A 57,671-nucleotide genomic window follows, 5' to 3' on the forward strand; every position below is an offset into this window, starting at 1 on the left:
GGGTCTCCCCATGCGAGAGTAGGTCATCGTCAAGCTTTTAATACCACCCCAGGCCAGTGATGGTCTGGGGTTTTTTTTATGGGTTGAGTAATACCCTTATTACAGCGAATGGTTTTTCAACGGCGTCTGAACTCGTTATACTTCGCCCACCTTCGAATTCGATTAAATAAAACGGGTCTGATATGAAAAAATTGCTAGGTCTGATCACCGTTACCCTGCTGGCTGGATTTGCCTGGGGTGAGTCTTATGAAGATCAGGTGCGTGAGCGCCTGGCTCCTGTTGGTAATGTATGCGTTGAGGGACAGGAGTGTGAAACTGCCACCGTCGCGGCTGCAGAACCACAAAGCTCCGAACCGCGCAGCGGTGATCAGGTATACAGTGCCGCCTGTGCCGCCTGTCATGCTACTGGTGCGGCTGGCGCGCCTGTCTTTGGTGAAACTGACCAGTGGTCAGCTCGACTGGAAAAAGGTACAGAGGCGCTTTACAGCAACGCCATCAACGGGATTGGCGCTATGCCGGCTAAAGGCGGTAACGCGAGCCTGAGCGATGAAGAAGTTCAGGCTGCTGTTGATCATATGATCGCGGCCGTCGAATAATCAGTCGTTTGGCGGAAGGCTCAGGCTGGCCCAGCTTAGACTGAGCCACCAAAGCTTCAGATTTTAACAGTCCCGATACACAAGGCGGTTTACCGCCTTGTTTGGTTTCTGGCATGCCCGGTTCTACCAGCGATATAGCCCACCCTCTTTACCCGTTTGCAGCTTATAGTGCAGCCTTCAAATTATCTGAAGGCCGGGGTCAGTTTCTTCTGCTTTGATACCCATTTGATACCGCTATTATGGTGACATCAGAAGCCGAGGCTATTCTATCGGAGCGGCTCGTTACCCCGGTGTCTTCATGCAGGTTAATGTGTGGAGGCAGTGACCATCAGAGGAGTACACCATGGGGCTTTTAGTAAATGGACAGTGGCAAGACAAGTGGTACGACACCAGCAAGAGCGGTGGCAAGTTCGAGCGTGAAGATGCGCACTTCCGTAATTGGGTAACCAAAGATGGCGAAGCCGGTCCTTCGGGTCGTGGCGGTTTTAAGGCCGAGAGTGGGCGCTACCACCTGTATGTGTCCATGGCCTGCCCCTGGGCGCATCGCACCATGATCTTTCGCAAGCTGAAGGGTTTGGAAGATCATATTGGCATATCGGCTGTGCATCCGGACATGCTCGATCATGGCTGGACCTTTGAAGGGCCGAAGCTCGACAGCCCCACGGTAATAGGGGATAACCTGCACCAGAGTCGGCTCTATCATGAACTCTATACGCGGGCTAAACCTGATTATACCGGCCGGGTAACCGTGCCTGTGCTGTGGGATACCGAGCAAAACACCATTGCCAGTAACGAGAGTGCCGAGATCATTCGCATGTTGAACAGCGAGTTCGATCATATTACCGGCAATGACCTCGACTTCTACCCCGAAGCATTGCGCGCAGAGATCGACGAGATCAACGGGCGGGTCTATAACACGGTTAACAACGGCGTATACAAGAGTGGCTTTGCGACCACTCAGGAAGCTTACGAAAAGGCGTTCGACGAGCTGTTCGACAGTCTGGACTGGCTTGAAGATCGCCTGAACACTCGTCGGTACCTGGTCGGTGATCAGGTAACCGAGGCAGACTGGCGACTGTTTACCACCCTGGTCCGGTTCGACCCGGTGTATGTGGGGCATTTCAAATGCAACCACAAGCGCATTGAGGACTACCCGAACCTCCAGAACTACGTACGGGATCTTTATCAGCAACCGGGCATTGCTGAAACGGTGGATCTGGTGCATATCAAGCGCCACTACTATTACAGCCACAAAACCATCAACCCGCACGGTGTTGTCCCGAAAGGCCCTCACCTGAGCTTTGATGCACCTCACGACCGGAATCGGTTCAATAACTGAACGGTTCGCTGGTGACTAACCAGCGCCTTGGTCGGCGCTGGTTTCTCCGTCATGCTGGCTGGGGTATCATCCGCACTCGGTTTTAGCGGATATCCACTACATGATTCACCCTCAATTTGACCCGGTAGCTCTGGCTCTGGGGCCTCTTCAAATCCAGTGGTATGGCCTGATGTATCTGGCCGGTTTCGCCGCTGGCCTGTACCTGGGAATCTGGCGTGCGCGCAAACAGCCGTGGCGCGGCTTTACTCCGGAACAGGTTCAGGACCTGCTGTTTTACATCGTCGTGGGCATCATCGTCGGCGGTCGCGTCGGCTACGTGCTGTTCTACAACCTCGATCAATTCTTCCAGAACCCGCTCTATCTGTTTCGTATCTGGGAAGGCGGCATGAGCTTCCACGGCGGCTTCCTGGGGGTTTGCCTGGCGGTGATTCTGTTTGCCCGCAAGACCGGCAAACCTATTTTTGCAGTCGGTGACTTTGTTGCGCCACTGGTCCCGCCGGGTATTTTCTTTGGCCGACTGGGTAATTTCATCAACGGGGAGCTCTGGGGCCGCCCCACTGACGTTTCCTGGGGCATGATATTCCCGCAGATCGATGGTCTGGTGCGTCATCCGTCGCAACTCTACCAGATGGCTGGAGAAGGCCTTGGGCTGTTTATCCTGATGTGGTGGTTCAGCCGTAATCCACGGCCGCGTATGGCGGTATCGGGCCTGTTTATGGTGGGCTATGGTGTGTTCCGCACCGCTGCAGAGTTTTTCCGGGAACCGGACGAGCACCTGGGCATTCGCGCATTGGGCTTTCTGACGCAAGGCATGATTCTGAGCATTCCGATGATTTTGATCGGTGTACTGATGCTGGTCTGGGCTTACCGTCGCAATGTGTTTGATACAGCTTCTGTGGCTGCATCCGGCGATTCGGCGGCAAAGCCGACGTCAACAGGTAAAGCCAGCAAAACCACTTCCAAAAAGCAGTCCGGCAAGTCGGGCAAGGGCAAGCGTACATGAAACAGTATCTGGATTTGATGCAGCGCATCAAAGACGAAGGCACGCGCAAGGCCGATCGAACCGGTACTGGTACGATCAGTATTTTCGGTCACCAGATGCGGTTCGATCTGAATCAGGGATTCCCTCTGGTCACCACCAAGAAACTGCATTTACGCAGCATCATCCATGAATTGCTGTGGTTCCTGAGCGGCGACACCAACATTCAATACCTGAAAGACAACGGGGTGCGTATCTGGGATGAATGGGCCGACGAGCAGGGTGACCTCGGGCCGGTATATGGCCAGCAATGGCGACACTGGCGCACGCCGGATGGCGACACCATCGATCAGATCAGCCAGGTGATGCACACCCTGAAAACCAACCCGGATAGCCGGCGTATGCTGGTCGTTGCCTATAACCCGGCTGATGTTGACAAGATGGCGCTGCCACCGTGCCACAGCCTGTTTCAGTTTTACGTCGCCAATGGCCGACTCAGTTGCCAGCTGTATCAGCGCTCGTGTGATGTGTTTCTCGGCTTGCCGTTCAACATAGCCAGTTATGCGTTACTGACCCATATGGTGGCGCAGCAGGCTGGCCTTGAAGTGGGTGATTTCGTCTGGAGTGGTGGGGACGTTCATTTGTACCTGAATCACCTGGAACAGACAGATTTGCAACTGAGTCGTGAGCCATACCCCTTGCCACAATTACGACTGGCACGGAAACCGGAGTCGTTATTTGACTACCGGTTCGAAGATTTTGAGATTCTCGATTATCAGTCACATCCGCACATCAAGGCTGAAGTCTCGGTCTGAACCGGTGTGCTGCCCCGGGCCTGTGATATGAGCGCAGCACCACTATTGAACACCCTTCAGCGCATCGCTGGTTAAGGAATACCATGCCCAACACTGTCACGACACCGACTGCAGACCGACTGCAGCCAGAGCAATTAAAAGCCCAGGTATCGCTGGAACACCTGCTGATTGAAACCTCGGACGACCTTGAAGGTGTGAGTGGCTTTCTTGGCCAGCCGCGCGCGAAAGATTCGCTCGAATTCGGCATCGCCATGCGCGGCTCCGGTTACAACCTCTATGTAATGGGAGCCTCCGGCACGGGGCGCCAGTCACTGGTTTCCAAGTATGTTAAAGACCTGGCCGACACTCAGCAATCGCCGACCGAATGGGCCTACATCAATAACTTTGAAAACGTCCGGGAACCGATGACGCTCGAGTTGCCTGCCTCACGCGGTGACGATTTACTGAAAGCCATCAACGGCTTTATCGGTGAACTGATGGACACCTTCCCGGCGGCATTTGAAAACCCAACCTATCAGCGCAAACGTACCTCCATCGACCGTGAGTTCAATCAAAAGTACGATGCTGCCATGGCCGTGGTTGAACGGTTTGCCAATCAACATGAAATTGCCGTCGTCTCGGATGGTAATTCCGTTATGTTGTTGCCGGTGATTGATGGCAAAGCGCTGGATGAAACCGAATTCGCACAACTGCCGGAAGAACTGCGCAGCGAGTTTCAGCGACGCATCGGTGAAATTGAAGAGCACCTCAACGAGCAATTGCTGGAGATGCCAACCTGGCGTCGTACCAGCTCTGAAAAATTGCGCGAACTGAATAATGAAACGGTACAGCAAGCCATTAAACCGCTGCTGAAAGAACTGGAAGTGCGCTACCAGAGCCAGTTGTCGGTACTGCGCTACCTGCGTGCCGTTAAACAGCATCTGCCACCGCTGATCCTGGAATTGTACTCTGATGAGCTGGGTCTGGAGGTGCGTTCAGACCAGGAACGCAAGCAGACGCTGCAAACCTATTTACGCCCCAATTTGCTGACCCAGCACGAAATGAACGCCGGTGCACCGGTGGTGTATGAAATGCTGCCGACCTACCAGAACCTGTTCGGTCGTATTGAATACAGCACTCAGCAGGGCATCCCTGTTACCAATTTTCAGTTGATTCGGCCGGGTAGTTTACTGCGTGCCAATGGTGGCTATTTAATTCTGGATGCCGAAAAACTGTTGATCGAACCCTTTGCCTGGGAAGCACTGAAGCTGGCACTGAAAACCAAGCAAATCAAAATGGAATCGCCGTTTATTGATGCCTCACTGATGCATACGATTACGCTCAGCCCCCAGAGCATTCCATTGAACGTGAAAGTCATTCTGATCGGCTCGCGTGAAATATACTATCAGTTGCAAGAATGGGACCCCGAGTTCAATGAACTGTTTCGGGTGCCTGTTGATTTCGACAACTTTATTCCGCGTAGCGCCGAGACCGTCGATAACCTGATTCTGCGCATTAAGGCCTATGGCGATGACAAGGGATTTCGCCCACTAACCCGTGCCGCTCTGGAACGACTGGTTGAATTCAGCCTGCGCGAGGCGGAACACCAGTTACGTCTCTCAGCGCAGGTGATCAAGGTGTTCAAGGTGTTTGCCGAAGCTGACTTCCTGTGTCGTCATGACGACGCCCGGGTCATCGACAGTGAACACATTGAGCGCGCATTGAACGCTGCCGAATACCGCAATGGACGCATCGCCGACCAAATGCTGATGGAAATACAGGAAGGCACGGTGCTGATCGACACCCAGGGCGAGCGCGTCGGTTGCGTGAATGGCCTGACGGTCATGGAAATCGGCGAGAGCCGCTTTGGCTCACCTGCGCGGATAACCGGCACGGTACACGTGGGCGCCAAAGGCGTCGTCGATATCGAGCGAGAGGTGGAGCTTGGCCAGGCCATTCACAGCAAAGGCGTGATGATTCTCAGCGGTTTTCTGGGTCATGATTTTGGCCGCCAGTTTCCACTCACCCTGTCAGCGCACATTGCCATGGAACAAAGCTACGGTGCCATTGACGGCGATAGCGCTACGGTCGCTGAATACTGCGCCCTAATCAGTGCCATTGCCCAGATACCAGTGAACCAGGGCTTTGCGATCACCGGCTCAATGAACCAGCTGGGTGAAGTACAGGCTGTCGGTGGCATTAACGAAAAAATTGAAGGTTTCTTCAAGCTTTGTGAAATTCGTGGCTTAACGGGCCAGCAGGGCGTGATCATTCCGGCAGATAACATCAAACACCTGATGCTCAAGCAGGAAGTGATCGACGCCGTCAGCGCCGGGCGTTTCCAGATTCATGCAGTACGGCATGTATACCAGACGCTGGCGCTGTTGACCGGGCTGCAACCAGGCGAAGCCGATGGCAAAGGGCTGTTTCCGGCTGAGTCGGTCAATGGCCGGGCGCAGAACGCGCTGCGCGAGCTGTTTGAGAACTACCAGGATACCGATGAAGAGTAGTACCCTCTTCCCAGCCCGTGAGACGGAGAGGAAGGTATTTACCGGCTTGAGGCGAATCGACTAATGTCGCATTGTGGTTCCAACGTCAAAAACAACAATAGGAGGCTACACTCGATTAGCCATGGCCGCATGGTTGCTCCTGTTTGGAGTTATTGACGAACAGGGCATCCAGCCGGTGCGGCCAGAATCAATTCAAAACAAGAACATAGGGGAAGAATATGGACAGCAAGGTCTATCCGGTGCCTACCGCGGCACGTGAGCGTGCCCTGGTCACTTCTGAAGACTACGACCGCCTGTATCAGCAGTCGATCGATAACAACGAAGGTTTCTGGCGCGAACAGGGCCAGCGACTGGAATGGTTCAAGCCCTACACCCAGGTACGCGACGTCAGTTTCGACAAGAGCAACCTACACATCAAATGGTTTCACGACGGCACCCTGAACGTTGCTTACAATTGCATCGACCGTCACCTGGCCACCAAAGGCGACCAGACCGCCATCATTTTTGAAGGCGATGAACTGACCAGCGAGAAAACCGAAATCACCTATCGTCAGCTGCATGGCCACGTCAGCCGTTTGGCGAACACTCTTAAAGATTTGGGCGTGAGCAAGGGCGACCGAGTCACCATCTACATGCCGATGATTCCCGAAGCCGCCTACGCCATGCTGGCTTGTGCCCGCATTGGTGCGATTCACTCAGTCGTCTTTGGCGGCTTCTCTCCGGATGCCCTGGCCGGGCGCATTGAAGATTGCGATTCGAACCTGGTGATCACCGCCGACGAAGGCGTACGTGGCGCCAAAGCCATCCCGTTGAAGCAGAATGTAGACAAGGCGCTGGAACATTCCGGCACCGAGTGTGTGAACAAGGTTCTGGTGGTGCGTCGTACCGGCGCCCAGGTGGGCTGGAAAGAAGGCCGCGATGTCTGGTATCACGAGACGGTAGATCAGGCCAGCGACGATTGCCCGGCCGAGGAAATGAACGCTGAAGACCCATTGTTCATCCTCTACACCTCGGGTTCAACCGGCAAGCCCAAGGGTGTGTTGCATACCACCGGCGGCTATCTGGTGTATGCCTCGCTGACGCACCAGTATGTGTTTGATTATCAGGATGGCGATGTCTACTGGTGTGCAGCCGATGTCGGCTGGATCACCGGTCACAGCTACATCCTGTACGGACCGCTGGCAAATGGCGCCAAAACCCTGATGTTTGAGGGCGTGCCGACCTATCCGTCGGTGAAACGCATCGCTCAGGTCATCGATAAGCACCAGGTCAATGTCCTGTATACCGCCCCAACCGCCATTCGGGCGCTGATGGCCAAAGGCAACGAGGCCACCGAAGGCTCCGACCTGTCCACCATCCGTCTGCTGGGCTCGGTGGGTGAGCCGATCAACCCCGAAGCCTGGGAGTGGTATCACAGACATTACGGCCGTAACGAAGTGCCTATCGTCGATACCTGGTGGCAAACCGAGACTGGCGGCATTCTGATCACCCCATTGCCCGGTGCGACCGATCTGAAACCGGGCTCTGCGACGCGCCCCTTCTTCGGCATACAGCCAGCGTTGGTCGATAACGCTGGCCGCGAATTGAAAGGTGCAGTGGAAGGCAACCTGGTCATCAAAGACAGCTGGCCGGGCCAAATGCGCAGCATCTATGGCGACCACGAACGCTTCGTGCAAACCTACTTCAGCACCTACGCAGGCAACTACTTCACCGGTGACGGCGCTCGTCGTGATGAAGACGGCTACTACTGGATTACCGGTCGGGTTGACGACGTACTGAATGTTTCCGGGCACCGCCTCGGCACCGCCGAGATTGAAAGCGCACTGGTGGCCCACCCATCGGTATCCGAGGCCGCTGTCGTGGGTTACCCGCACGACTTGAAGGGCCAGGGCATCTACGTCTACGTCAGCCCGATGGCCGGTGTAGTACCAAGCGACGAACTGACCAAAGAGCTGGTGCAGTGGGTACGCAAGGAAATTGGCCCCATTGCCTCTCCAGACCTGATTCAGTGGACCGACGGCCTGCCGAAAACCCGCTCCGGCAAGATCATGCGCCGCATCCTGCGCAAGATCGCTGCGAACGAGCAGGACAGCCTGGGCGATACCTCCACCCTGGCCGATCCGTCAGTGGTGGACGAGTTAATTGAGCACCGTCTGAATCAGAAGTAATTACCGTCTGATCCCCATGGTAATCAACAACCCGGCCCCGAGCCGGGTTTTTGTTGGTTCACAGACGCCAAAAAACAGGTCAAACTAGGCTTTGCTAGAAGACAGCGCCTGATCGCTGACCGGACACAACAAAAAATGCACCGATAAGCCAACGCCAGAGCCTCTTTCGCTGGCCTGGCCATGCTGCTTTGCAGCCTCAGCAATAGGAATGCCCATGTCATATCAGCTACTCATCGCCGATGATCACCCCTTGTTCCGGGATGCATTGATGATGGCCTTGCAGCAGGGTGACCTGAGCGACAGCACCATTGCCCTCGCCTCGACACTGGAAGAAACCCTGGCCGTGCTCGAGCAACGTCAGGATCTCGACTTGCTGATGCTGGATCTGCGCATGCCAGGCAGTGACGGCTTCTTCGGCCTGATCCAGATTCGTAAGACCTTCCCGGACGTGCCGGTAGTAGTCATCTCAGGCAGCGACGACCCGGCGGTCATCTCCCGCACCCGAACCTTTGGTGCACTCGGCTTCATCGCCAAATCGGCCCCGACAGACGCCATTCGGCAGTCGGTGCTGGCCATTCTGAACGGTGATGAAGTCTGGCCGGAAGGGGTTGACGCCACGCCGGAAGATGACGAATTGCTCGATATAGTACGCCGTCTTGGAGGGTTGACCGACCAGCAACGCCGGGTACTGCAACATTTGCAGCAAGGGCGTCTGAACAAGCAAATCGCCTATGACCTCAATATCTCGGAAGCCACCGTTAAAGCCCACGTTACTGCCATTTTCCGCAAGCTGGGCGTATTGAATCGGACCCAGGCGGTCATTCTGGTCAACCGGTTGGCGATGGATGCCGAAAGCACCTGATAGAACTTCTCACCTCCGGGGTAAGCCTGACCAATTGCGTCACTTTCTGGCTGTTCCGGCAAAGGCTGTGAACCAGTACCCCTCTGAAATGCCGACTGAGTGCTTATTCCAACATTGGCACGCTTCTCGCTCTGTACCTTGAGTAAGCGAATCAAATCGAAGCATTTGATTCAGCACCCAACGGAATCAAGGGGAAGTACCATGACCTCAACACTTAAAAGCACCACCTGCCAGAGCCAGGACGACTCGGCTAACAAGGTTGTGCATCTGTATCAGGTTCGTCCCGCACTCGCTTTGGAGCACCTCAAGCGCACCACCGGGCTTGATTTTGACTCCGTGCCGCAAAGCTTGGTCAATGGTAACACTCAGGAAGGCCATGACGATGGTTATTCAAAACCGCGAACACTGACCGTCGTGGTCAAAGGTCACGGCTGACGGCCACACAGACTCCTGGGTCGTGTTGAGCGAAATGCGGGTGCTGAATTGAAGAAATGGAAAGCCGGCGAAATGCACCGGCTGATCGCTAACGTTAGTTGTCCAACGAGCCCCATATTACCTTGCGAGCAGGCCTGGAACGTTCAGACGTCTTATCCGGAACGGGCTGCACGAAGAGTTCATCGACCACATAGTGGTCTAAATCACTTTGCAGAATGACATCGATGCGTTCCAGTCGGCCGGTTAACTTCAGATTGGCCACGCCGGATAACAACAATGTCTTGCTGTTGATTTGCCCCTGATCTACCGCTACATCTCTCACGCCATTGGTATCCCGGTAACGAAGCAGCAACCGAACCGGGCTGTTATCCTGGACATCAAAGCGGATCCAGCTGGCAACATTGAAACGCTTTTGCCAGCGCTGGGTAACGGTAATTTGGTTGGGGGTACTAAAGATGTGCTCCGGAACCTGGGTCAAAATGTGCATTTTCTGCATCTTGTGAATCCTCCTCGAACCCCTCAGCCTATAGAATCTAGCCGTTCAGTTCAGAGTATCAGGTCTCAACTTCAGCAAATACTAAAACAAACGTTTTAATTCTCCCTGTATATACGGAGAGCGTATTTTAGTGTGAACTGTTCGCGCCAACCCCGGATGGTATACCCGGTGGCCAGCACGAACTCTCGGCACCGAGGACACCTCAAATGACCTCAGGCCGCTGTCATAGCCCTCAATAATGACCGAAGCGTGGCCGGCTTTACCGGTTTTCGCAGGTAGCTCAGCCCCATGGCTTCCGCTTCGCCGCGTAATTGGTCGTCTGGATGCGCGGTGATCAGAATGCCGGGCACCGAGGTCTGCCAGTGCGCCAGCAACAGTGGGTACAGTGACAGGCCAGTCTCGTTTTCGCCCAGGTGGTAGTCGAGTAACACCAGATCTGGTACGGGTGCTTTTATGGCTTGGTCGCCGTTGGTCGCAAACTCGGTGTTGCAGCCCCAGCGTTGCAGCAGGGTTACCAGTGCATCCACGTTTTGTGGCTCATTATCGATCACCAGCACGTTCAGCGTCAGGTCAGACCGGGACAAGGCCGTTACCGCCGGAGTGGATTTCTGAATCGCTGTCAGCCGAACCAAGGGTAACTCAACTTCAAAACAAGAGCCTCTCCCTGGCCGGGAGTAGACCCGTACCGGGTGCTGTAATAACTGGCTCAGTCGGGTTACTACACCGAGGCCGAGGCCGACGCCCTCCGCCTCCTGGCTGTGTTGGTCGAGCCGGGTGAAGTCATTGAAAATGCGCTGCAAATCCCGGTCATCAATGCCCAGGCCCGTATCCCAGACCTGTATCACAACCCGGTCACCGCGTTTGCGCGTTCCGACCAAAACGCCGCCGGTGCGGGTGTATTTGATGGCGTTGGACACCAGGTTTTGCACGATGCGACGTAACGCATTGGGAACCGAGTTAACTGCCAACCGGGTTGGTCTAATTCGCAATTGCAGGTGCTTTTCCCGGGCGACCGGTTGAAATTCATTGTCGATGCCCAACAACAGCGGGCCCAGAGCCATCGGTTGGGCCCGGGGCGCTTCTTCCTGGCCGTCCAGCCGGGCAATTTCGAGCAGCGTCGACATCAGTTCTTCGGTGGTTCGCAGCGAATGGTCCAGTTTGTTGAGGGTCGACTCTTCGGGCCATTGTTCGGCCAAAGCGGCGGTGTAAAGGCGAGCCGCGTTCAGCGGTTGCAGAATGTCGTGACTGGCCAGGGCCAGAAAGCGGGTTTTACTGGCGTTGGCACGCTCAGCCTCACTCTTGGCGGCCAGCAGTGCGGATTCAGCGCGTTCACGTTCCCTGATTTCAGCGCGTAATTCCGCGTTGATCAGTCGCGCGGCTTCGGTTCGTTCAGCCACCCGAATCTCCAGGGTGTTCTTGGCATCCTGGAGTTCATCCTGGGCTTTCACGAATTCGGTTATATCGTTGAAGGTGGTTACAAAACCGCCGCCAGGCAGCGGGTTGCCACGAATTTCTATTACCGAGCCGTCACGGCGCACCCGAATAAACCGGTGTGACGTGCCATGTTTGAGGTGCTCCACGCGCCGGCGTACATGTTCATCCGGTAAACCAGGCCCGCATTCACCTCGTTCAGCGTTAAAACGGACCAGAGTCTCCACCGGAGCCCCAACCCGAATCATGCCTTTGGGGTACTGGTACATTTCCAGGTATTTGCGGTTCCAGGCGACCAGGTTCATGTCGCCGTCGAGCACTGACACACCGTGGTCGATGTTCTCCAACGTTGCCGACAACACTTTCTGATTAAACTGGATCGCCTGGGTGGTTTCATCAAAGAAAGTCACCACATCTTCAAAGTTCAAGTGGCGGCCTGACAGGGCCGAATGCATCATGGCGCGTGCCGAACTGGCACCGATAACACCTGACAAGGTGCGCTCTACGTAGCGGATAAAATCAGCGGTCGGGGCTTCCTGAGGGTTCAGGTGCAGGTGGTTCACCCGCTCGAAATCCTCAATCAGGGTACGGGTGCGGCCATAGCCGGCAAAGCGTTCCAGCATGGCAATCAGTTCACCGGTGCGGATGGTTATTTTACGCGGCACCTGGCCGGGGTGATGCAGATGCTCATCGAGATTGACGTAAGCCGCCGCCTGCATGCGGTCACTCAGGGTCGGCTGGGTGCGGCGCGATAGCCAAATGTAAACCAGCGTATTGGCAAACAGGCTGAAGAACACACCGTGACTGAGCGGGTCACTGAACTCAAACCCAAGCAGAGCTTCAGGGCGCAGCCAGTCAAAGCCGAACAGTCCCTGTTGCAGGAAGGTTTCCGGGAGCATGGATGAGCGTACCAGAGTCGGCAGCATCAGTGTCCAGACCCACAGTAGGGTGCCGATCAGCATACCACCGTAGGCGCCCCAGGCATTGCCCTTGCGCCAGTACAGTCCACCGATCAGTGCGGGCATTAACTGCACCACCAGGGAAAACGCCAGCAAGCCGATGGTCGACAATTCATCGATGCCACCAAAGCTGTGGTGATACAACCACGCGGCCAGTATCACCCCGACAATAGCCAGACGCCGCACCAGAATCAGCGCCGGCCCCACCTGGCGTCTGGGTTCCGCCATACGCCCGCGCATCAGCAGTGGCAAAATGACATCGTTACTGAGCATGGTGGAGAGTGTGAGCGTGGTAATCACAATCATCGCCGTCGACGCCGAGAACCCGCCAATAAACACCAGAGCGCTGAGCCAGTTTTGCTGGGTCGCCTGGGGAATTAGCAACACATAGGTATCAGCATTGACCGTTTCCGCCGGAAACAGCATCAGACCGGCGGTGGTGATGGGCAGAATGACCAGGCTGATCAGGATCAGATAGATACTGAACCCCCAGCGCGCCTGATTCAGATGGCGCAAATCGGTATTTTCCACCACCGTCACATGGAACTGGCGTGGCAGTACAAGAATGGCGCCGGCCGCCAGAACGGTCTGGGTGATGAAATTCAGTGAGGGACCGTTCCAGTCGAAGACTTCGATTTGCCGGAAGGTCGTCATGTAATCCGCCGGGCCGTTAAAAAACACATAGATGACAAAGAGCGCCAGTGTCACCAGGGCAGCGAGTTTAACCACCGATTCAAAGGCAATCGCCAGCATCATGCCCCGGTGATGCTCAGAGACGTTGACTTGACGGGTGCCGAACAGGGTGGCAAAGCCGATCATGGCCAGGGCGACGATGAGCGCGGTGTCACTCATGCCGCTTTGCTGGATCAGCACCGGGTCGACCAGTACTTCCAGGCTGGTAGAAACCGCCTTCAACTGCAGCGCAATGTAAGGAACGCCCGCCAGGGTGCAGATAGAGGTCACCAGCACCGCAATGCCGTTGCGCTTGCCATAGCGCGAAGCCAGAAAGTCGGCGATGGAGGTGGTGTTTTGCCGGTGCCCGAGTTTGACCAGCTTGATCAGCACCGGCCCACCCAGAGAAAACATCAGAATTGGCCCCAGGTAAATGGGTAGGAACTCCCAGCCACCACTGGCAGCACGACCGACACCCCCATAGTAGGTCCAACTGGTGCAATACACGGCCAGCGACATCGAATAGATGCTGGCGTTGATCCAGCCCGGCCAGCGTTTCTCTTTCTGCCGATCTCCATACAGGGCGATCATAAACAGGACCGCCACATAGACGATCGCCAGGGAAAATAACGACCAGGGGTTCATCACGGGAGTGCAGCACCTCTTATTTATTATTCTGTATTTAGACGTACCTAAAGGCCGTCAGCCAGCACGGATGCTGAGAAACCGATGAACCAGTAACCACCGTAATCCGTAGTGTCTTAGCCCTATAGATATAAAAGCTGAGACTGGTCGTGCATTATCGGTCAGCGCCCCGGTCGCGTTACAATGGTTTATCAGTATTCATGGTGTAGCCCTCGCCGTAAAGATCTACTCGTCTATATCGCCTGACTGGAAGGAACGGAATGATAACACCCGAACAACACCCTGCTGTAAAACACGGTCGTATTGGCGTCCTGCTGGTTAACCTGGGCACGCCGGATGCCCCCGATACCGCCAGTGTGCGCCGCTACCTGAAAGAATTTCTGATGGACCGGCGTATCATCGAAGCCAGCCCGCTGATCTGGTGGCCAATCTTGTTCGGCCCGATTCTGACCTTTCGCCCGAAAAAATCCGCCGCGGCCTATCAGAAGATCTGGCTCACCGACCCGGATGAGTCACCGCTGCGGCGTTATACCCGCGAACAGGCCGAAGGCTTGCAACAACAGCGGCCGGAGTGGGTGATTGACTGGGCCATGCGGTATGGCACACCGTCAATATCGTCGCGCATCGAAGCGCTAATGGCGCAGGGGTGTGACCGGTTACTGGTATTGCCGTTGTACCCGCAGTATTCCGCGACCACGTCCGCCTCAGTGACCGATGCCGTCTTTAATACGCTGAAGAAAATGCGCTGGCAGCCCACGCTGCGTGTTGCACACCCCTGGCATGATCACCCGGCCCACATTGATGCGCTGGTGTCCCAAACCCGGGAGCAACTGGCGGTGCTGGAACAGGAGCCCGACGTGCTGGTACTGTCTTTTCACGGCCTGCCGCAGGCGTATTTCGACAAGGGTGACCCCTATTACTGCCATTGCCAGAAGACTGCACGCTTGCTGCGTGAAGGGCTAGGCTGGCCGAAGGAGCGGGTGCGGGTTACCTTTCAGTCCCGGTTGGGGCCAACTCAGTGGCTGAAACCCTATACTGCCGAGGTGATGGAACAGTTTCCCAAAGAAGGCATCAAGCGCATTGCCGTGGCAACGCCCGGGTTTGTGTCCGACTGTGTCGAAACGCTGGAAGAAATTGCCATCGAGGCCCGCGACAGTTTTCTGGAAGCAGGTGGTGACGTGTGCGATGTACTGCCGTGCTTGAATGCATCCGACCGGAGCATTGAAATGCTGAACACCATCGTCACGCAAGAGTTGCAAGGCTGGGCCTGAAGGTCCCCAAGTTCGACAGGCTCCTAACTCCGGCGCTTCGGATTCAGCGGCTTAACGTTGTTAGGCGGTGTGTCTTGCTGGCTAATCAACCGTTCGAGCTTGGCATCAATGCGTTCCAGAGCACCGGCGATGCGGCACAATGCCGTTTCGTCGTCCGGGCCTGAAACGCTCGAAATGGTGGGCGGCTCGGGTTGCTCAGAGCCCGGTTCGTCGCCGGATTCGGCTTCCATATGTGCCATGAACGTCTCGCCCATCAAATCCTGGCGAATTTCGACCAAGTCAGTGGCGTTGATGTCGGTGCGCTCGTCGGAATAGGCGCACAGCATCAAACCATCGCACAGCTTGTTAATTAATCGCGGGATACCTTTGCTTAGAGCATGCACTTTTTGCACGGTATCGGCGTCGAAAAGCGTGTCGCCTTCATAGCCAGCTATAAAGAGCCGATGGTCGATGTATTCTCCGGTCTCCTTGGCACTCAAACCGTTGAGGTGAAAGAAGAGTTTAACGCGCTGAGCCAATTGTGGAATATTGTAAATAGCGTCTTTCAGTTCAGGCTGGCCCAGAAGAATGACCCGCATCACCGGTCCGCCAGCGCCCTCAAGACCCGACAGCATACGAATGTCTTCCAGGTTTTCCCGGCTCAGGTTCTGTGCTTCATCCACCGCCAGCACCACAGGCACACCCTGGTCGGAGAGTTTCTGCAGATAGTCGTTGATCGCCAACAGCATGGACACCTTGTTTTTGTCATCGTAAGGCAGGCTTGCCTGGCGCACGATCAGATGAAACAGATCATCCGACTTTAAGTTGGTGTAGGCGATGTGAAACAGCTTAAGATCCGGGCTCAGACCGCGCATTAACTTTTTCAGCAAGGTGGTTTTGCCCGAGCCGATTTCGCCGCTAACGACGACGAAGCCTTCCGGGCTCCAGACGGCTGAATCCATATACACGAACGCACGCGAATGCTGCTGACTCATATAAATAAACTCATCTTCCGGTGCCATCCGGAACGGGTGACGTTGCAGGCCGAAATGTTCGAGGTACATGCTAGTGCATCCAGTTGGGTACCCGTATTGGGCACCGAACAGTTCTAGGGGCGATGACAGATCTGGTCATCGGGGTCAGACCGCTTTTCCTAGTTCATTTGCATAAAACACAGTGTCAGCCGGTTGATACTGCCGGTAACTGTTTGACACGGTATCAAACTGGAAATCATCCAGTAACCGCTCCAGACGAGCATAGCACCGGTCCAGATTTGTGTAGTGTCTGAATCGTGAAAACCAGCTAGCGGCATCAAATCGGGGTTGATCCGGATCGATCTCCCAGGGGTGTAAATAGAACATCAGGGGAACGGTATCCCCCTGGCTCGCCTGGCGAAACAACTGTCGAAACACAGGATAAGGAAATTGACGAAAATAACCTCCACCCGCCGCAGGAATGGAGATACCCAATATTTGAGCTGTGGTTAACGGAAACTCTCGCAGTGTTTGGCCGTTGGCGGCTTGCAACAGGTAAGGCTCGCGCGGGGATCCGGGAATGCCGTAGTTATCGTGGCGGATTGGAAAGATACTTGAATCCCAGGTAAAGCCCAACTCAGTCAGTACATCAAGTGCCCAGAGAGAACGGTGAGTAATCGAATAACTGGCTGCGCGATAGCCGGTTATCGGTTGCTGAACAATGTCTTCCAGCAACGATTTTGAGCGTCGGGTTTCCTCGGTAAAAACGTCGCGTGTCTGATTGTAAATGAGCTGGTGGCTGTAGCCGTGCGAGGCAATTTCATGACCATGGTCAGCCAGCCTGCGAATCAGTTGCGGATACCGCTGCGCAACCCAGCCCAGCACAAAAAACGTGGCTTTAACGCCTTTGCGTTCGAACAGTTGCAGCAGGGCTTCAGTATTGGCTTCAACCCGCGATGGCATCGCACCCCAGTCGGCGGGTTTAACAACTTTGGCCATCGCGGCGACGTGAAAGTAGTCTTCCACATCAATGCTCAGGGCGTGGACGGCGCGCGGGTTCTCTGACGTGTTGCGTTGGGGCATAAGGGTTCTCCTGCCGGGTACCGGGGTTACAGGCGCCAGACCGGCAATTGCAGTTCAGCGCACCGGGTCCGATCGAGAATGCATTTTATATCGAAGATACCTGCCCCTGGTGTCAACATACTTTTCAGGTCTGAAGGTGTCATAGCCCGGTATTCGTTATGAGCAACGGCGATCACAATGCCATCCAACTGGTTCATGTCTTCGAGCCCGGCCAGTGGCAAACCGTATTCATGCAACGTATCGGCTTCATCGGCATGCGGGTCATTAACCACTACCTTGACGTTCCAGCTGCGCAGGCTATGAATAACATCAATGACTTTTGAGTTGCGAATGTCGGGACAATTCTCTTTAAACGTAATTCCGAAGATACCCAGTCGCGCACCTTTGACCGGTTGATTGCGGGCCACCAACTGCTTGACGATCTGGGTCGCCAAAAACTCACCCATGCCGTCATTAATTCGGCGGCCAGCCAGAATAACATCCGGGTGATACCCGAGTTTTTCAGCTTTATGCGTTAGATAGTAGGGGTCAACGCCAATGCAGTGCCCACCGACCAGGCCCGGCTTGAATGGCAGAAAGTTCCACTTGGTGCCCGCGGCTTCGAGTACTTCAGTGGTGTCTATATTCATGTGATTAAAAATAATGGCCAGTTCGTTCATTAACGCAATATTGAGGTCGCGTTGGGTGTTCTCGATAACCTTTGCCGCCTCGGCTACTTTGATTGAAGGTGCCCGGTGCACTCCAGCGGTCACCACCGATTCATAGACCCGGGCAACAATGTCGAGAATCTCCGGATTCTGACCAGACACAATTTTCAGGATATTGGTAAAGGTGCGTTCATGGTCGCCCGGGTTGATTCGTTCGGGTGAATAGCCAACAAAAAAATCGACACCGCAGGTCAGGCCCGAAGTGCGTTCCAATACGGGTACGCAGTCTTCTTCCGTAGTACCCGGGTAAACGGTCGATTCGTAAACCACTATGTCACCGGCTTTAAGCTGGGGGCCAAGTGTTTCAGACGCTTTAATCAGCGGCGTGAGGTCAGGTTGTTTGGAATCGTTGATCGGTGTTGGTACGCAAACGATGTGAAAATCGGCCTGGGTGAGGTCAGAGGCATCACTGGTGAAAAGAATGTCGGCCCGGGTCAGGTCCTCGATGGCTACCTCTCCGGTATGGTCATCGCCCTGCTGCAATTGTCGGATGCGACTGATGTTGACGTCGAAGCCGACACAAACGTGCTGGTGCCCGAACGCCACGGCGACGGGAAGGCCAACGTATCCGAGGCCGATAATAGAGATTCGGCGGTTGTGGGACAAATGATTGGCCGTAGCGGATGCATTGCGAGCTGGGGTGGTTAGTTCCTGGGTCATAGTCACATCCTGTGAAAGTGTGTTTGCCAGTGGTCAGTCAGATTAACTGAACGAGCGAGCCGTCCAGATTAGTATAAGTGGTTGCAGAGCGGTGGCCGGTCAGGCTTTGGCTCAGCGTGGTAAAATTAAAATCGTCCAGCAGACGTTTGAACTGTTTAAAGCAAGGCTTGAGGTGGCGGTAGTGACGCAGCCGGGACAGCATACTCAACCCACCAAAATGCGGTTGCTCGGGGTCGATCTCCCAGGGGTGCAGATAAAACATCCGCGGGGTGTCTCCGCTGTGCCCGGCTGCACGATACAAATAACGAAACAGCGGGTAGGGCATCTGTCGAAAGGAGCCACCTCCGGAAACTGGTACCTGAAGCCCCAGGAAATTAGCGGTAGTAAACGGAAATTCAAATAATGATCCACCCGAGCGGGTGATGATCGTGTAGGGTTCAGAGGGGGTTTCGGGGAGTCCGTACTGATCATGGTAGATGGGGTAAATACTGGCATCCCACTTGAACCCGAGGTCAACGAGTACATCCAGAACCCAAAGCGAGCTACGGGTAACCGAGCAGTTAACGGCACGATAGCCATCAATCGGTTGTCCGCTCAGGTCCTCTAATAGATGCTTGGCGCGTCGGGTTTCTTCCCGAAATGCTGTGGGCAGCTGATCGTGCGCAGACTGGTGGTGGAAGCCATAACAGCCGATCTCATGACCGGCTTCTGCGATGCGATACACCAGCTTGGGGAAACGTTCCGCAACCCAGCCCAACATAAAGAAGGTAGCCTGCACCTGCTGCTGCTCAAACAATTCCAACAGCCGGTCGGTATTCATTTCAACGCGGGAGGGCAGGCGGTGCCAGTCGGACCGCGAAACTGCGCCAGCCAGCGCCAGAGTGTGGAAATAGTCTTCCACATCAATAGTCATAGCATCGATGGCGGCTGGCTGTTTGACGATCCTGGTTCCGGCGAGCATGGCTACATCCTGTAACATTGCATCCGGGTGTTTTGCGCTGGAATAACGCAGCCCGGTTGGCTATCCTTGAAAGGCAAGTTTACTGCTTCTAGTCAGAATATGCACTAGGGTTAGGACTTGTGATTTGTACGGAAAAAGAGCACCATTGTTACGCGCGTTAGCCATAGGAGTTGGCTATCTCATTGGTGCAAACCAACTGGGTTATCGTTCCCGAACATTGGGCAAGGAAGCAACTGTGTCGTATATTCGTATTCGCAAACACTACCTGCACGCTCCGTACCTGGCGCTCGGCATGCTCGAGTTTCTGGTGCTGTTTCTGAGCTTTTACTTACTCAGCCAGATCCAGCAGGCACTCGACTTGGTGCCAGTCTCCTACAGTCTCTGGTCTTCTTTTTTATATGCCTCGTTACTCAGTGCCAGCTCCCTCGCCATGGGTGTCTATCTGGCGATGATGCGCGAAGGCTTCGCCGCGATGTTTTTCCGAACGCTGGTTGCTTTTTGCTTTCTCGGATCGTTGGGGTTGTCGGTGGTTACGGTGATCTGGCCAGCATTGGATGTAGGCAGTTCCAATCTGTTTTGGGCGGTGATGATTTCCACCGGTATTACTATGCTGGTACGGCGTGCCTTTGTTCACCTGGTCGATTCAGACCAACTGTCGCGCCGGATTCTGGTGCTTGGAACCGGGCAACTGGCCGGTCAGATTCACCGGGAATATGTACGCTATCGGCGCAGTCTGGGCGTTCGTATCCTGGGCTACCTGGGCGGTGAAGATGGAGCCCTGCCCGCTCACGCCTGCATGCCGACCCCGGACGATTTGTTCACCTTTTGTATCAACAACCGGATTTCCGAAATCGTTGTTGCAACACAGGAGCGTCGGCGGACTGAAGGTGCTCAGTTTCCATTGGACGATCTGATACGGTGCAAGCTCGGTGGTGTACAAATCTCCAGTGCCCAGGCTTTTTACGAGCGTGAACTCAACCGGATTGACCTGAATCTGTTACAACCCTCCTGGATCATCTTCTCCGACGGGTTCAAGGCATCTAAGGCCCGCGATACCATAAAACGGTTGTTCGACCTGGTGGTCAGTGTGGCGCTGGCAATTCTACTGGCGCCGATTATGCTGGTTGTCTTTGCCGCCGTTTATCTGGAGTCGGGCCGACCCTTCGTTTACAGCCAGATTCGCACCGGGCAGCATGGCAAGCCGTTCAAGATTTACAAAGTCAGAAGCATGCGCCAGGACGCCGAGAAAGATGGCAAAGCCGTCTGGGCCCAGGCCCAGGATTCCCGGGTTACCCGGGTAGGTGCCTTCATCCGCAACACCCGGCTGGATGAAATCCCTCAGTTGTATAACGTCATCCGCGGCGACATGAGCTTTGTCGGCCCCCGGCCGGAGCGGCCTGAATTCGTAATCGATCTTGAAAACAGCATTCCGTTCTATACTCATCGCCATGCGGTCAAGCCCGGGTTGATGGGCTGGGCCCAGTTGAATTACCCCTACGGCGCGTCCGAGGAGGATGCGCGCTGTAAATTGGAGTACGACCTCTATTACGCCGAGAACCACAGTTTTGTAATGGACATACTGATTATGATTCAAACGGTTGAAGTGGTGCTGCTAGGCAAAGGAGTTCATTGATGAATGTTTCAGGCTTCAGAACAGCGATTTTGGCCGCCTTTGGTGTTGTTTGCTCACTGGCATTGGTCGGGTGTGCTTCTTCCGGTACTAGAGATGCACAGGGTCCGGAAATTACTCACAAGCGCCAGGCGTATGTGATCGGTATCGGCGACCAGTTGCGGGTTGATGTATGGCGCAACCAGGAATTAACCCGAGACCTGGTTGTCAGACCGGATGGTCTGATCACCATGCCTCTGATGGGTGATATGCAAGCTGAGGGTGAAACCCCGGAAGAACTGGCTGCCGCCATTTCAAACGAGCTGAGTGTCATCATCATTTCACCCGAAGTCAGTGTGACGGTAACCAACCCGGTCAGTGTGGCGTATCAGTATCGGGTTCGGGCGATGGGCCAGGTGAATGAAGCCGTGTCGATTGCCTTTGTAGATGGCATGACCGTGGTTGATCTGGTTCTGGCTGCTGGCGGCATCAGTCCGTTCGGCGCTGGTAACCGGGCGGTACTAAACCGTGAAACGCCACAAGGTTATGTCGAATACCGGGTTCGCCTGGATGACATATTGAACAAGGGGGATATCCGGACCAACTATAGGTTGCAACCATCCGATATCCTGACCGTTCCTGAAAAATCTGTGTTTCGGGGAGAACTCTAATGGATCCGAGTAATATTAAAGATTTATTGCAGTCCTTGAAGATGGAAGTACTGCGCTACCGCTACGTAATAGCGGCGTTATTTATCGCGATCTCGTCGGTTGTTCTGGTCGCCGGGTTTATGATGCCAAAAACCTACTCGTCGAAAGTCATGCTGTATGCGGACGTGAGCAATATCATTGGGAATCTGCTCGAAGGCCAGGCGGAAATTACCACCATTGACCGTGCCAAAGAGGCACGAGACATTGTGTTTACCGATCGTATTTTGCGTTCAGTTGCTGTTGAAAGCGGCCTTAATAATCCTGATGTTCATATCCCCCGCTTGCGCAGCGGGCTTCGTATTTCTGCCAATGGCGACTATGTTGAAATAAGCTACCGATCCAGCAATGCTGATCAGGCGTTCAAGGTCGTGAGCGCCGTTACTGAAGAATTCATTGAAGAAACATCCCGTAAAAAACGGGAAGAGAGTCGAGGTGCATTCGAGTTCATTGATTCTCAGGTTGTGGCCTACCAACGGCAGTTGGAAGCGGCCGAAAACCGGCTTAAGGAATTCAACAGCCAGAATATCGATATCACCGAACAAAGTGTGACCAACCGGGTCAATGGCATCAAGAACGAAATACAAACGCTGCGCCTGTCAGTACAGGACAGTGAAGCACGGCTGCAAAGTTTTGAAACGCAAATGCTGAGTGAACCGGAATTTCTGACGGTGGAACGTAACATTGAGCCCACCAGCCGGGAGCTTCGTCTTGAAGCGTATGAGCAGCAACTGGCCGAGCTGCGCCTGAGTTACCGGGATACTCACCCGGATATCGCAAATTTGATCAAGCAAATAGACGTTTTGAATGCTCAGATTGAGCAAGCGCGTATTGATAACCCGGGGCGCAGTTTAGCTGAGCGAGTGGAGAACCCGGCCATGACAAACCTCAAAGAAATGATCAGCAGTGAGCGCGCGACGCTGAACGCTGCGCGTCAGCGGTTAAATAATCTGAGTAATTTGCTGGAAACCGAGTACGCCAATGCCGAGACCGTGGCGTCAAAGCAGGCACGGCTTCAGGAGTTAACGCGCGATTACGCCGTGAACAAAGAAGTATACGAAGACATGCTGAAAACCCGTGAGAATGCCCGCTTGTCGATGACGCTAGACATCGAAGGGCAAGGAGTGACGTATAAAATTCATGAGCCGCCTTCATACCCGGTGAACTGGGACGGGTTACAGCTGGCTCATTTTGCAGCACTGGGTCCCTTATTGGGCTTGTTGCTGCCGCTGGGCCTGACCGGAGCTTTGGTGTTGTTTGATCCACGGGTACGTTCAGCCAGCTATATGGAAGCGCAATTACCAGCGCATGTTCAACTGGTCACCAGCATACCTCTTTACAACAGTGCGGTTAGCGAGGTCGCCAGCAAACGCAGCCTGATTTTTCTGGCACTACTGGTGTTGGTATATCTGGCTGTTTACGGCTACGTAGTATTCGGTGCATTTCCCGAATTGATCAGCACCTTTTTGCCTACCTTTTAATGCCGTGCCGGAGTATAAATGGACAACAGTAAGCTCTTGCGAGCATTGGAAAAAAACAAGGCACAACGCAGCCAGACAACCGAGTTTGAGCTGCAAAGTGAAACCAAGCCCGTGCGTGAGAAGCCGCGGGCTGCCGAGATTATTACCGATCTGTTGCCCCAGGAGCATCGGCTGACCCGTATGGGGTCACTCGAACTAATGCCTAATCCGGATCCGATATCGAAGGCCGATATGAAAAAAAACAAGCTGGTCTATTCCGGAATGAAGAACCGCGCGGTGTTGAATGCCTACCGTGAGTTACGCATCAAACTGATCGAGAAGAACGCGGTCGGTAGCAATGCCAGTAGCCAGGGCGGCAACATGGTGGTCATGCTGACTTCCGTTGATGTCCGTAGCAATTCCATTCTGACCCCGATGAATCTGGCCATTTCCTTTGCACTGGACCTGAATTCCTCGGCGCTGCTGGTCGACTGCAACCCCTACGGCTCCGACTTGCAACGCCTGGTTACGGCGCCGCTGTCACTGGGCGTAACCGATTATCTTCAGGATCGCTCTCTGGGGTTGGATCGGATTATTTACCCCTCGGGGATTGATCGGGTCGCGGTTATTCCGGCCGGGAACGAGACGGGTATCAGTGTTGAACAGTTTTCTTCCCAAAGCATGGAGCATCTGGTGTATGAATTAAAGAACCGCTATCCGGATCGGTTCATCGTCATCAACACGCCACCCGTACTGGCGAACAGTGAAGCGCGAGTGTTGTCAAAGTTCTGCGACCAGTCGGTAATTACGGTGCCTTATGGCAGCGCCAGCATGGATGCGATCGAAGACGCCGTGGAGGCAATCGGTGCTGAACGGGTGGCCGGTGTTGTGTACCAACAATAACAACGGGTACCGACCCCGTCATATAAACAGGCAGCTTGCCCGTCCGGTCATGGCTGTGGGGTATGTGTCGTTGGTCCTGGTTATTTCGCCTGTGCAGGCTGAATGGTCGTTGCAATCCGCAGCCACTGGCGCCCTGGCTTACGATGGCACCGATACGACGGCGGAGGTAACACCTGAGTTTGACTTTGCGCTGGAAACGCCCTGGTTTGACTGGGCTTCCGCGGGCAGCCTAACGCTGACCACGCCTACCAACGAATGGCAACCGACAACACCCTGGCAGGCAGAGAACGACTTGCTCTGGACCTCCAGTGATGAGGTGTTGTCCTGGTCGCTTGAGCACCAACATACCGAAGATGACGTCGATTTCAGCCAGGTTCGTTTTGTCGATGACAGTGTGACAACCATTGTGGCACTGCAGAGTCGGCAGGGGCAGCGACTGATCCATCGTCTGGAGGCAGGCTGGGATTGGCAGAGTTCCCGCCAGGTCGATGCTGAGCAGGTGCTGTCCGAAGTTGAAGATCAGGGCTGGCAGGCGGGCTACGCACCCGCGTTTCAGCAGAGCCAGCAAATACGGTGGCAAGCCGATGCGGGGTTTCAGGAGCGTGAATCAGGTCTGAGTGAGTGGCGCTATGGGCTGGGCTGGCGGTATCAGACCCGGGTCAATACCTGGACCCTTGAAGGTCAATGGATTGAAGCACGGCGCAATGAACAGGAGCTGGAAACCTATGGTCTGTCGGCCGGTTGGCAACGCGAGACAGACCTTGGGTTGTGGCAGGTACAACTGGCCCGAACCGTTGATGACACCCTTAGCTCTCAGACTATTGCCAATCAGAATACGCCGGTTGATCAGCAGGCGTTGACCATCAGTCGTCAGTTGATTCTGGGGCTAACCGACGTTGAGTGGCAGCCCGATCTGACCGTGTCTGCACAGCTGGAACTGGGTGATCAGCAGCAAGAATTGACCCTCGCCGATACCAATGTGGGTGAAGGCAGGGTGCGCGTCGCCCGGGTTGAGTTAGGCCTTGAATATCAGGCCTCGCCTCGTTCCACGACCACGCTGGATACGTCGTATCAGTGGCTGGAAGACGCCTTGTGGCAGACCAATGCCAGTTGGATCCGGGTACTCAGTCCGCGCTGGCAAAGCCAGACTGAAGTGCAGTACACCGAGAGTGACGCCGACGAAGAATGGCAATGGCTGATTGGTCTGAGAGTGCAGTTGATCAACGCGGGTCAATAAAACATGGCTAGTGAAATACAAAGAGTATAAGTGGAGTGTATGGAAGTGAACGAGTTAACTGTAAAGTGGACTTGCCAGCCTGGTAGCATTGTGGATTTAAAATCTGCATGGACTCATCTTCTCGAAGTAAGCAAGGTGCGTGGCTATTATCAGGATTGGCGATGGACAGAATCGTTAATTAGTGATTTACATATACCGTTTGATGTACTAAGCGTATTCCATAAGAATACTCCAATCGCTTTGATGCCACTCTGCTTTGATTCCCAATTGCGCACGATTACACTTCCTCATAATTTACAAATCGATCTTTCCGATTGTTTGGTTGATTCTGGCTTCCTAAATAGTTCATTAGGGCACTTATTGCATCAGCAATTTAATATTCGGTATCCGGGCTGGAAGAGATTCGAAGCTCGAAGAGCTAAATCGCCTTCCAACATTGCCTCCATTTTATCTCAATGGCCGGGGCCTAAACACCGCGACACAGCATATCAAAATTTCTTTTTTTTAACTCGTACTCACGATGATCGTAATCTATTGTCTAAAAAACACGTCAAGAATGTACGTAGGTTGGAAAGTAAGTTAGCCCGCCTATACAAACTAGAGTACCTACATGGGCTTACAGACCCTTCTTCTTTAGAAATATTCCTAAATGTAGAGCATGACAGTTGGAAAGGTGCTGATAATCAAGCTACTAGCATCTTGTCAAATGAAGAGTATTCTTGTTTTTATCGACAGCTAAGATCGCAATTTTCTGGCACCCTTCAATTTTCAATAAGTTTGCTGTTAGCGGACGGACGGGCGATAGCAGGCCAGCTGTCATTGATAGATAGTGGGGTTCAATATTTGTTGAAAATTGCATATAGGCGAGAGGTTCAAGAGTTTGGGGCAGGAAATATATTGCTATTGGACACTCTGGAGAGGGCTTATGCTGAAGCTAAACTGAATGAGGTTAATCTTGTAACTGGTCCCGACTGGGCATTACGGTGGCACCCAAAGGAAACACCTGTAGAAGTAATTACATTATTTAATGGCAACCTAGCAGGTCGAGCAAGCTACGCAATTTATTACCTGAAAGATTTAATTCGACCTATCAAAGAACAGATTTGTACCAAATGGCCAAAGAGTCGTACCCCCGAGCCAAAAAAAGGAAAGGAGGCTTAGCTTCAATGATAAGGTATTTAATAGCCATAATTGTATCTGGTGTTGTATATGCTGGTCTTTTTTTCCTTGCAGATACTGCATTTGGTAGTTCTGAACTATTGTACCAGTGGCAATATGGTGGAAAGAGAGAGTTGCTGATGCAGGTTATTGAGCACGCTCTTTTGGCTGAGGGGTCACTACTTATATCTCTTGCTTTAGTTCTCTTGTGCTACCGAATTGGGCGATGGCCAGGTCGATCGATTTGGTTTGCTTTTTTAATATTAGTAATTGCATTGCTATGGCCTGTACTTGGGTTGGCTATTATTTGGTTTGTATCATTGAGTTTGGCAATACTGTTGATACGGGGGGTTCGATTGTGAAGGTATACAAGTATAAAAAAATAGTTGGCTTATTGGTGCTGACAGTTGCTTCATCGATTGTACTCTCAGATAATATTGTTTTAAATGTTGGTGGCGGACCCAACCCAACTAGAAATCAATTTTCAATAGAATCCAATGTTATTTGGTTTGACAAAGTATTTAAAGACGGTGAATTTGATAAAGTTATCACACTATTTGGTAGTTCGGGTCAAGCTGTCAGAGAGGTAGCTCGACTCGATATAGCAGAGTCTTCAATTTCCCCGTTGTCTAGAGTTTTTGAAAATGACCAATTGGATCGAACATCCTATCAATCTACGAGAGTAAACTCAGATGTCGATCAGGTTCTCAATAGTGAAAACCTTTTGTCCTTAATACGCAGTAACGTAGAGTCATTGGAAGACGATGATTCATTGACACTCTTTTTTAGTGGGCATGGCGGAAGGGCGACTTCAGATTCAGGTAATTATCTTTATCTTTGGGATAATACTGAACTTTCTTTATCGAGCATATATGATGCTACTGCAGAGATATCAGAAGGGGTTCACCTTCGTACTGTTTTTCCTCAATGCTACTCAGGGTCTTTTACACATCTCGCGTTCAACAATCTAAATATTTCAGAAGGTGTTCGTCCGGGAGCACCGGTGTGTGGCTTTGCATCAGTGTCACCAGATCGATTGTCAGAAGGCTGTACTGCGAGCATTAACACTGATGAATATCGAGATTACTCATCCTATTTTATGGGGGCCCTCACCGGATCCGACAGGTTAGGACATAGGTTGGTTGGTGACTCTGATATTGATGGTGACGGGAATGTTTCTCTTCGCGAGGCGCATCTATATGCTATGGCATATGGGAGGAGCACTGATTTACCCAGATCCAGTAGTGAAGAGTTTCTGGTTGAAAATCAGCTTTTTAACGAACGTTGGGCGTCATGGCAAAAAATTGATGTAAAAAATGAGTTTAGTAGGGCTGCTCGAATTCTATCCAGTGATATAGATGCAGAATTTGGTTCTTCAAATTTCTATAGTGCTTTGAATGAAGCTCTTATTGAGCGTGAGGCAGCCCTGTCAGCCTTTGAGCTGGATTTGTCTTCGCTCAGTAGAGATGTAAGTAAAATACAAGAAATTATTCGTGAAGAGTTGATGATCACTTGGCCAGAACTTGGGGCGCCCTATACCAAAGCATTCTCAGACCTACTGGAATCATCTGGTAGTGACATTAGTGCATGGCTAGAAATAAATCCTTCCTATACGGAACTTGTTCCTAAGCAAGAGTTGTACGATCAGGTATCTAGCCAAGTGTTAGATGCCACGCGTGATGTCGCTCAAATACATCGTATAAAAAGGCTATTACTATTAAGTCGACTCCATACTAATTTGATGACACAGCCTGGAAGTACTCGTTATAACGACTACCAGGCATTGCGTGAGTGTGAAAGCTGGATTCCACCATTATAGTGTAGTGAAGTATGAAAGGAGAAGTCATGAATGAACTTGGTTATAGAATCATAAATAAAATATTGTCAGTTATAGGCGTGTCGCATGTTGAAAAAGTATACCGGATACCTAAGGTTTCAGATGGGGCAGAAGGCATAAGTGTCAGTGTGTTAAAAACTGAAGAGGTTCATGATTTAGTGAAACGTGGACAGGTGACTTTTTCAAATGGAGATTTACAGAGAATTGAACAAGGTATAGCGGTTTTTATTGCAGCCTTCAGTGGAGATATTCTGGCTGGATATATTTGGTACGCTGTTAAGCCCTATAGGCACAGTGGTCCTTATACAGCCTACTTTGATCAATCTGTACTTTGTGGCTATGGCTTATATATCGCACCCGATTTTCGTGGTCGTGGAATTCGAAAATCGTTGATAAATGAAGCCCAGGAGTGGGCTTATGAAAAAGGAAAGGTTGGATTAATAGAGGCGATTAACTACGATAACCCCGCATCTATAAAATCAGCAAATAAGCTGGGCTATAGTTTCGTAGGATTTAGTTATTGTAGCCGATGGTTGCCTATGAAACCTGACGTGAAGAAGCTGTACCATTTGGCTAATGAGGTTGTTGAATGACACTTTTAGACCACAACATAAATGGGAACACTGTAGCTCCTAATAATCTGAAAGAAGAAGAGTTTCAAGTTACAGTTTGGAGTGAAAACTGTTTTTCAACTGCCGAAGCCGATTGGACTGACCTGCTTTATCGATCAGGTGTTAATCCTTTATTTCTATCTTGGGCGTGGATGAATGGTTGGTGGGATATATTTCGTCCTAGTAACGGTGAGTTGCGTGTCATCGCAGTGAGAATTGGAGGTAAGTTAGTAGGAATTGCCCCTCTGTACTGCGAAAGATCTAAGATGATAAATGGTTTGATTCCGGTTGTTCGAATTCAGCTTCTTGGCAAACGTCTGGAAGGTAGTTCGGGTTTACGTGCTGAGTACATGGATTTTTTGGTCGACCCCGAATATAGGGAGGCAGTACTAGGTACTATCTGTAAAACTTTGATCGGGTGGTCAGACTGGACAGAGTTGTCTTTACAGGACATGGATACAACTAGCCCAAACTATGGCTTAATAAATAAACAAATTTTAAATGCAAAATGTCATCACAGAATTGAAGGAGCTGGAGTTTCATATGAAGTTAAGTGCAATGGATATTTTCCGGATTATCTGGCTGGCTTGGGGAGCAATACTAGATTAAAGCTGTACAATCGTCGCAAGCTTCTAGAGCAGCAGGGAGAAGTTGCTTTGACAAAGTTGAATGAATTAAATAAAAGTGTGGCATTTGATCAACTTAACAGCTGGCACACGGAGCGCTGGGGGTGTGAAGCCTTTAATAGTGCGATTCGTCAATTTATAATAAAGGTACTCGATGAAGGTGATCGATTTCTATCCGACTTCTCCAGCGTTCTATCGGTAAACGGTAGGCCGGTTTCTGTAATTATCAATGTCGCATGTAGAGGGCGTGTTTATAATATTCAACTGGGGTATGTAAATGAATACAATAAGAAAATATCACTTGGAACACTTCATATCGGTTATCATATTGAATCGGCTTTTTCAATCCAAGATATAAGTATATTTGATTTCCTTGAGGGGGAGGGTAAGAACTCAAACTATAAGAAAAACCTGGGACATGAAGGTCGGCGAATCGAGTCTGCACGGTGGATTAGAGCATTTATACCAAGGCTGTTGTATTCAACATATGACCGGTATTTCAGGCGCTAGTTCGTGATCGTTAAATGTACTGAGAGTTAAGTTTCCCCTTTAATATACGTTGTCGCTTTCTTATGTACTTTATAATCGCTATGGGATTGAACGATGGCTTTAATGTAATTACTCCTTTCTTAGTGCCGTAGGTAAGGCTCATCCCTGATGCAGTTAGGCCTTGCAGAGTATTAGGTGAGTTAGAAGTAACTATTTTTTCTGCTTTGTAGGGTAGAAAACTCAGTAGCCCGGGTGGAGTCGCGATGTCAATTGGCCATTCTCCGAGGTAGCGAACAAGATTTAGTAGTTGATCTGGTTCAATGAATTCCCATTCGATAATGTCCTGTAATTCTTTTCTGCGTACATTGCGTGCATAAAATTTTTTGTTCGTGTTACCAGTGCTAGGTGAGATTTTATTTAATGGCTCTCCTGGTATGAAAGTATTTAGTAATTTTATGATTCCGTGCCGAGAGCGCGAATGAAAGTTTTCAATTATATCATTTTTTGAAGTGAATGCCGGGAAGTCGAAAGGTTCTTGGTAGAGTATTTCCCCATCATCAATTTTTTCCGATAATCTATGAATTGTAACACCTGATTCAATTTGTCCATGTAAAATTTGCCAGAATATAGGATTGCCTCCCTTGTAGTTTGGTAGTATTGAGTGATGTAAATTAATAGCATCACATAGTGGTGAAGAAAGAACTGAGCTCTCTAGCAACGGAGCAGCATAGGTTATTAATATATCAATTTTTTTTTCTTTTAATTTTTCAGCTAATATTGACTGTTCTCGGTACGGAAAAGAGACATACGTGAGTTCGTGTTTTTTACAAAAATCAATTAATGATCGTTTATTCTGAGTTTTATTTTTCAAGAATTTTTTAATAATTAGAGGTAAATCTTTCGGATTCCGAATGCTCTTTCTTTTGTTGTGTGGCTCAATGCCAATTACAAGAGTTAAAGCGCCGTAGTCATGGAGCGTTTGTTCTAGTCCACCCGTAATTTCCGTTAATAATGCGACTTTTGGTTTGATTATTTTCATAGTGTGTATACATCCGTATCGAGTATTGCTTGTATCTTTAACTATTTATTAAATACAATTTTCAAACCAGTTTTCCGTTGCCGTATTCACTATGTTTTTTCTCCTTAAAGAATTCAAGCCAGCTGCAGTATTGGCGAAAATCACCTAGCTTCTCTGGAAATGCGAATCGCTTAAGTGCAAATAAATTATTCTGGGCATCGGCACCCAGTTTCACATAGCCCGCATCGGCGGAGACCGCGGCTTGCAGGCCTATATGTTGAGCGATTGCCATTTCCCGGGGGCCAAAGTCGACGCCTATGCGACCGGTTGGGTAACAGAAAACGGGCAATGGATGCTTTATTTCAGCTTTAATCCGACTCCAGCTGTAGCGAATTTCACGCTCGGTATCAGCTAATGATTGGGTTTGTAAAATATTGTGTTTGTGTGAATGTGGACCAAATTCAACGCCTTGGGATTCCAGCGCTCGTGCCTGCGACCAGGATATTGCGCGATAAGCAGGGGGTGGCAAGGGTGGCAGATCGCAGCCCAGTTGCTGGCGGATGTCTTCGACGAAATCATCGTATCCGGTGCCGTCCTGTGCTTTGATGTGATTACGGATAGAGCGCATGCAGCGCCGGCGGTCGGCACTATCCAGATGCCAGGTTTGACCGCCAATGTGTACCTTCTGGGCGCTTTTCATCCGCGACATGATCAGGTACTCCAGTTTGTAATCCCACGACCACCATTCGTTGTCCGGTAGCCCGGTGGCGATGAAAATGGTAACCGGAACCTGAAATTCCTGGAAAATGGGAACGGCGATCTCTGCCTGGTCGTAGAAGCCGTCGTCCATGGTGAAGGCAACGGCTTTACTGGGCAGCGGAGTGCCTTCGCGCAGGTGGTCGACCAGAGTACGCATTGAAATAGGGTGGTAGTGTTGCTGGCGAACATACGACAAGGCTGCCCGCAGTGTATCCGGGTCGTGGCCATGGACACCTAGTGCTTTGTCCCGCATACGATGCAGCATAAAGATCGGTATACACTGATTGCGCAAACCGCCCATCAGGCGATTCATAGGGGCGCTGGTAAGTGCCTGGATTAGTGTGCTTTTGACGGTCATCCGTAACATCTCGTCTGTACTACTGTTATCCTTAACTATGTCAACTTTGTCACAGTTTTGCGGTGAGAGGAAGATGTCTTAACGTTTTTTGGTAAAGTTTTATCAAGCTGAATAAGGCTTGTTTGCGTCTTGCGTTTGGCTAACTGCGCTTCACCTGGTTAACCCACTTTATCGTAAAACACCGTACAAACAGTTGATTTTTATCAACTATCCACTGTGTGCATTAATAAAGATAAACTCCTGAGACCTACCGAAGGATGGCTGATTCGTTTATTTTTTTATACAAAAATAGGGTTCGAAAAACCCCCGGGCTGATTCGCTCCCCCCTTTTAGGGTAGGTGCTTTACAATCGACGGCCCGATCACACGGGTCAGCCAAACCGGCAGGCGCTGCCAGATGGCGATCATCAGTTTGAATTTGGGGCTGTCTGGCCGGGTCGCTGCCGCAGGCTCATTAGCTGCAGTCAGGGTATACCAGTAGTGTTGGACCGGTTTGGTGCCCCATTGTTTCTTGAACTGGTAAGTCGGAGCATCCCGGGTTGAGCGCCCGAAATCGAACCATTCATAGCCTTGCTCGATGGCCCAACGAAGAATATGCCGGTACATCCACATGTTGATGTTCATAGGGTTGGCACGGCGCAGTGTCGACGCCCAGGGTATTTCAAGCAGCTTGCCTTGCCCCATAAGAAACCCACATGCGACAGGTCGCTGTGCCTGATAAACAACGGCCAGTTGCGACTTGAATGCTTCGATTTGAAGCAGGGTTCGAAACCAGTTTTTACCGTAAACCGGCGTGCCCAGGTCCCGCATGTTGTGGGCAAATACCCGATAGAAATCATCCAGTAATTCAGTTTTACCAAAACGGATAACCGGCTGGTGTTCTTCGGCTTTGTTGGCCTGGGCGCGGACTTTGGCGCCCAATTGTTGATCCAGCTGTTTATCGGTCGTGGGCAGCGGCAACAGCATTGATACTTTTTGTTCATTGCAGGGGTAGGGCAGGCCTGCCTGAGTGGTGCGAATTTCGATATGGCTTAAGCTATGCTCTGCCAACAAAGGGCGAGCTGACTCGATCAGCGCCAGAGCAACGGACGTGGAATTGGCCAGTGGGCCGCCGTAGTTAAAGTAGGGGAGTGACGTACCAAAGCACCCAAACAGCCGACTGCTTTGTATGACCAGCGGCAAAGCACCCACGACAGCACCCTCGTTTAAAGCTAATAGCACCGGGCCCTGGTGGCCCATAGCTTTCTTAATGGCAGAACCCAGCCTGGGGTGATGATATTGACTCCGCTGCGGCTGGTTTAGGCACCATTCAACCCAAAGAGGGTCGTCCCAACCGGTGACTTTTATCTCGCCGGTGAAGGGGTTGGCATCATCGACAGGCCAGGGTTGAAACTGGGCGGTGGCGTCGGCTTCGGGCGGTTGCATTAAGGCGGTCAATTGCTCGATAAGAGACTGGCGCTGTGCTTTTAACTCATTATCGAGTGCGTCGAGCGCCCGGCTGGTTCGAGCCATGGCCTTTTTCAGTTCGGCACGGGTATCGTGTGAAGCGTCGCGGAACTGGCGGGCTATGGCCTTTTTCTCGGCCAGCATTTGTTTCAATTCGGGTTGCCGCAGACGCAGGGTTTCAGCCTGTGCCAACAGATCGGTCCGGCGAGTCCCGGTGAGTTCGTGCGCTGTGTAGGGCAGGCTGGATAGAAAGGCAGCCAGGTGCTCCGGCTTTTTAAGTAAGTCGTTTACATCCATGTCAGATCCAGTAGGTCCGTGGGTTCCATTTACACGAGGGTGAATTGTCGCGATACTGCGCAGTGTAATGGATCAACTCTATAAACCAAAGGAAGGTTGCATGGTTGTGTCTTATCAATGGTCACCGACTCAAGTAAGGTCGGGGTTTTTTGCCCGTAGGGGTGTGCCGCTCGTTTACTGTGTGTTCAGCGCGATCGCGTTCATGGCCCTGGCCCCCGATACCTTGAGTGCCCTGCATCATCGCTGGACAGAGCTGAACGGAACCTATTCCCACGGCTACTTATGGGTTCCGGTGTGTCTGGGGCTGGTGATACACCGTCTGATGACGGGCCTGTTCCAAACAAACCCCAGCCTGGCGGGTGTGATTGCGATACTGATGTGCGCGGCGCTCTGGTTAGCAGGTTCCATCATTCAATTGGGGCTGCTGCAACAACTGGTACTGCCTGCCTTGCTGGGCGGTTTGATTCTTACCGGTTTTGGCTGGGCTGCGCTGGGTGCAACGCTGGTGCCCTTGTTTGGGTTATACCTGGCCATTCCTATTTGGGACGTTTTCATTGTTCCGTTGCAAGACCTCACCACAGCAGTCAGCACCTTTGCCATTTCGCAACTGGCGATTCCCGCTTTTATTGACGGCTATTTCATTCATTTACCGTACGGCATCGTCGAAGTGGCCGGTGGCTGTTCCGGCCTTAATTACAGCCTGGTAGCCGTGGTGTTGGCCTTGGTTTACGGGCACCAGCGGCGGCTCTCCGGCCCTATGACGCTGGTGGCAGTGCTGGTGTTACTGCTGCTTAGCATAGTGGGTAACTGGGTGCGGGTGAGTTTCCTGATTCTGATTGCCTATTACAGCGAAATGAACAGTTCGCTGGTGACCGACCATGGCTTGTTCGGCTGGGCCATATTCTGCGTGTTTTACCTTGGCTTTTTGGTGTGGGCTCACCGATTAAGAGCACATAAACCAGCGGCGAGTCGCCCGAATCACTTTACGGCACCACCCACCCAGTACCAGGTTCCAGCATCGGCCATCACGTATCTGGCGTTGGCCATCGTTACCCTGATTATACTGGCAGGTACACCCTGGTTAGCGCAGCAACGCGGGCAAGGCGCCTGGGAAGCTCCAGAAACTTGGGTGGCGTCGGCAGGTACTACCCTGATTACGCCAACCTGGCAGCCTGAGTTCACCGGTTACGACCTGCAATCGGTCGTGCGCTTCATTCACGCCGGTATGACGCTGGAGATGGGCCAGCAAGTGTATCTGGAACAGGTTCAGGGGAAAGAGCTGGTTGGCTATGGCAACCGAATAGCACCGCAGGCGCAGATCGAGCGGCGCGAGACGCTTACCCTGAACAGTGGTCGCACGGTGCAAACAGTAGAGCTGAACGCCAATGGCACACGCCGCCTGGTCGTTTGGACCTATCAGCTGGGGAAGGCCACCGCGGTTTCTGACTTGGGAGCGAAGCTTCAACAGTTGTTTGAATGGGTTCTGGGCAGGCCAGTAACGGCGTTGTTCTATGTTCAAACACACTGCATCAGCGCTGGCTGCGAAGCCGAGAAAAGCGCCTTGGGTGAAAACCTGACCATCCTTGATGCCTGGCTCGACCAACGCAGTCTTTACCCCGAGTGATCACCCCAGCCCAGACAACCGGGCCCGGAACTGCAGTGGCGTTTTGGCGTTCCCTTCGTGCACACCAATGCGTTTCAGTTGGTGCAGATCCAGTGAGCCATGGCGGTTCAAGCCATTCTGAGTTGTAACGGCAGCTCGATAATGTTCGCGCACCAGGCGCAGGCTGGCGTCGTCATAATCCCCATTTGGAAAGCAAAACAACGGTACATCGTGCCCGAGTTGCTGTTGTAAGTGCTGCTGGCTACCAACGATTTCATCGTGCCGTTGCTCGGGGGAACTGGCGTGGTTTAACCGACGGTGCGTGCGCGTGTGGGAGCCGATTGTAAACACGCCGCTGATATCCAGCTCCCGCAGTGCTGACCAGGGCATTAGATCGGGTGTTGGGCTATTTTCCGGTTGGGTCGCTTCTCCGAGGTTATCGAGCGCGGCATTCAAGGTGTCTTCACTGTGGTACTTAAGTGACTGGATGCAGGCCGACACCGTATCCCGTGAATAGGGTTGCCCCAACAACTCAGCTGCAGGAGCCAACACCGGGTTCTGGCGCAACAGAGGCGATTGACGCAGCACCAGATCCGCAACGCGATTGGGCCAGAAGGGTGCTGCTTGCCCAGCCTTATCGGCCACGGCAAAAATGGAGGCCACCAGCCCCCGCCGTTTTAATTCCGGGTAAGCGTATTCGTAGTTATCTAACCAGCCATCATCGAAGGTGATGGCGCAGGCTTTTTCGGGCAGGGGCTCACCCGCTTCATAGCGGCGAACCCAGTCTTCCAGGGCCATGATCGGCATCCAGCGCTGGATTTCCTCTAGATGCATGCTGAACGTTTCCGGGGTGACGACCATGCCGGGCTCTTCCGTTTCGCACCGGGGATCATTCACTGGCAATACGCGGTGATACATCAAAATCCACAGCGTAGGTTCCACCAGGTGGGCGCGGTGTGCGCCGCGCAAATCCCGAACCTGATTGAGGGCAGCTTTAACGGGTTGTTTGATTGATTGTGTCAGTCTGGTTTTGAGCGATGTCATGGCAGTAGGCTCATCGTAGGGCTCTTAAATACTGTTTCAGTTCATGCCAGGCCGGGGCCGGGTCGCGCCAGCGGTTAATCTCGTGGCGCTGGTGGCGAAACCTGGGCGTTAGAAACTGCCCAGCCCGCTGCAAGCGAGTACGCCAGTCTTTCGAACGCTTAAAGACCAGATACAGGCTATCGAGATCACCCAGCAACCAGCGCAAGCGCTGACCCACCCGGTAGTGGCCGGCCAGGGGAATGGGCCAGCCAAGTTCGGCACAGAGCAACTGATAGGGAAAATCGACCCCGGCATCAATCGCCAGCTGCAAAGACCCCCAAAAGCGAGTATTCACCTCCATCAGGTAGGGAGTGCCATCTTCGCCGATGCGGAACTCAACCATGGCAACACCGTGCCACTGCACGGCTTCTAGCAGTGTTTGTGCATGCGCTTGCAAGTCGGCTGGCACCGAACAGCTTTGGCTGAGTACGCTGACCCCTCCTTCCGGAGGTTTTTCCCGTAACCGCTGGTGCGCAAAAAATTGCACCGGTTTACCCTGATTAAACAGAGCAAACACCCCCGCCCCTGTACCGGGAATAAACGCCTGCAGTATAAACGGGTGGTCCTTTAAATAAGTATCTTGTGCAAAAATCTGAGCCAGGTTTTCTGGGGTGTGGGCAATGCGCACCGTAGTGGGCTGCCACTGCTTGCCATTGAATAAGCGCGACAAAGCAGGTTTAACCACAACCGGGTACGAAACCGCCTGCATATCAACCTGTGCTGAATGTTCAAAATGCTGACTGGTCGGCACCGGCACACCCAGCCGCTCTGCCAACGCCACCAAGTTGGACTTATTGGCCAGTTCAAGCACGGTGGGTAACGGCGAGAACGGCAGTTTCAGGCCGGGAATGCTCTCCTGAAACTGCAATAACAACTGACTGGTAACTTCGGTAACGGGCATGACCAGGCGGCAGGGTTCGGTTGCCAAATAACGCGTCAGCCAGGCCACAAAGTGCAGGGGCTCGTGTTCGGATGACGGGCATTGGATGTAAAGATCACTGAAGCGAGACTGGCCAGCCAGTGCCGTGGGTGTTGAATCACAGGTACTGATGTGCAAACCGGGCTGGCGGCCCAGGCTGCGAACGACAGCGAGCGCACTGCGTTGATTGGCATCCGGCACTAGGATGCTGATCGTTTTCGAATCCATTCGAGGCTTTCCGGTGGTGACTGCTTGGAATTAAGCTCACAGAGTGTACAAAATGGATTTTACCTTGAACAGCACTAGCCGAGAGTTAGTGCAGGGTTTAGAATATATTCTCTTACCTGGATCAAAGGAATGTCCAGCGTGCGTACTGAAAGCGCCACCACCGTACTTCACACCATCGACACCACCGGCCCGGGTGGCGCCGAAATCGTATTCCTGAATATCGCCGAGCACCTTCAGATGCCCGGCCACCGCACACTGGCCCTAATTAAAGGCCCCGGCTGGGTACGCGACCAGCTCGAAGCTCGCCATATTCCCTACCGAATGCTCAAACCCCATGGCTTCTTAAACCTACCTTATTATTGGCAGGTATTCCGCCTGGTAAGAGCGCAGCGGGTCCGCCTTGTATATGCTCATTTGCTGGGCTCGGCACTTACCTTCTCATTGTTTGGCCTGCTCACCCGGTTACCCGCTATAGGCGTGCTGCACGGCCAGGTAGATGTGAATCCAAACGAGCGCTTCGTGCCGATAAAACGCTGGTTGATGAAGCAGGGACTGCGCCGGGTTGTAGCGGTGAGTCAAAAACTGGCCGCCAGCATGATTGACCGGGGCGTGTTTACAGAACGCCAGGTAGCGGTAATTCATAATGGCATTGATACAAACCGTTACAGCAACTCAGCAACCGGTGTCCTGAAAGCCTCACTGAACCTTCCCGACGGAGCGTTACTGGTGGGTAGCCTGGGTAATATAAGGCCAGCAAAAGATTACGCCAACCTGTTGAATGCCGCAGCCCTGGTGATACAACACCAGCCACTGGCTCACTTTGTTATTGCCGGGCACCAGAAAGAGCCGTTAATGACCGAGTTAAACCAACAGACAGAAGCTTTGGGTATCAAAGATAAGGTGCATTTCATCGGTTTTATTGACTCCACGGCCGACTTTCTGGCCGAACTGGACGTATTCGCGTTGTCTTCCTCCAGTGAAGGGTTTTCCATTGCGACGATTGAAGCCATGGCCAGTGGGGTACCTGTAATAGCAACTCGCTGTGGAGGACCGGAAGAGATTGTTCGTGCTGGGCAAGACGGCACACTGGTTCCGAGGAATGACTCGAGAGCTATGGCAACGGCCATTCTCTGTGCCTTGGAAAAGTCCCCCGAATTTACAAAACAGATCGCAAGGGCCCACACCCGCGTAGAAGCAAAATTCAGCCTGACAGCTATGTTGGAGCTATACAGAAACTTAGGTTTTCAATACTGCTGGCAGGACGCCACGCAGGTACCCCATTCACGAACCTCTGTTCAAACGAGCGGAAACGTAACCAACAAGGAATCGTAATGACTATGGCTGGCAGTTTGCCTGTACCCAATACATGGATAAATGATCGATTTGGTTCAAAAAAGGGGCTAGTTAGATTCTCCTATTATGAGCTAAGGCGTCTTGTAGGTGAGTATAATCCGCTAATGATTGACAGTGATTTTCAGCCAGCCAGGTTTGTTTTTGTATGTGTGGGTAATATATGTCGAAGTCCACTTGCCGAGTTAGTGGCGAAGGCACATGGAATTGAAGCAATATCATATGGTCTTGGTACTCGGGGTGGCGATCCTGCCGATCCCCGTGCCATAGATTTTGCAAATAATGTAGGCATGGACTTAACTAAACATAGAACTAGGCGAATCGAACAGTATACGCACCGAAGTAGTGACTTAATTGTGGGGATGGAACCTAGGCACCTGTCACCCATAAGCAAGATGCACAAAGAAGCTAAAATTACACTATTAGGACTTTATGACAATAGTTCATGTGCTTATATTCATGATCCATTTAATACAAATTCTATTTTCTTTTATAATTGCGGAAAAACTGTTGTTGAAGCAACCACATCGTTGATACGACATGTCAACTAATTTCCTCTCCGAGTCGCAACAAGTAGAGAAATTCTACTTTTTAAGAGTCAGTTCGCTTTGGAGGTACTTTTGGAGTGAGCACCCCGCTTTTTGGTGCCTATGTGGATATCTTTTTTTCGAATACTATCGCCCACAGTCTATATACCCAGCTATAAACATATTGCCTTGGACACAGCTGTTATTAATTGGGTCGATACTTTTTAGCTTGTTCGATAAAAAATCAACCTTTAAATTTTCAATAGTTCATGCTGCTTTACTGCTTCTTAGTGTTCAATTGTTAATTGGATATTTATTTTCAGATTATCCTGACTGGTCTATTCAATACAGAGAGTTTTTTATTCAGTGGTTGGTTGTGTTCTTTGCAATTACCTACATAACTACAACTCGTGAAAGATTTTATATATTGCTATTGGTCTTCTATCTTTGCTCATTGAAACTAGCTTATGGGACTGCAATTATTTGGGCGAAGAGAGGGTTCTCATTTTCAAGCTGGGGCATTATGGGACCGCCAGGTTACTTTCAGAATTCTGGAGAGCTAGCGATACAAATGCTGATCTTTTTTGCACTTTCATACTATTTGTTAAAACAATTTTATTCATCTTCAAATAAATGGGAGAAGTTGCTGCTAGCTATAGGTTTAGTAGCTCCTGTAATGACAATCCTTGGGGCCAGTAGTCGTGGTGCACAACTGGCCTTGGCAGTGTTGATAGCTTGTCTGGTTGGTTTTCGGGTATTCAGAATTAAGTATGTACTAGGCTTGATACTGGTATCAATATTAATATTAGCATTACTTCCTGATGAGCAGAAAGAGAGATTTAGCTCGATGGGTGAAGATAGAACTTCGGAACAAAGATTGCTCTATTGGACTAGAGGTATTGAGATGGTCCAAGAGCACCCTCTTACTGGAGTTGGATATTATAATTTCATTCCATATTTTACTGACCACTATTCAGATGATATTCTTTTTACTAATCGTGCTGGTGAAAAAGTGGCAGAGTTGCCACATAATATCTTAATTCAGATAGCAACGGACGGTGGAATTCCGGCTTTGATCTATTATTTGATAATAATTTTTTATTGTCTATTCCCGAAGGCTAACATAGAGCCTTTCGCAGCGATTGATAAGGGACTGTGTTTAGGTGTACTGGGTTTCTTTGTTGCGGGTCAGTTTTTTACGGTAGGATATTATCCATTTTTATGGGTATCAGCAGCATTTATTGTAGCTGTGCGAAGAGTGGGAGTCGGCAACAATAAAGCCGACTTATAAAATGTGTGAACACATTGCTCTTCGCACTAAAGGCATTCAAGTGCAAATTTTTAACCCATTATGAAAGTCAGTACTGAACTGTCACATCATTCATAACTGGTGCATAGGATAAATTAGGGCCACCAGTAGTTTCACCGTGACTGGAAGTGGCATTAATTTCAAAGTTATCTATGCAAAAAGTTGTAAGCGTATCAAAACCGCCATTTACCCAACCCATTAAATAACCTTGATCGATAAAATTACCTCGACTCGCATAGTTGATTTGATTGGCCAAGTCTACAGATGAATCTGTCCTGGCATCCGGGTGGTGAGTGCCATTAATGAATGCACCATCCTTCGATATTTCAAACTTTCCATAATCGCCTTGCTGTGTAGCTAGCTCCAGAAATACATGAACTTTCTGCCATTTTCCTTGATTATTTGTATACATATGCGGGCGCAGACGATTTAACGAATGTCCATAATTATTTCCGTCTTCTCCGATATAGACTGAAGGGCTTGAGCCACCATCTGTAGGCCAACTCTCACTAGAGACAGAAACGTTTGCATTAAATTTCCCATATGTACCAGACCAAAGTACAAAATTCTTGTGATTTTTAGGTGACCTAACATAATTATCTGGAACGAAAAGGTCATAAGTCATCTCAATTTGGACTGCATCCAATGGAAGCTGGAATCGCTTTTCAGCCCAGCTATTATCAGAATCAGGCTTGTCAGGTTGATATTTAAAAATCAGTGAATTGCCACCAGCGCTGGTGCCAGGGCAAGACACGCCGTACTCGGTATAAGCTTCACTACCCCAGAATGATCTATCCTCAGAAGCCTCGAAGTCATCCTTAAAAGTCCAATCAGGGTCTACCAAAGAGGTCTCGGCAGTTGCCAGGGCGGCAAGTGACAATAAGAGGGGTGCTGCTAGAAATGCTTTTTTCATGATATCACCAAGTTGAATTGACCTGCCTATAGTACATTGGTGCTGTGATATGAAAGCGTGATGGCATAGCCATTTTATATTTTGGTTACAATTAAGTATAGAAGCCTTGGTTTGACAGAAAAATGCGTCAATATTACGACGTTACTGCTATCGAATACATAACATATCCTCATCTATAAAAACTTTTGAAATTTGCACTAACCAGGGCTTTAAGGCTCGACGAAGCAGGCTTGAACAGTATAAGATTAATCATGAGGAAAAACAGACCTGTCTACATTAGGTTACAATTAAACGAGTGGCGTTTGAGAAAGGGCACGTATGGACAGGGTTAGAATTCTATGGATAGGGCATTTTGCACCATACCCGCCTAAGGGCGGTGCGATGCAAAGATCATTTAACATGTTAAAACAATTTGCAGAGTTTGCCGATGTAGACTTGGTCACTTTGCTGCCAAGGTCGAAGGTCAGGGCGTACTACTCGGATTTTCACACTGGACACGAAGAAATACGTGACGCACTTAGTTCTTATGTTAATAAGTATATTGCTATACCGCATGGGCTAAATGTAAGAAAATTAAATAAGTATTTACTTGGAGTTAAATCCCTATTCAATAAAACTCCGTACGATGTCCTTGCATTAAATTCGGTAGGGTTCAAGCGTGCTGTCCATAGAGCCATTTCAAGTCAAAATTATGATGCAATATATGTAGATACAGTTGGATTGTGTGGTTTGTTAGAAAGTGTGGATTGCCCTGTGATAGTGAACCATCATAATATTGAATCACAGATGCTTGAAAGAAGGGCAGAAAACTCATCAGGATTGTTGCAAAAATATTTTAGGTGGCAAGCAGTTAAAACAAGAAAGTGGGAAGAGTATTGGTGCAATAGAGTTAGTATGAACTTTGTATGTTCTGAGCTAGACAGCAGAAGGCTTCAAGGTTATATACATCGTAGAATTGAAGTCATTCCTAATGGTGTTGATATCGAGTATTTCAAACGCAGTAGCGAATACTCAACTTCAGATGTGGCTGGTTGCATCTTCGCTGGAGGTCTTGAGTGGTATCCCAATGCCAAAGCGGTAGACTTTATTGTGAATAGCCTAGAACCAGTATTTGATGAGAAAATCGCTGGTGGCCCAATTGTCATTTGCGGAAAAGGTTGGCATAAAGGTCTTTCAGATCTCTCAAAGAAATCAAAGAAAGTAAGAGCAGCCGGGTTCGTTGACGATATTAGAATACCGATGGAAAAAGCGGCTTTGTACATCTGCCCTATTAGTGATGGAGGAGGTACTAAGTTAAAGGTGTTAGATGCCCTGGCAATGGGTATTCCATTGATTGCACACCCAATAGCATGTGAAGGTATAGATGTTGTTGAAGGCCGTCATGTTGTATATGCAAGTACCACCGATGATTACATTAAAGAGATCGAGTTTCTTATGAGTAATCCATCTAAACGTCGATCGATGTCAAAAGCCGGGATAGAACTCATTGAAGGTATGTATTCATATTCTAATATTGGTCGTAAATTAAAAAATGTTATAGGGGTATTAACAGAAAATCGGAGCCGAAGTTAATGTCATTCGTAACCTCTGTTTTTTTCAAACTACCTATTAGTGCGCAAGAGATTCTTCTATCTGTTTATGGACTATACGTGTATTTTCAGCGTAGGACAGGCATGTACAAGTCTTTTCTTGTTGAAGTAGAAAAGAACTCGTACCTAGATCGTGATGGTATAGAAATCGTTAAAAAACAAAATACTCTGATGCTATTGGCATCTGCCAAGTACATACCGGGATATAAGGCGGTTTTAGACGTTTATGACACAAGCAAGCGTGAACCACTGGAATTTATCAAAAATTTCCCAGTACTTGAAAAGAGAATGCTAAAGGCTAATCCTAAGCACTACTATAATAGTGATATTAATAGTAAGCATCTATTAAAACTGAAAACAACTGGCTCCACCGGAACACCACTTGAGATTCTTTGCACGCAGGAAGCAAGGAAGAAAAATTATGCATTTTTTGATTGGTTCATTCGGCTTCATGGAGCAAAGCCTAGAGATAAATCAATTACTATCGCCGGGCGAAAAATTAGGCCTTCAAATATAACGAAACCACCATATTGGCTGTTAGATAGATTTAACAATACGCTGTATATGTCAGCCTATCATATTACGGAATTAAATTTAACAGAGTATTGTAATGCAATCAGAAAGTTCGAGCCAGTATACATTGATAGCTATCCGTCAATTTTATACGAGATTTCGAACTTCGCTATAGCCCATAATATTCCACTGCCAACTCCTGGATTTATTTGCACATCATCCGAAACACTACATCCTTATCAAAGGAAGGTTATTGAGTCTGCATTTAAATGCCCTGTTCGAAACCAATACGGAGCTGCAGAAATGTGTGTATTTGGCTATGAATGCCAGGCTGGACAAATGCATATTCGGGAAGACTATGGCTTGATTGAGGTTGTTGATGTAGATAAAGAAGGGTTGAGGCAGGAGCTGGTATGTACGGGATTTATTAATCATACAATGCCACTAATTCGGTATAAAATAGGAGATACAGCAAGGCTGGAATTCGAGCAAAAATGCGAATGTGGATCGAAATACCCTGTAATTAGAGAAATCGAAGGCCGAGTTGATGATGTTGTAATCTCAAAAAGTGGCCGAAAGTATAGCCGTTTAAGTCCGATCCTAAAAGGTTTACCTATATTTGAGTCGCAATATATTCAAGAAAGTTTAGAGGCTATCACGATAAAAGTTGTATCTACTGGCGGTTCTAGCAAACAACTCGAACATGAAATTGTAGATAGAGTAAAAGAGTATTTCGCAGAAGAATTTATTTTCAAGATAGAATTCGTTCAAGAGATCCCGAGAGAGAAAGGTGGAAAGTTCAGGTCTGTTATCAATAGATGTAATTTAAATGAAATTGGATGACTAGACTTTAAGAGAATGATGAATTGAAAATCCGTTCCGGGCAGCTTAGTAATATTATAGAACAGTTATAAATGCGCATAAGGTAGTAACAAAGTATGGCTTTAAAATAGTAAGAACGCGGGTTCTAAGTATCCGAGTGCTTGTCTGTTTAAGTGGGGATTCCAAATCTGTTAACTCCTGGCTTTGGCAGGAGCTTAGATTGTACCTGGTGAGTTTCTGTACTCGAAAGCGATCTGGTATGTATCGGTAATGGCCAGCTCATGCTTTACGTTTGGTCTTATCTGAGCGGTTATTAACTGGCACAATCGCTATTTGGTTTTCATGTGTAAGTATATATTTGAAAAGATTTTCTTTAAATAGTTGGGTTCAAATAAAATTAGTGAAATTATTATGGCCGACAAAAAAAAGTAAATTATTTTTAAAGAGATGGTGTAGAGCAATCCCGCGTCGATTGTAGTGTATTTTTCCAGAAAGCTATTTGTGACAGTAAGGGCTATAAGGTATACAAGTGGTCTTTGACTTATTCTAAGGTCGTAAAGTCGCCTTCCAGCATACAGTGCGTATATGTATTGAATTGCAGATCCTAGTGCAAATGCCACTGCAGCACCAGTAAAGCCAAAGTAAGGGATTAATGCAAAATAGAAAATTGTTATTACAATTGCTGTTACTATGTTGTTTTTTGTGATTTCAAATGTACGTCCGGTATGCATGAAACTAAAGTTATTAAAGACAGTAAGGCTTTGAAATATGTTTGCTATTACCAAAAATGGAACTGCTTTATAAGCGGGGTGAAAAAGTGAGTCTGACATTATGGTGATTATGGTGCTACTAAAGATAATTACCCCAGTGCCAGATATGAATAGTAGTGCTGTTATTGATCGAAATGCGAGAGAATATGCAGAATAGGGGTTAACTGTTTTGGCAATTGCATACCGTTCAGTTTGCCAATACTGAGAAAATGGGCTCCAGACTAAAACCAATACAATAGCTCCAAATTTTGTAGCAAGTTCGTACAAACCTACCTCTTCTAGTGATGAAAATATTCTAATGAAATACCGATTTGATGATCCGATGTATAGTCCAATAACGCCTGATACCCATAGTGGCCAGCTAAAAATCAAAAGCTTTTGGGCTATTCCGATACTCAACTTAGAGCCTGTCTTGTAGAGTGTATAGCTGATAAGTGCAATCGATATAATGACAGAAGAAATCAAGCTGCTTAAAGCTAAGCCCATTAGACCCCAGTCAAGAATAACGATAGTTAAGATATTCAGGCTTAACTGTAAGGCTAATTTAGCCATGTTAAAGTTAAGAAATGTCCAGGGTTTTTTAATGATACGAAGATAGGTTAACCCATATTGTTCAAGTGCATGTGTAAGTATAAGGGTAGAAAAAATGACAATATAGATACTGTACTCTTGGTCTCCAAAAACCAATACGGAAAGTGGGTTGGAAAAAAAGACCATCAGTAAAGCAGCAATGCTACTGAAAAAAGTGGTCACAAGTAAAGCTGTAACTACAACCGAATTCCTACGAAGTCGATCATCTTCCTGATGATAGAACTTCGGAATCGCTTGAGACATATGCCCACCTAAAACTATTTCAAATAGGCTTACCATAAAAATCAAAAGGCCGATAACGCCGTAGTCGGCTGGTGTTAGGTAATTGGTATATATTGGCAGCATTATAAAGCCAACTAGCTGCCTTGAAATATTGCCAATGGCGTAAATGGTTGAGTGCTTTACCATTTGTTGAGCTTGGCTCAAAGCGAATACTCCGGTTTGGCTTCCAGGGCTTCAAAAATTCTTACAATACCTTTGGCTTGTGCTGCTTTTGAAAAGTCTTTCTGTACTCGTTTACGTCCATTTTCACCCATTATGGCCAAGAGGTCTTGGCTATTGAGGAGTTTATGTAATGTGTTAGCCGCAGCTACATAATCATTTGTGGTGAATTTCAAGCCAGTATCTTCTGTTATTGCTTCATTTAAACCAGGGAGATCAGATACAACTAAAGGAAGAGCAGTGGAGGCCATTTCTAGAGATGACATAGGAAATGAGTCCCATTCGGTAGAGGCGATCATCCCGACGGAACAGCTCTTAAGTAGGTTTGGTACATCATTACGATAACCGCCAAATGTTATATGTTCGTTTACTGTGGCATCTTGTAAATACTCAACAAACCCCTCCTTCTCACCCGGTCGGTTTCCGAGAATCAAAAATTGCACGTCTTTATAGTTCAGGTCTTGAGTTAAAACCCTAGCTGCTTGCAAGATGACATGGACGCCTTTGCGACGTTCCATGTGGCCGGAAAAGACTACAATTTTTCGATTTCTTGGTATGTCGAAACACTTGTGGGCATAGTCGTGTTTAGTTGAAGCTGGTGAATACTTCTCTGTATCAATGCCGGTTTTTACTATGGAAGTTTTTGAAGCGGGAATACCGCGTCCCTTCACTGCAGTATCACGCATGCCATCGGACTGGAATATATAATGGTCGGGGCCATAGCGCCTGGCTGACACTTCAATTTTTTTAAGGATGAGCTTAATCCCGGAATTGATGGAGCTCATGGGAGCCCCCCAGTAAGAAACAAAGGTCTGAATACCGCCTTTTCTTAGAGCCTGATAAGCTGGATGTGATACGGGTTGGTCAAATCCCAGGAGCCGGGTAATCTTATTGCTCTTAATATAATTTTCGATTGCTTCAAGCTGAGACGAATCGGACCATTGAGTGTCTAGTTGAATAATATTGGAGAGATCACATGGTAATGAGGGTGTCATCCCACCTTCGAGGTTAGCATAGGCATAGTGAATCTGACTCATATCATCGGTAAAGTGTCTCGCAACATCGAGAAACGTGTGCTCATGGCTCGACGCTGCATAGCCAGGGTTGGATTCACAATGAAATAACACCATCATCCCTGTCACGATCAGCTAGCCTCCGTTGCTTCTTTATTGCTGGTTTTACCTTCAGGATGTGTCGTTAGCCCTGCCAACAAGTTATAAGGTTGTTCGCTAGCGGCTTTAGCCTCTTGCTGGATTTTGAGGTGTTGGTGCCTTGAGTCTACGTACTGAGCGAGTAAGATAGGAATTGCATATGTGCTTAGATCTTTGCCATTTTGATGGGTAATGCCATAGGTGCACAGAGCAGCAGTAGTGTTCTTGAAACTACTCATAGCAATAGACTCCAATGGTTTGCTTTGCACACTGGTCAATTGTTAGCTTGAAACGATATTGCCTAGGTTCTTGGTGGGTGCTCTTGTCTTGCAGGCCGAATATTGCTTCGCACAGGGCGTTAGATGTTTGCGCAACGGGAGCGTGGCCAGTGAGCACTCCGTTTTGAGCGAGGCACACGGTATGGGTTGCGAGCAACACTTTACCCAAGCCTAGGGTTTCAAGCGCAACCATTGGCATTCCCTCATGGTCCGAACACAGAACAACGGCGTCACACGCCTGAATAATGGCGGGAATATCAGTCCGGTGGCCGTGAAACTGCATATAGGGCTCTGTGAGTTCTAACGTTGCCGCCTGCTCTTTTAGGGTCTTTTCCAGGGGGCCATCGCCGACGATGTGGAACCGGTATTTTGTTGAACGGTCCAATACCAGGCGGGCGGTTTCTAGGAATAAGTCCACGCGTTTCACGGATACCAGGCGGCCGATAATGGCGATGTGCTGGCAGTCGGCTTGAAACGACAGGTCAGTGCCAGCGTTTGCCTTCTCAGTCAGTTCTGCCAGGTCGACGCCGTTGGGTACGCAGTACAGGTGCTGGGCACCGTAGTGGCCTTTGAGTTTGCCCATCAGTTCCTGGGAGACAACGATGACGCCGTGTTGTAGCCAGCGGCCGCAGGCGTGGTCGAGCCAGCGCTGAGCGCGTGTTTTCAGGCCGCCGTCAAATTCGCTGGCCCCATGCACGGTGCGCACGCACCGAACTCTAAGCGTGGTCAGGTTGGCCAGGCTGCCGAGTATGTTTTCTTTCTGTCGGTGGGTGTGGATAACTGTGGGGCGGAAGGTGTTGATCGTGTGGCGAATGCCTTGCAGCAGTTGCCAGGGTGAGGCACGGGTTTCGTCGAGAACGGTCACGGGGATGTTCAGTGCGCGCAGGCGTGTAGCGAGTTCGCCCTCGTTCATCAGGACGATAGCGATGGTGCAATCTTTGCCGAGTTGCTTAATAAGGGCATAGGCCTGCGCTTCGGCGCCTGCCCAAAGGTCCCCTGAAATAATATGCAGGACCCGGATCATTTCTGTGGGTCGGGAAATCGACATGTACTCAACATCCGTGTTGGTTATACTGTGCGTTAGTATGCATCAGGGAGGGCTTTCTTTAAAGCGCCTTTCCGGGTCTTTATTGTTGAACATTCCCACCCTGGTCCAAGGAGTTGACCATGCTCACTGCCCTGTTCTGGATTTTGGCGTTCTGTGCCGTCTATAGTTACTTTCTCTACCCTCTGGCTCTGATTGCCCTGCGCGCCCTAGCCCGCCCTGAAGTCATTGAACCACCTCGTACCCACGTCGACGAGTCGCCCTTCCTGAGCCTGATTGTTACCGTTTATAACGAGAAACACCGCATCGAACAGAAGATTCAGAACGTTCTTACCCTGGATTACCCGGCCGAGCGGCTAGAGCTCATCGTCGCGTCCGATTGCAGCGACGACGGTACCGATGAACTCGTGCAAAGCTATGCTGAACGGGGCATTCGTTTGGTGCGGGCGCAGGAACGGTTGGGCAAGGAGAACGCGCAGTTGGCCGCGATTAAGGCGGCTAGAGGTGAGGTTTTGGTGTTTTCGGACGTCGCAACAAAGATGGACCCCGAAGCCCTGCAGAATCTGAGTCTGTATTTTGCCGATGCCCAAATCGGAGCGGTTTCCAGTGAAGACCGCTTCATCAGCAAAGACGGCAAAGTGGCTGGTGAAGGTGCCTACGTAAAGTATGAAATGTGGCTGCGTCGTCAGGAGAGTCAGTTGGGTGGCCTGGTAGGCCTCAGTGGTTCGTTTTTTGCCGCCCGGGCCGAAGTGTGCCAGCAATGGGACATCCACTCCCCTAGTGATTTTAACACCGCTTTGAACTGCGCTCGCCTGGGGCTACGCTCGGTCACCGCGCCGGATGTGCTCGGTTATTATGAAGATCTGAAAGACGCCTCACGTGAATACGCCCGTAAGGTGCGGACCGTATTGCGCGGTATGACCGGGCTGGCACGGCACCCGGATGTATTGAATCCCGTTCGGTTTGGGCTGTTTGCGTTCCAGGTGTGCAGCCACAAGCTGATGCGCTGGGGTGTGCCCTGGTTTCTGCTGGCGCTGTTACTGGTCACGCTGGTGCTGGCTAACGATGGTTGGATTTACGCTCTGGCCCTGGTGGCGCAAACTGTATTTTATGGCATCGCCATCTGGGGGCATTGGGGTGGTAAAGGTCGGGACCACAGCGGGGTGCGGCTGGTGTACTTCTTTGTTCAGGTCAACCTGGCGCTGGCCGATTCAGCCGTGCAGTTTTTTAAAGGCAAACGCATGACCACCTGGAAGCCTTCCGCCCGATGAGTTGGGCTGTGTACCCGCCTGCGGGCAATGCGGTTGTGTTGCAGCCGTCTTCCTTTGATGTTGCGGGCCTGTTTCCAGTTCACCAATTGATTTGGTTGCAGTCTGGCACGGCGGCGCTGGCCTTTTGTTTGCGCCAGCATCATCTACGGCATTCGCAGATTAGCCAGCCTGAGGTTCTGATTCCGGCCTACGGCTGCCCGGACCTGGTCGCCGCCGCGGATTATGCGGGTTATATACCCCGGTTGGTGGATCTGGCGGAAGACACCAGTGAATACGATTCCGGAGCCTTTAAAGCGGCCGTAAACGAGAACACCCTGGCGGTGCTGGCGGTTAATTTTCTGGGGATGGCGGCTGATGTTGGTGTTATCCGTTCCATGCTTGCAGAATCTCCGAACGTTTCGATCATTGAAGACAATGCTCAATGGTTTCCACAGCCGGACCGACCGGTCACCACAGAAGCCGACTACATTACGTTTTCATTTGGTCGGGGCAAAGCCATTGGTTTGCTGGGTGGCGGCCTGGTGGCCTGCCGCGAACAGCCTTTGTTGCTGGACGTTAAAGCGCCCAAAATAGATCGGCTGTGGCCGGTTAAAGTTCGGCTCTATAACGCGTTGCTGCACCCGGCGCTGTATGGTGTTGTGTCCCGGATGCCGGGCCTGTCACTGGGGCAGACCCGGTACCATGCGTTGACCGAACTGGCGGGTATGGACCCTCAACCGCAAGCGGTTCTGGCAGCCAATGTCGAACGCTATGGTCAGTTCGATGCCTGGCGGGAAGTTTGCTTTGATGAAGCGTTCACCAATTGGCCACACATTAGCGTGCCTGGTTTTTCTCCGCAGGGAACACCTGCCGCCAACCGGGGGAGGCTGTTGCGCTACCCTCTGTTATTGGCCGACAGTGAACAGCGCGATGCGGTGCTGGCGTCACTTTCCAAAGCAGGGCTGGGCGCCACGGCCATGTACCGGCATGCGTTGCCAGACATTGCCGGCCTGGAAGGTCGGTTCGACCGCACCACCGTTCCCAATGCCAATCGGTTTGCCGACCGGCTGCTGACGTTACCGTTGCACGCTGGCGTTACCCGGGCCGTGATCGAACGCATCACCGCCACCCTGGCCCGGCATCTGGACTGACTTGCCGGGGCCACCTGGTCTGCATCAGGCTGGGGCGCCGTTGCTCTCTTCCGCTTCCCGCAGATGCTGTTCAATATCTGCATTGTCGGGTGCCAGTTGCCGGGCCCGGGTCAGAACGGTGACGGCTTGTTGGTGGTCGCCGTTCAGGTGCAGTAACCAGCCATAGGTATCGAGGATGCCCGGGTTCTCCGGTGCGATACCGACCGCGCGTGCAGCCAGGTCCAGCGCTTCGGTCGGGCTGTCTTCACGCAGCAGCCAGGCCAGGTTGTTCAATGCGGCAATGTGGTTTTCGTCCCGGCTCAGGGTTTCCCGGTAAGCGGTAATGGCATCGTTGTCGGCTTCCTGGCTCAGGTAGTAATTGCCTTTCATGAACCAGGGGGCCGCGGCTTCGGGGTCAACCTGGTGCCATTGTTCGAGTGCCATTAACAGTCGATCCTGTTCCAGTTCGCTCACCAGTGCTACATAAATGGTTGCCAGCTCAGCGCTGGGTGAGCGGTTCCAGTATTCTCGAAGGAAGGCAAGTGCGGCGGTACGCTCGTTGTTGGCCGCCATGAGCCGGGCTTTCTGTGCGACGATGCTATGGTTGTCTGGGCGACTTGCCAGCAAGGCATCCAGACGCGCTTTGGCATCTTCGGTGCGACCCTGGCTGTTGTCGATTTGCGCGGCAAGAAACTGGGTCTGAAGGTCTTGCGGCTGGCGTTGTTCTGCTTGTTCTATCCAGCGCCCGGCGTCAGCCCAGTTGCCCTGGCTGGCCGCTTGTTGCGCCCGGACCCGGAAGTACTGGCCGGTCATGGCCCGCGCCGGTGCATGATCAAACCCCTGATATTGTTCAGCAAGTTCACCTGCCCGAGCGAAATCGCCCTGGGCCAGCAAACGGTTCATCGCAACGCTGTTCAGTTGCAGCGCAACGTCTTGCGGGCTGTTAGCCGCTTGCTCCAGCAGCCAATTAAGGGTGTCGGTGTCCGACGTGGTCTCGGTCCGCCATTGCAGTGCTGCTTCCAGCAGGTCGGGTCGTTCCGGAATTGCCCTATAGCCGCGCATTAGCAGGTCGGTTGCCGCCAGTGTCTGGCCTTGCTGTCGCATCAGTTGAGCGGTGGCCGGGTAGGCATCGGTAAACTCGGGGTGATCTTCCAGTAACGAGGTCATCTGAATCAGGGCGCGGCTGGTATAGCCCTGGCGATAATCAAGCATGCTACTGATCCAGTAAGGCTGGGGCGCCTCGGGGAACGCTTCGGTTAACTCGTTGGCAACACGCTGTGCTTCTTCCATTTCATCTTCCGCCACCAGGGTAGTCACGTAGAACTGAGTGGTTAACCAGTCAGCAGGGTTGATTGCGTAGGCCTTGCGCAAGTGGCCCAGTGCAAGCTGGGGTTGGTCGTGTTCGGTGTAGTACTGCGCCAGCATCAGCATCAGCCGGCTGCGGTTCGGTTCGAGTTCCAGGGCTTTGTTTAGTGTCTGAACGCCCAGTTGGTTTCGCCCTTCACGCAGCAAAAGTGCGCCGTACAGGCCGAGCAGGTCGGCGTCGTCGGGGCGTGCCAGCAAGGCTGTGCTCAGTACGTCGAGCGCTTCCCGGCTACGGCCCAGTTCAACCTGAGCCAGTGCCGCTGCCTGCACGAAGGTGGTGGGGGCGGTTTCCGGGTCGAGGTGCTCGGACAGCAGCAGCTCACCTTCGGCTACCTCACCATTCTGCAGGGTCAGCAAACCCAGCATCATGCCCGCGTTTCTGTTAGCCGGAAACTGATTCAGGATATCCTGAAAGGCGTTTTTGGCGCTGAGCACGTCGCCCCGGCTGGCAGCGGTAATGGCCTCCCGGTATTGCTGCTGGGCGGAATAGGCTTCCGGGTTTGCGTCGCGAATGATGCTGTTGTAAGCCATGGCCTCTGTAGGTCGGCCCAGTTCGGTCAGTACAGACGACAGCAATTCCAGTACCTGAATCCGGGTCTGCAGCATCATGTCGGTGGTGGGCAGATCGATGAGTGCCTGGGTCAGGTGAGCTTCAGCCTGTGTCAGTCGATTGTTCTGGTAATTAACACGGGCCGCCAGGTAGTTGATCTGAGGTAAGGCTTTTCGTTCGTCTGGCAATTGCTCAATAAGGGCGCTGGCCTGATCGTACCGGCCGGTATCGGTCAGGGTGGTGACCAGGGCGAGCGTCACCTCAATGTCGTCCGGGTAGTCGGCATGCAGTTGGGTCAGGCGCTGCACGGCCGCTTGCGTCTGGCCACTCTGATAATCGACAAGCGCTTGCAGTCTGCCTTGTGTGGCCGGGTTGTCGTCGGGCGCTTCCACGCGCGCCAGTGCGGTATTGGCAGAGATAAATTTGCCCTGGCTCAGGTAAGCCTGCGCCAACAAATACCGCGTTTCATCCGTTTCGCGATCGCTGACCGATTCCAGCAAGGTTTGGGTGCTGCTCGGGCTGCCAATGGTAAGCAGCAGCCTGGCGTAACGGTGGGTGTTATCCAGGTCGTTAGGGTTGGCCTGAATGGCGTTGCGTTGCTCGATCATCGCCGCCCGGTACTGTCCCTGTGCTTCATAAGACTGACTGCGCTGCACATGGTTGCTGCTGACTTCGCTCTTAGGGGCGTCGTTGCAACCGGCGATTACCAGCGCAAACGCTACGCTGGTAATGCACATGAGCGGTCGGCGTGTGGCGCTCGTCGTTGTGGCACCGCGGTGCTGGGTAATTCTGATCATGAGTATACCGTCCTTGTTTCGGTGATGAATGGATGCGCCGGTTGTAGAGAACATACCCCTATGTTCACAGCGGATCTTCTTCTGCTTTTTTGTCTGTATTCAGGGTGTATTTTTTGATGAGGTCGTACAGCGTAGGGCGGGTTACGCCCAGCATTTTGGCGGCCATGGAGACATTGTAATCGCTCAGCGCCAGCGCCTGGTCAATGGCCTCAACTTCAGCAGACTGACGGATCTTGCGCAGGTTCAGGTTCAGCACGTCGTCGCCTTCGCTTTTTAGATCCAGGTCTTCGGCCGTCAGTATGTAATTGTCGGCCAGTACCACGGCCCGTTTTACCTTGTTTTCAACTTCCCGAATATTCCCTGGCCACTCGTACGAATCGATTCCGGCGAGCGCGTCGTCTGAAAACCGCATGCTGCGCTGTTTCATGGACCGGCTGTATTTTTGCAGGAAGAACTTGGCCAGCAGGCGGGCATCGGTTCCCCGGTTGCGCAAGGGGGGAATGTCCACCACGATCTCGCAAATTCGGTAGTACAGGTCCTCACGGAATTTACCCACGGTGACCATGGATTTCAGATCTTTATTGGTTGCACAAATGACTCGCGCGTCGATGCTGATGGCTTTGCGTCCACCTACCCGTTCGATAATCCGCTCTTGCAGAAACCGCAGTAGCTTAGCCTGCAATGGCAGTGGCATGTCACCAATTTCATCGAGAAAGAGTGTGCCACTATTAGCTTGTTCGATACGGCCTTCTGTGGTTTTACCCGCACCGGTGAACGCGCCTTTTTCAAAACCAAAAAGTTCACTTTCGATCAGGTTTTCGGGTACGGCGGCGCAGTTGATCGCGATAAAGGGTCGGTCTTTTCGGTCGCTCAGGGCGTGTATGGCTCTGGCCAGAACTTCTTTGCCGGTACCGCTTTCACCCAGCAAGGTTGAAGTAACAGGAGACTGGGCGATTTTTTCTGCCATACGGCAGACGCGCTTCATGGTTGCGTCGGCCGTCACCAGGCCAGCGATCGGTTCGAAAAAAATTTGCTGCGAGCGGTTTTCATGCTCCAGTCGGGCGATGCGAAAGGCCTGGTCGACCACGATGCTCAGCCGTTCCGGGTCGACCGGTTTAAAATAGAAATCGAAGGCGCCGGCGGCGATGGAGTCCAGCGCATTTTTGTGATCGTTCTTGCCCGTCATTACGATTATTTTGCTATCGGGTGCAATGGCAAGAATGTCGCGAATGCAGGCAAACCCCTCGCTGACGCCACCGTCGTCGGGTGGCAGTCCCAAATCCTGAATGACAATGCTGGGACTGTACATGCGCACGGCATTCAGCGCCTCGGTACGGACCCGGGCGGTAATCAGGGTCGACTCGAAGTCGTCAAAATGCCATTTTAACTGGCTCTGTAGTCCCTCGTCGTCTTCTACGATCAGTATGATTCTATCGAGCGCTTCCATGGGCTCTCCTCGTGGGTTACTGGCCATTGGTACTGAACACAATGGCGAACTCGGTACCTTGAAACGGCTCACTGTTCACCCGCACGTAGGCACCTATATGTTCGAGATACGTCTTGGTCAGGTAGGCACCAATGCCAACGCCGGTGTCTGTTTTGGTGGTGCTGAATGGCTTGAACAGGTGATCCTGAATAAACTCCAGCGGCATGCCGGTGCCTGTATCTTTAATGCTCAGCATGGGTGCGCCGGTGGGCGACATTCCGGTAGACAGCGTAATACGACCTCCGGGTAGCGTGGCATCCTGTGCATTGCGAATCAGATTTTTAATGGCCAGCATGAACTTTTGCCGGTCAGCGTCTATGGAAAAGTCATCCTGCGTTAGCAATTCGGGTTTCGGGTCGCGATCACTGCATTCAGTGACCAGTTCGCGCAGCAATTCCAGCACCTGCAACTGGCGCCGGTCTTCGATTCCGGCGGGGTTGAATTTTGACATCAGCCCCTGCATGCGGCGCACAGAACTGGCGACGGTTTTGATCATGTCGTCGATAAACGCCGGGTTGGCTTTGTGGCGTTCGGCGTTGCGGTGCAGTAGATCCAGCTGGGCCACAACGTTATTCACATCGTGCATGATAAACGCCGATAGCCGGTGGTAGGTTTCCATCTGCTGCCCTTCGCTGATCAGTTTTTCCTGTTCGTGCAAACGAATGTGGCTGGCGATCTGAGTACAAACGTTGGTCAGCAGGTCGAGGTCTTCAAAGGTAATATTGGGGGCGGCAATGGGCTGTTCCAGTATGACGAAGCCGGTCATTTTCATCTGGTTGATCAGCGGTGCCATGATCCAGATGCGTGTGTCCTCTCGCACCCAGTCTGGCAGGTTGTCGTTGTACATGGCCAGGCTGGGGTTGTCGGTATGAGGGACGAATATCCAGACATGTTTAACCATAACCCGAACAAACCGATCTCCCAGTGATACTTCCCGCGGAAGTGACTCCTGGTTCATGGTTGAGGCTTTAAACGACAATGAAGGGCCGCTGTTGATCCACAACGCGCCAGCATTGGATTTAACCGCAGCGCAGATAACCGACAGCAACTGCTGATGGTAATGGCGGTGCGACGGGTCGAGGTCCGATAGCCGGCGGATCAGTGTCAGCCACTCCAGCCGGTAATCGTATTTCTGGTTAAAAAAGTGTTTGCTGGCCATCACCTCGAAGCGTTGTCTTAACTCTTTGGATACAAACAACGCGGTAGCCAGGAAAAGTACAATCAATGAAAACAGAGTGTACAGATAGCCAGTCCAAAAGCCGCCCAGTAATTTAACGTAAGATCCACCTATGGCCGCGAGCGCTACAAACCCCAGAGTGAACAGAACGGACGCAGAATAGAAGAAAACCGGGCGGGATAATTGCAGTTGAGGACGGTGGTTCTGGTAGTCCCGAAACAGCAGGGTGCCGAGCAGCAGGACCACCGCCAAAAGCCAGGCAGAGGCGGTGCGCATTTGCCAGGCAAGCGTGGCAATGGAACCGGAGAACAGCTGCTGTGCATACACCAGCACGTCGGCCACGAGAGACAGCGACAGGCATATAGCCAGGAGTTTGATCAATCGGTGCGGGCGAACGTTGCGCACCGTTTGTTCGGTCATAATCAATATTGAAACGGCCATGGCAATATACAGCGACGCCGCCAGGCGGGTGATATTGCCGAGCTGCCAGATCACCAGCAAGGTTGCAACGACCAGGGCAATGAACAGCAGGGCGAGACCCTGCGTGGCCCGGGGCCATTGCGACCAGGTGGCATGCCCTTGCAGCAGCCAGCCCATGGCGGCGAACCAACCGGTAAAACGCAGCACTTCGGCCGTTAATAGCCAGGTCGTTAGGTTGGTGGTGAGCGAATAACTGCCCAACAGGGCGATCAGCCAGATCAGTTGGGCGGCGATGCCGAGTGTCAGTGACCACTGCCAGCGTTGGGTGC

45 protein-coding genes (1 of these 45 running past the window's edge) are annotated in these 57,671 nt (G+C 51.2%); 26 read left to right on the forward strand and 19 right to left on the reverse strand.

Annotated elements, in window-relative coordinates; translation table 11 throughout:
- Positions 1 to 182: 182 nt before the first annotated feature.
- From WEB54_RS15380 to WEB54_RS15415, 8 genes are all read left to right on the forward strand, one after another.
- Positions 183 to 596: a cytochrome c5 family protein gene (locus WEB54_RS15380; RefSeq protein WP_368056594.1), complete on the forward strand. Its 414-nt coding sequence runs from the start codon at positions 183 to 185 to the stop codon at positions 594 to 596.
- 343 nt (positions 597 to 939) lie between these two features.
- Positions 940 to 1,935: a glutathione S-transferase family protein gene (locus WEB54_RS15385; RefSeq protein WP_368056596.1), complete on the forward strand. Its 996-nt coding sequence runs from the start codon at positions 940 to 942 to the stop codon at positions 1,933 to 1,935.
- A gap of 100 nt (positions 1,936 to 2,035) precedes the next feature.
- Positions 2,036 to 2,938: a prolipoprotein diacylglyceryl transferase gene (gene lgt, locus WEB54_RS15390; RefSeq protein ID WP_368056598.1), complete on the forward strand. Its 903-nt coding sequence runs from the start codon at positions 2,036 to 2,038 to the stop codon at positions 2,936 to 2,938.
- Complete coding sequence (gene thyA, locus WEB54_RS15395; protein WP_368056600.1) at positions 2,935 to 3,729, forward strand: thymidylate synthase; 795 nt, start codon at positions 2,935 to 2,937, stop codon at positions 3,727 to 3,729. The genes lgt and thyA overlap by 4 nt, the downstream gene beginning before the upstream one ends.
- Before the next feature lie 83 nt (positions 3,730 to 3,812).
- Positions 3,813 to 6,218, forward strand: a complete 2,406-nt coding sequence (locus tag WEB54_RS15400) for a Lon protease family protein (RefSeq protein WP_368056602.1) — start codon at positions 3,813 to 3,815, stop codon at positions 6,216 to 6,218.
- Between the two features lie 218 nt (positions 6,219 to 6,436).
- Positions 6,437 to 8,386, forward strand: coding sequence for an acetate--CoA ligase (acs, locus tag WEB54_RS15405; protein WP_368056604.1), 1,950 nt, complete (start codon positions 6,437 to 6,439; stop codon positions 8,384 to 8,386).
- 208 nt (positions 8,387 to 8,594) lie between these two features.
- Positions 8,595 to 9,248, forward strand: a complete 654-nt coding sequence (locus WEB54_RS15410; protein ID WP_368056606.1) for a response regulator — start codon at positions 8,595 to 8,597, stop codon at positions 9,246 to 9,248.
- Positions 9,249 to 9,449: 201 nt separating this feature from the next.
- Entirely contained in the window at positions 9,450 to 9,683 is a 234-nt protein-coding gene (locus WEB54_RS15415; protein WP_368056608.1) for a hypothetical protein, read from the forward strand.
- Positions 9,684 to 9,777: 94 nt separating this feature from the next.
- On the opposite strand, the gene WEB54_RS15420 is transcribed toward WEB54_RS15415, so the two are convergent.
- Positions 9,778 to 10,179 (reverse strand): hypothetical protein, encoded by a 402-nt coding sequence (locus tag WEB54_RS15420; protein ID WP_368056610.1) that lies wholly within the window; start codon positions 10,177 to 10,179, stop codon positions 9,778 to 9,780.
- A 212-nt stretch (positions 10,180 to 10,391) separates the two neighbouring features.
- Complete coding sequence (locus WEB54_RS15425) at positions 10,392 to 13,886, reverse strand: PAS-domain containing protein (RefSeq protein ID WP_368056639.1); 3,495 nt, start codon at positions 13,884 to 13,886, stop codon at positions 10,392 to 10,394.
- Between the two features lie 260 nt (positions 13,887 to 14,146).
- Between WEB54_RS15425 and hemH the strand changes: the two genes are divergently transcribed.
- Positions 14,147 to 15,157 (forward strand): ferrochelatase, encoded by a 1,011-nt coding sequence (hemH, locus tag WEB54_RS15430; protein ID WP_368056611.1) that lies wholly within the window; start codon positions 14,147 to 14,149, stop codon positions 15,155 to 15,157.
- Positions 15,158 to 15,180: 23 nt separating this feature from the next.
- On the opposite strand, the gene WEB54_RS15435 is transcribed toward hemH, so the two are convergent.
- From WEB54_RS15435 to WEB54_RS15450, 4 genes are all read right to left on the reverse strand, one after another.
- Positions 15,181 to 16,200, reverse strand: coding sequence for an ExeA family protein (locus WEB54_RS15435; protein ID WP_368056612.1), 1,020 nt, complete (start codon positions 16,198 to 16,200; stop codon positions 15,181 to 15,183).
- A 75-nt stretch (positions 16,201 to 16,275) separates the two neighbouring features.
- Entirely contained in the window at positions 16,276 to 17,193 is a 918-nt protein-coding gene (locus WEB54_RS15440; RefSeq protein WP_368056613.1) for an XrtA system polysaccharide deacetylase, read from the reverse strand.
- Positions 17,194 to 17,219: 26 nt separating this feature from the next.
- Positions 17,220 to 18,560, reverse strand: a complete 1,341-nt coding sequence (locus WEB54_RS15445) for a nucleotide sugar dehydrogenase (protein WP_368056614.1) — start codon at positions 18,558 to 18,560, stop codon at positions 17,220 to 17,222.
- Between the two features lie 37 nt (positions 18,561 to 18,597).
- Positions 18,598 to 19,521, reverse strand: a complete 924-nt coding sequence (locus WEB54_RS15450; RefSeq protein WP_368056615.1) for an XrtA system polysaccharide deacetylase — start codon at positions 19,519 to 19,521, stop codon at positions 18,598 to 18,600.
- A 235-nt stretch (positions 19,522 to 19,756) separates the two neighbouring features.
- On the opposite strand from WEB54_RS15450, the gene WEB54_RS15455 reads away from it, so the two are divergent.
- The 9 genes from WEB54_RS15455 (at position 19,757) to WEB54_RS15495 (ending at position 30,179) form a co-directional block, all read left to right on the forward strand.
- A complete protein-coding gene (locus WEB54_RS15455; protein ID WP_368056616.1) occupies positions 19,757 to 21,154 on the forward strand; it encodes a TIGR03013 family XrtA/PEP-CTERM system glycosyltransferase in 1,398 nt (465 codons plus the stop codon).
- A complete protein-coding gene (locus tag WEB54_RS15460) occupies positions 21,154 to 21,801 on the forward strand; it encodes a polysaccharide biosynthesis/export family protein (RefSeq protein ID WP_368056617.1) in 648 nt (215 codons plus the stop codon). Before WEB54_RS15455 ends, WEB54_RS15460 begins: the two co-directional genes overlap by 1 nt.
- Positions 21,801 to 23,318 (forward strand): XrtA system polysaccharide chain length determinant, encoded by a 1,518-nt coding sequence (locus tag WEB54_RS15465; RefSeq protein ID WP_368056618.1) that lies wholly within the window; start codon positions 21,801 to 21,803, stop codon positions 23,316 to 23,318. Before WEB54_RS15460 ends, WEB54_RS15465 begins: the two co-directional genes overlap by 1 nt.
- Positions 23,319 to 23,336: 18 nt before the next feature.
- Positions 23,337 to 24,200 carry a hypothetical protein gene (locus tag WEB54_RS15470; protein WP_368056619.1) on the forward strand — a complete coding sequence of 288 codons (864 nt, stop codon included), beginning with the start codon at positions 23,337 to 23,339 and terminating at the stop codon, positions 24,198 to 24,200.
- A gap of 64 nt (positions 24,201 to 24,264) precedes the next feature.
- Positions 24,265 to 25,437, forward strand: coding sequence for a hypothetical protein (locus WEB54_RS15475; RefSeq protein ID WP_368056620.1), 1,173 nt, complete (start codon positions 24,265 to 24,267; stop codon positions 25,435 to 25,437).
- A 45-nt stretch (positions 25,438 to 25,482) separates the two neighbouring features.
- Positions 25,483 to 26,598, forward strand: a complete 1,116-nt coding sequence (locus WEB54_RS15480) for a GNAT family N-acetyltransferase (protein ID WP_368056621.1) — start codon at positions 25,483 to 25,485, stop codon at positions 26,596 to 26,598.
- Positions 26,599 to 26,821: 223 nt separating this feature from the next.
- On the forward strand, positions 26,822 to 28,414 hold the full coding sequence (locus WEB54_RS15485; RefSeq protein WP_368056622.1) for a hypothetical protein: 1,593 nt from the start codon (positions 26,822 to 26,824) through the stop codon (positions 28,412 to 28,414).
- Positions 28,415 to 28,440: 26 nt separating this feature from the next.
- The gene (locus WEB54_RS15490; RefSeq protein WP_368056623.1) at positions 28,441 to 29,025 is read left to right on the forward strand and encodes an N-acetyltransferase family protein; all 585 of its coding nucleotides are present in this window, start codon (positions 28,441 to 28,443) and stop codon (positions 29,023 to 29,025) included.
- Positions 29,022 to 30,179, forward strand: coding sequence for a GNAT family N-acetyltransferase (locus WEB54_RS15495; RefSeq protein ID WP_368056624.1), 1,158 nt, complete (start codon positions 29,022 to 29,024; stop codon positions 30,177 to 30,179). The genes WEB54_RS15490 and WEB54_RS15495 overlap by 4 nt, the downstream gene beginning before the upstream one ends.
- 10 nt (positions 30,180 to 30,189) lie before the next feature.
- On the opposite strand, the gene WEB54_RS15500 is transcribed toward WEB54_RS15495, so the two are convergent.
- The 3 genes from WEB54_RS15500 to WEB54_RS15510 form a co-directional block, all read right to left on the reverse strand.
- Positions 30,190 to 31,197: a formyltransferase family protein gene (locus tag WEB54_RS15500; protein WP_368056625.1), complete on the reverse strand. Its 1,008-nt coding sequence runs from the start codon at positions 31,195 to 31,197 to the stop codon at positions 30,190 to 30,192.
- Between the two features lie 61 nt (positions 31,198 to 31,258).
- Positions 31,259 to 32,293, reverse strand: a complete 1,035-nt coding sequence (locus WEB54_RS15505) for a polysaccharide deacetylase family protein (protein WP_368056626.1) — start codon at positions 32,291 to 32,293, stop codon at positions 31,259 to 31,261.
- A 329-nt stretch (positions 32,294 to 32,622) separates the two neighbouring features.
- Entirely contained in the window at positions 32,623 to 34,035 is a 1,413-nt protein-coding gene (locus WEB54_RS15510; RefSeq protein ID WP_368056627.1) for a FemAB family XrtA/PEP-CTERM system-associated protein, read from the reverse strand.
- A 202-nt stretch (positions 34,036 to 34,237) separates the two neighbouring features.
- Between WEB54_RS15510 and xrt the strand changes: the two genes are divergently transcribed.
- Positions 34,238 to 35,659, forward strand: coding sequence for an exosortase (gene xrt, locus WEB54_RS15515; protein ID WP_368056628.1), 1,422 nt, complete (start codon positions 34,238 to 34,240; stop codon positions 35,657 to 35,659).
- Here the strand turns inward: xrt and WEB54_RS15520 are convergent, their stop codons facing one another.
- On the reverse strand, positions 35,660 to 36,682 hold the full coding sequence (locus WEB54_RS15520; protein ID WP_368056629.1) for a polysaccharide deacetylase family protein: 1,023 nt from the start codon (positions 36,680 to 36,682) through the stop codon (positions 35,660 to 35,662).
- Positions 36,683 to 36,692: 10 nt separating this feature from the next.
- On the reverse strand, positions 36,693 to 37,868 hold the full coding sequence (locus tag WEB54_RS15525; protein WP_368056630.1) for an ATP-grasp domain-containing protein: 1,176 nt from the start codon (positions 37,866 to 37,868) through the stop codon (positions 36,693 to 36,695).
- Positions 37,869 to 37,997: 129 nt separating this feature from the next.
- Here WEB54_RS15525 and WEB54_RS15530 point away from each other — a divergent pair, with 129 nt between their 5' ends.
- The 3 genes from WEB54_RS15530 to WEB54_RS15540 all read left to right on the forward strand — a co-directional run bounded on the left by WEB54_RS15530 (position 37,998) and on the right by WEB54_RS15540 (position 41,036).
- Positions 37,998 to 39,200, forward strand: coding sequence for a glycosyltransferase family 4 protein (locus WEB54_RS15530; protein WP_368056631.1), 1,203 nt, complete (start codon positions 37,998 to 38,000; stop codon positions 39,198 to 39,200).
- Positions 39,200 to 39,769 carry a hypothetical protein gene (locus WEB54_RS15535; RefSeq protein ID WP_368056632.1) on the forward strand — a complete coding sequence of 190 codons (570 nt, stop codon included), beginning with the start codon at positions 39,200 to 39,202 and terminating at the stop codon, positions 39,767 to 39,769. Before WEB54_RS15530 ends, WEB54_RS15535 begins: the two co-directional genes overlap by 1 nt.
- Positions 39,770 to 39,974: 205 nt before the next feature.
- Entirely contained in the window at positions 39,975 to 41,036 is a 1,062-nt protein-coding gene (locus tag WEB54_RS15540) for an O-antigen ligase family protein (protein WP_368056633.1), read from the forward strand.
- Between the two features lie 67 nt (positions 41,037 to 41,103).
- On the opposite strand, the gene WEB54_RS15545 is transcribed toward WEB54_RS15540, so the two are convergent.
- On the reverse strand, positions 41,104 to 41,967 hold the full coding sequence (locus tag WEB54_RS15545; protein WP_368056634.1) for a hypothetical protein: 864 nt from the start codon (positions 41,965 to 41,967) through the stop codon (positions 41,104 to 41,106).
- A 399-nt stretch (positions 41,968 to 42,366) separates the two neighbouring features.
- Between WEB54_RS15545 and WEB54_RS15550 the strand changes: the two genes are divergently transcribed.
- Positions 42,367 to 43,539: a glycosyltransferase family 4 protein gene (locus WEB54_RS15550; protein WP_368056635.1), complete on the forward strand. Its 1,173-nt coding sequence runs from the start codon at positions 42,367 to 42,369 to the stop codon at positions 43,537 to 43,539.
- 101 nt (positions 43,540 to 43,640) lie between these two features.
- Positions 43,641 to 44,912 (forward strand): phenylacetate--CoA ligase family protein, encoded by a 1,272-nt coding sequence (locus WEB54_RS15555; protein WP_368056636.1) that lies wholly within the window; start codon positions 43,641 to 43,643, stop codon positions 44,910 to 44,912.
- Positions 44,913 to 45,220: 308 nt separating this feature from the next.
- Here the strand turns inward: WEB54_RS15555 and WEB54_RS15560 are convergent, their stop codons facing one another.
- Genes WEB54_RS15560 through WEB54_RS15575 form a run of 4 tightly spaced genes read right to left on the reverse strand, consistent with a single transcriptional unit; the run spans position 45,221 to position 49,170 of the window.
- On the reverse strand, positions 45,221 to 46,678 hold the full coding sequence (locus WEB54_RS15560) for a lipopolysaccharide biosynthesis protein (RefSeq protein WP_368055351.1): 1,458 nt from the start codon (positions 46,676 to 46,678) through the stop codon (positions 45,221 to 45,223).
- On the reverse strand, positions 46,675 to 47,826 hold the full coding sequence (locus WEB54_RS15565) for a glycosyltransferase (RefSeq protein ID WP_368055375.1): 1,152 nt from the start codon (positions 47,824 to 47,826) through the stop codon (positions 46,675 to 46,677). Before WEB54_RS15565 ends, WEB54_RS15560 begins: the two co-directional genes overlap by 4 nt.
- An 11-nt stretch (positions 47,827 to 47,837) precedes the next feature.
- A complete protein-coding gene (locus WEB54_RS15570; RefSeq protein WP_368055353.1) occupies positions 47,838 to 48,083 on the reverse strand; it encodes a hypothetical protein in 246 nt (81 codons plus the stop codon).
- Positions 48,076 to 49,170, reverse strand: coding sequence for a glycosyltransferase (locus tag WEB54_RS15575; RefSeq protein ID WP_368055354.1), 1,095 nt, complete (start codon positions 49,168 to 49,170; stop codon positions 48,076 to 48,078). The genes WEB54_RS15570 and WEB54_RS15575 overlap by 8 nt, the downstream gene beginning before the upstream one ends.
- A gap of 119 nt (positions 49,171 to 49,289) precedes the next feature.
- On the opposite strand from WEB54_RS15575, the gene WEB54_RS15580 reads away from it, so the two are divergent.
- Both WEB54_RS15580 and WEB54_RS15585 read left to right on the forward strand, forming a co-directional pair.
- Entirely contained in the window at positions 49,290 to 50,438 is a 1,149-nt protein-coding gene (locus WEB54_RS15580; RefSeq protein ID WP_368055356.1) for a glycosyltransferase family 2 protein, read from the forward strand.
- Positions 50,435 to 51,568 carry a DegT/DnrJ/EryC1/StrS family aminotransferase gene (locus WEB54_RS15585; protein ID WP_368055358.1) on the forward strand — a complete coding sequence of 378 codons (1,134 nt, stop codon included), beginning with the start codon at positions 50,435 to 50,437 and terminating at the stop codon, positions 51,566 to 51,568. Before WEB54_RS15580 ends, WEB54_RS15585 begins: the two co-directional genes overlap by 4 nt.
- Positions 51,569 to 51,592: 24 nt before the next feature.
- Here WEB54_RS15585 and WEB54_RS15590 read toward each other — a convergent pair whose 3' ends face one another.
- From WEB54_RS15590 to prsK, 3 genes are all read right to left on the reverse strand, one after another.
- Positions 51,593 to 54,259 (reverse strand): tetratricopeptide repeat protein, encoded by a 2,667-nt coding sequence (locus WEB54_RS15590; protein ID WP_368055360.1) that lies wholly within the window; start codon positions 54,257 to 54,259, stop codon positions 51,593 to 51,595.
- Positions 54,260 to 54,323: 64 nt separating this feature from the next.
- Positions 54,324 to 55,706 (reverse strand): PEP-CTERM-box response regulator transcription factor, encoded by a 1,383-nt coding sequence (gene prsR / locus WEB54_RS15595; RefSeq protein WP_368055362.1) that lies wholly within the window; start codon positions 55,704 to 55,706, stop codon positions 54,324 to 54,326.
- A gap of 16 nt (positions 55,707 to 55,722) precedes the next feature.
- Positions 55,723 to 57,671, reverse strand: partial view of an XrtA/PEP-CTERM system histidine kinase PrsK gene (gene prsK / locus WEB54_RS15600; RefSeq protein WP_368055363.1) — the 3' portion only. 88 nt of this gene lie beyond the right edge of the window; the window shows 1,949 of its 2,037 coding nt (coding positions 89–2,037); its start codon lies off the right edge, out of view; it ends in the stop codon at positions 55,723 to 55,725.

Origin of the sequence: Saccharospirillum sp. (assembly GCF_040881935.1) — a bacterium.
Lineage (GTDB): Bacteria > Pseudomonadota > Gammaproteobacteria > Pseudomonadales > Natronospirillaceae > Saccharospirillum.

Bases quoted from the DNA above. Each gene is read 5' to 3' on its own strand.
- WEB54_RS15445 (WP_368056614.1), bottom strand. From the start codon at position 18,560: ATGACCCAGGAACTAACCACCCCAGCTCGCAATGCATCCGCTACGGCC.
- WEB54_RS15435 (WP_368056612.1), bottom strand. From the start codon at position 16,200: ATGTACCTCGAACATTTCGGCCTGCAACGTCACCCGTTCCGGATGGCA.
- WEB54_RS15555 (WP_368056636.1), top strand. From the start codon at position 43,641: ATGTACAAGTCTTTTCTTGTTGAAGTAGAAAAGAACTCGTACCTAGAT.
- WEB54_RS15460 (WP_368056617.1), top strand. From the start codon at position 21,154: ATGAATGTTTCAGGCTTCAGAACAGCGATTTTGGCCGCCTTTGGTGTT.
- WEB54_RS15550 (WP_368056635.1), top strand. From the start codon at position 42,367: ATGTTAAAACAATTTGCAGAGTTTGCCGATGTAGACTTGGTCACTTTG.
- WEB54_RS15490 (WP_368056623.1), top strand. From the start codon at position 28,441: ATGAATGAACTTGGTTATAGAATCATAAATAAAATATTGTCAGTTATA.
- thyA (WP_368056600.1), top strand. From the start codon at position 2,935: ATGAAACAGTATCTGGATTTGATGCAGCGCATCAAAGACGAAGGCACG.
- WEB54_RS15520 (WP_368056629.1), bottom strand. From the start codon at position 36,682: ATGACATCGCTCAAAACCAGACTGACACAATCAATCAAACAACCCGTT.
- WEB54_RS15400 (WP_368056602.1), top strand. From the start codon at position 3,813: ATGCCCAACACTGTCACGACACCGACTGCAGACCGACTGCAGCCAGAG.
- WEB54_RS15440 (WP_368056613.1), bottom strand. From the start codon at position 17,193: ATGCCCCAACGCAACACGTCAGAGAACCCGCGCGCCGTCCACGCCCTG.
- WEB54_RS15470 (WP_368056619.1), top strand. From the start codon at position 23,337: ATGGACAACAGTAAGCTCTTGCGAGCATTGGAAAAAAACAAGGCACAA.
- WEB54_RS15565 (WP_368055375.1), bottom strand. From the start codon at position 47,826: ATGATGGTGTTATTTCATTGTGAATCCAACCCTGGCTATGCAGCGTCG.
- prsR (WP_368055362.1), bottom strand. From the start codon at position 55,706: ATGGAAGCGCTCGATAGAATCATACTGATCGTAGAAGACGACGAGGGA.
- WEB54_RS15450 (WP_368056615.1), bottom strand. From the start codon at position 19,521: ATGCTCGCCGGAACCAGGATCGTCAAACAGCCAGCCGCCATCGATGCT.
- acs (WP_368056604.1), top strand. From the start codon at position 6,437: ATGGACAGCAAGGTCTATCCGGTGCCTACCGCGGCACGTGAGCGTGCC.
- WEB54_RS15575 (WP_368055354.1), bottom strand. From the start codon at position 49,170: ATGTCGATTTCCCGACCCACAGAAATGATCCGGGTCCTGCATATTATT.
- WEB54_RS15425 (WP_368056639.1), bottom strand. From the start codon at position 13,886: ATGAACCCCTGGTCGTTATTTTCCCTGGCGATCGTCTATGTGGCGGTC.
- WEB54_RS15380 (WP_368056594.1), top strand. From the start codon at position 183: ATGAAAAAATTGCTAGGTCTGATCACCGTTACCCTGCTGGCTGGATTT.
- WEB54_RS15420 (WP_368056610.1), bottom strand. From the start codon at position 10,179: ATGCAGAAAATGCACATTTTGACCCAGGTTCCGGAGCACATCTTTAGT.
- WEB54_RS15415 (WP_368056608.1), top strand. From the start codon at position 9,450: ATGACCTCAACACTTAAAAGCACCACCTGCCAGAGCCAGGACGACTCG.
- lgt (WP_368056598.1), top strand. From the start codon at position 2,036: ATGATTCACCCTCAATTTGACCCGGTAGCTCTGGCTCTGGGGCCTCTT.
- WEB54_RS15495 (WP_368056624.1), top strand. From the start codon at position 29,022: ATGACACTTTTAGACCACAACATAAATGGGAACACTGTAGCTCCTAAT.
- WEB54_RS15585 (WP_368055358.1), top strand. From the start codon at position 50,435: ATGAGTTGGGCTGTGTACCCGCCTGCGGGCAATGCGGTTGTGTTGCAG.
- WEB54_RS15535 (WP_368056632.1), top strand. From the start codon at position 39,200: ATGACTATGGCTGGCAGTTTGCCTGTACCCAATACATGGATAAATGAT.
- WEB54_RS15465 (WP_368056618.1), top strand. From the start codon at position 21,801: ATGGATCCGAGTAATATTAAAGATTTATTGCAGTCCTTGAAGATGGAA.
- WEB54_RS15485 (WP_368056622.1), top strand. From the start codon at position 26,822: ATGGCCAGGTCGATCGATTTGGTTTGCTTTTTTAATATTAGTAATTGC.
- WEB54_RS15570 (WP_368055353.1), bottom strand. From the start codon at position 48,083: ATGAGTAGTTTCAAGAACACTACTGCTGCTCTGTGCACCTATGGCATT.
- WEB54_RS15385 (WP_368056596.1), top strand. From the start codon at position 940: ATGGGGCTTTTAGTAAATGGACAGTGGCAAGACAAGTGGTACGACACC.
- WEB54_RS15530 (WP_368056631.1), top strand. From the start codon at position 37,998: ATGTCCAGCGTGCGTACTGAAAGCGCCACCACCGTACTTCACACCATC.
- WEB54_RS15410 (WP_368056606.1), top strand. From the start codon at position 8,595: ATGCCCATGTCATATCAGCTACTCATCGCCGATGATCACCCCTTGTTC.
- WEB54_RS15580 (WP_368055356.1), top strand. From the start codon at position 49,290: ATGCTCACTGCCCTGTTCTGGATTTTGGCGTTCTGTGCCGTCTATAGT.
- WEB54_RS15505 (WP_368056626.1), bottom strand. From the start codon at position 32,293: ATGACCGTCAAAAGCACACTAATCCAGGCACTTACCAGCGCCCCTATG.
- WEB54_RS15545 (WP_368056634.1), bottom strand. From the start codon at position 41,967: ATGAAAAAAGCATTTCTAGCAGCACCCCTCTTATTGTCACTTGCCGCC.
- xrt (WP_368056628.1), top strand. From the start codon at position 34,238: ATGGCCCTGGCCCCCGATACCTTGAGTGCCCTGCATCATCGCTGGACA.
- hemH (WP_368056611.1), top strand. From the start codon at position 14,147: ATGATAACACCCGAACAACACCCTGCTGTAAAACACGGTCGTATTGGC.
- WEB54_RS15510 (WP_368056627.1), bottom strand. From the start codon at position 34,035: ATGGATGTAAACGACTTACTTAAAAAGCCGGAGCACCTGGCTGCCTTT.
- WEB54_RS15500 (WP_368056625.1), bottom strand. From the start codon at position 31,197: ATGAAAATAATCAAACCAAAAGTCGCATTATTAACGGAAATTACGGGT.
- WEB54_RS15590 (WP_368055360.1), bottom strand. From the start codon at position 54,259: ATGATCAGAATTACCCAGCACCGCGGTGCCACAACGACGAGCGCCACA.
- WEB54_RS15525 (WP_368056630.1), bottom strand. From the start codon at position 37,868: ATGGATTCGAAAACGATCAGCATCCTAGTGCCGGATGCCAATCAACGC.